Annotated in this window: 44 protein-coding genes and 2 pseudogenes (2 of these 46 running past the window's edge); 24 read left to right on the top strand and 22 right to left on the bottom strand. The window is 69.7% G+C overall.

What is annotated here, in order from left to right:
* From ACN28I_RS18135 to ACN28I_RS18120, 4 genes and pseudogenes are all read right to left on the bottom strand, one after another.
* Positions 1-3,638 (bottom strand): annotated as a pseudogene (locus ACN28I_RS18135) (AMP-binding protein) (it extends 770 nt beyond the left edge of the window).
* Between the two features lie 19 nt (positions 3,639-3,657).
* Positions 3,658-5,271 (bottom strand): lactate racemase domain-containing protein, encoded by a 1,614-nt coding sequence (locus ACN28I_RS18130; protein WP_420943248.1) that lies wholly within the window; start codon positions 5,269-5,271, stop codon positions 3,658-3,660.
* A gap of 18 nt (positions 5,272-5,289) precedes the next feature.
* Positions 5,290-5,955 (bottom strand): HAD family hydrolase, encoded by a 666-nt coding sequence (locus tag ACN28I_RS18125; RefSeq protein WP_420943247.1) that lies wholly within the window; start codon positions 5,953-5,955, stop codon positions 5,290-5,292.
* Positions 5,956-6,194: 239 nt separating this feature from the next.
* Positions 6,195-7,109 carry a PIG-L family deacetylase gene (locus ACN28I_RS18120; protein WP_420943246.1) on the bottom strand — a complete coding sequence of 305 codons (915 nt, stop codon included), beginning with the start codon at positions 7,107-7,109 and terminating at the stop codon, positions 6,195-6,197.
* Positions 7,110-7,486: 377 nt separating this feature from the next.
* On the opposite strand from ACN28I_RS18120, the gene ACN28I_RS18115 reads away from it, so the two are divergent.
* From ACN28I_RS18115 to hemH, 6 genes are all read left to right on the top strand, one after another.
* A complete protein-coding gene (locus ACN28I_RS18115) occupies positions 7,487-7,828 on the top strand; it encodes an SWIB/MDM2 domain-containing protein (protein ID WP_375771593.1) in 342 nt (113 codons plus the stop codon).
* A gap of 181 nt (positions 7,829-8,009) precedes the next feature.
* On the top strand, positions 8,010-11,093 hold the full coding sequence (gene treY / locus ACN28I_RS18110) for a malto-oligosyltrehalose synthase (RefSeq protein WP_420943245.1): 3,084 nt from the start codon (positions 8,010-8,012) through the stop codon (positions 11,091-11,093).
* Positions 11,090-13,240: a glycogen debranching protein GlgX gene (gene glgX, locus ACN28I_RS18105; RefSeq protein WP_420943244.1), complete on the top strand. Its 2,151-nt coding sequence runs from the start codon at positions 11,090-11,092 to the stop codon at positions 13,238-13,240. The genes treY and glgX overlap by 4 nt, the downstream gene beginning before the upstream one ends.
* A 43-nt stretch (positions 13,241-13,283) precedes the next feature.
* Positions 13,284-14,273 carry a TerC family protein gene (locus ACN28I_RS18100; RefSeq protein ID WP_420943243.1) on the top strand — a complete coding sequence of 330 codons (990 nt, stop codon included), beginning with the start codon at positions 13,284-13,286 and terminating at the stop codon, positions 14,271-14,273.
* A gap of 61 nt (positions 14,274-14,334) precedes the next feature.
* Entirely contained in the window at positions 14,335-14,718 is a 384-nt protein-coding gene (gene apaG, locus ACN28I_RS18095; RefSeq protein ID WP_420943242.1) for a Co2+/Mg2+ efflux protein ApaG, read from the top strand.
* Positions 14,719-14,724: 6 nt separating this feature from the next.
* Entirely contained in the window at positions 14,725-15,807 is a 1,083-nt protein-coding gene (hemH, locus tag ACN28I_RS18090; RefSeq protein ID WP_420943241.1) for a ferrochelatase, read from the top strand.
* Here the strand turns inward: hemH and ACN28I_RS18085 are convergent.
* Positions 15,752-16,720 (bottom strand): hypothetical protein, encoded by a 969-nt coding sequence (locus ACN28I_RS18085; protein ID WP_420943240.1) that lies wholly within the window; start codon positions 16,718-16,720, stop codon positions 15,752-15,754. The two genes, hemH and ACN28I_RS18085, sit on opposite strands and share 56 nt — an antisense overlap.
* Before the next feature lie 234 nt (positions 16,721-16,954).
* On the opposite strand from ACN28I_RS18085, the gene ACN28I_RS18080 reads away from it, so the two are divergent.
* Positions 16,955-18,637 (top strand): Tox-REase-5 domain-containing protein, encoded by a 1,683-nt coding sequence (locus ACN28I_RS18080; RefSeq protein ID WP_420943239.1) that lies wholly within the window; start codon positions 16,955-16,957, stop codon positions 18,635-18,637.
* Between the two features lie 13 nt (positions 18,638-18,650).
* The gene (locus tag ACN28I_RS18075) at positions 18,651-19,382 is read left to right on the top strand and encodes an immunity 52 family protein (RefSeq protein WP_420943238.1); all 732 of its coding nucleotides are present in this window, start codon (positions 18,651-18,653) and stop codon (positions 19,380-19,382) included.
* 25 nt (positions 19,383-19,407) lie between these two features.
* Here the strand turns inward: ACN28I_RS18075 and ACN28I_RS18070 are convergent, their stop codons facing one another.
* Entirely contained in the window at positions 19,408-20,349 is a 942-nt protein-coding gene (locus tag ACN28I_RS18070; RefSeq protein WP_420943237.1) for an L-threonylcarbamoyladenylate synthase, read from the bottom strand.
* Positions 20,350-20,414: 65 nt separating this feature from the next.
* Here ACN28I_RS18070 and ACN28I_RS18065 point away from each other — a divergent pair, with 65 nt between their 5' ends.
* The 5 genes from ACN28I_RS18065 (at position 20,415) to ACN28I_RS18045 (ending at position 26,249) form a co-directional block, all read left to right on the top strand.
* A complete protein-coding gene (locus ACN28I_RS18065; RefSeq protein WP_420943236.1) occupies positions 20,415-21,824 on the top strand; it encodes a TIGR01777 family oxidoreductase in 1,410 nt (469 codons plus the stop codon).
* Between the two features lie 14 nt (positions 21,825-21,838).
* A complete protein-coding gene (locus ACN28I_RS18060; RefSeq protein WP_420943235.1) occupies positions 21,839-22,774 on the top strand; it encodes an ABC transporter ATP-binding protein in 936 nt (311 codons plus the stop codon).
* A gap of 75 nt (positions 22,775-22,849) precedes the next feature.
* On the top strand, positions 22,850-23,497 hold the full coding sequence (locus ACN28I_RS18055; protein WP_420943234.1) for an ABC transporter permease: 648 nt from the start codon (positions 22,850-22,852) through the stop codon (positions 23,495-23,497).
* On the top strand, positions 23,494-25,296 hold the full coding sequence (locus ACN28I_RS18050) for an ABC transporter (RefSeq protein ID WP_420943233.1): 1,803 nt from the start codon (positions 23,494-23,496) through the stop codon (positions 25,294-25,296). Before ACN28I_RS18055 ends, ACN28I_RS18050 begins: the two co-directional genes overlap by 4 nt.
* Positions 25,293-26,249, top strand: coding sequence for a hypothetical protein (locus ACN28I_RS18045; RefSeq protein WP_420943232.1), 957 nt, complete (start codon positions 25,293-25,295; stop codon positions 26,247-26,249). The genes ACN28I_RS18050 and ACN28I_RS18045 overlap by 4 nt, the downstream gene beginning before the upstream one ends.
* A 22-nt stretch (positions 26,250-26,271) precedes the next feature.
* Here the strand turns inward: ACN28I_RS18045 and ACN28I_RS18040 are convergent, their stop codons facing one another.
* The 3 genes from ACN28I_RS18040 to ACN28I_RS18030 form a co-directional block, all read right to left on the bottom strand.
* Complete coding sequence (locus ACN28I_RS18040) at positions 26,272-27,009, bottom strand: MerR family transcriptional regulator (protein WP_420943231.1); 738 nt, start codon at positions 27,007-27,009, stop codon at positions 26,272-26,274.
* Positions 27,010-27,142: 133 nt separating this feature from the next.
* Positions 27,143-27,547, bottom strand: a complete 405-nt coding sequence (locus ACN28I_RS18035) for a response regulator (RefSeq protein ID WP_420943230.1) — start codon at positions 27,545-27,547, stop codon at positions 27,143-27,145.
* Entirely contained in the window at positions 27,544-28,863 is a 1,320-nt protein-coding gene (locus ACN28I_RS18030) for a sensor histidine kinase (protein WP_420943229.1), read from the bottom strand. Before ACN28I_RS18030 ends, ACN28I_RS18035 begins: the two co-directional genes overlap by 4 nt.
* A 224-nt stretch (positions 28,864-29,087) precedes the next feature.
* Here ACN28I_RS18030 and ACN28I_RS18025 point away from each other — a divergent pair, with 224 nt between their 5' ends.
* The 4 genes from ACN28I_RS18025 (at position 29,088) to ACN28I_RS18010 (ending at position 32,842) form a co-directional block, all read left to right on the top strand.
* Positions 29,088-30,596 carry an FAD-dependent oxidoreductase gene (locus ACN28I_RS18025; protein WP_420943228.1) on the top strand — a complete coding sequence of 503 codons (1,509 nt, stop codon included), beginning with the start codon at positions 29,088-29,090 and terminating at the stop codon, positions 30,594-30,596.
* 30 nt (positions 30,597-30,626) lie between these two features.
* Positions 30,627-31,295 (top strand): TIGR02269 family lipoprotein, encoded by a 669-nt coding sequence (locus ACN28I_RS18020; RefSeq protein WP_420943227.1) that lies wholly within the window; start codon positions 30,627-30,629, stop codon positions 31,293-31,295.
* Between the two features lie 66 nt (positions 31,296-31,361).
* Positions 31,362-32,072, top strand: a complete 711-nt coding sequence (locus tag ACN28I_RS18015; protein WP_420943226.1) for a double-CXXCG motif protein — start codon at positions 31,362-31,364, stop codon at positions 32,070-32,072.
* A 53-nt stretch (positions 32,073-32,125) separates the two neighbouring features.
* Positions 32,126-32,842, top strand: coding sequence for a DNA-3-methyladenine glycosylase family protein (locus tag ACN28I_RS18010; protein WP_420943225.1), 717 nt, complete (start codon positions 32,126-32,128; stop codon positions 32,840-32,842).
* A gap of 49 nt (positions 32,843-32,891) precedes the next feature.
* Here ACN28I_RS18010 and ACN28I_RS18005 read toward each other — a convergent pair whose 3' ends face one another.
* Positions 32,892-33,584, bottom strand: coding sequence for a phosphoribosyltransferase (locus ACN28I_RS18005; RefSeq protein WP_420943224.1), 693 nt, complete (start codon positions 33,582-33,584; stop codon positions 32,892-32,894).
* A 150-nt stretch (positions 33,585-33,734) separates the two neighbouring features.
* On the opposite strand from ACN28I_RS18005, the gene ACN28I_RS18000 reads away from it, so the two are divergent.
* The 5 genes from ACN28I_RS18000 (at position 33,735) to ACN28I_RS17980 (ending at position 40,978) form a co-directional block, all read left to right on the top strand.
* Positions 33,735-36,152, top strand: a complete 2,418-nt coding sequence (locus ACN28I_RS18000) for a DEAD/DEAH box helicase (protein ID WP_420943223.1) — start codon at positions 33,735-33,737, stop codon at positions 36,150-36,152.
* 12 nt (positions 36,153-36,164) lie between these two features.
* Positions 36,165-37,667, top strand: a complete 1,503-nt coding sequence (locus tag ACN28I_RS17995) for a ribonuclease H-like domain-containing protein (protein WP_420943222.1) — start codon at positions 36,165-36,167, stop codon at positions 37,665-37,667.
* 69 nt (positions 37,668-37,736) lie between these two features.
* Positions 37,737-39,509, top strand: coding sequence for a di-heme-cytochrome C peroxidase (locus tag ACN28I_RS17990; protein ID WP_420943221.1), 1,773 nt, complete (start codon positions 37,737-37,739; stop codon positions 39,507-39,509).
* Positions 39,510-39,577: 68 nt separating this feature from the next.
* Positions 39,578-40,408 carry a hypothetical protein gene (locus tag ACN28I_RS17985; protein WP_420943220.1) on the top strand — a complete coding sequence of 277 codons (831 nt, stop codon included), beginning with the start codon at positions 39,578-39,580 and terminating at the stop codon, positions 40,406-40,408.
* Positions 40,409-40,510: 102 nt separating this feature from the next.
* The gene (locus ACN28I_RS17980) at positions 40,511-40,978 is read left to right on the top strand and encodes a hypothetical protein (RefSeq protein WP_420943219.1); all 468 of its coding nucleotides are present in this window, start codon (positions 40,511-40,513) and stop codon (positions 40,976-40,978) included.
* A 59-nt stretch (positions 40,979-41,037) separates the two neighbouring features.
* Here the strand turns inward: ACN28I_RS17980 and ACN28I_RS17975 are convergent, their stop codons facing one another.
* From ACN28I_RS17975 to ACN28I_RS17930, 10 genes and pseudogenes are all read right to left on the bottom strand, one after another.
* On the bottom strand, positions 41,038-43,119 hold the full coding sequence (locus tag ACN28I_RS17975; protein WP_420943218.1) for an FUSC family protein: 2,082 nt from the start codon (positions 43,117-43,119) through the stop codon (positions 41,038-41,040).
* Positions 43,120-43,262: 143 nt separating this feature from the next.
* A pseudogene (gene hemA / locus ACN28I_RS17970) lies at positions 43,263-44,553 on the bottom strand (glutamyl-tRNA reductase).
* A gap of 66 nt (positions 44,554-44,619) precedes the next feature.
* A complete protein-coding gene (locus tag ACN28I_RS17965) occupies positions 44,620-46,143 on the bottom strand; it encodes a peroxidase family protein (protein WP_420943217.1) in 1,524 nt (507 codons plus the stop codon).
* A 182-nt stretch (positions 46,144-46,325) separates the two neighbouring features.
* Positions 46,326-47,879, bottom strand: coding sequence for a hypothetical protein (locus ACN28I_RS17960; protein WP_420943216.1), 1,554 nt, complete (start codon positions 47,877-47,879; stop codon positions 46,326-46,328).
* Between the two features lie 111 nt (positions 47,880-47,990).
* Positions 47,991-49,040, bottom strand: coding sequence for an arsenosugar biosynthesis radical SAM (seleno)protein ArsS (arsS, locus tag ACN28I_RS17955; protein WP_420943215.1), 1,050 nt, complete (start codon positions 49,038-49,040; stop codon positions 47,991-47,993).
* A gap of 11 nt (positions 49,041-49,051) precedes the next feature.
* Complete coding sequence (locus tag ACN28I_RS17950) at positions 49,052-49,390, bottom strand: arsenosugar biosynthesis-associated peroxidase-like protein (protein WP_420943214.1); 339 nt, start codon at positions 49,388-49,390, stop codon at positions 49,052-49,054.
* A gap of 69 nt (positions 49,391-49,459) precedes the next feature.
* Entirely contained in the window at positions 49,460-50,356 is an 897-nt protein-coding gene (locus tag ACN28I_RS17945; protein ID WP_420943213.1) for an alpha/beta fold hydrolase, read from the bottom strand.
* Positions 50,353-51,492 carry an alpha/beta fold hydrolase gene (locus ACN28I_RS17940; RefSeq protein ID WP_420943212.1) on the bottom strand — a complete coding sequence of 380 codons (1,140 nt, stop codon included), beginning with the start codon at positions 51,490-51,492 and terminating at the stop codon, positions 50,353-50,355. The genes ACN28I_RS17945 and ACN28I_RS17940 overlap by 4 nt, the downstream gene beginning before the upstream one ends.
* Positions 51,493-51,531: 39 nt before the next feature.
* Positions 51,532-52,005, bottom strand: a complete 474-nt coding sequence (locus ACN28I_RS17935; RefSeq protein WP_420943211.1) for a hypothetical protein — start codon at positions 52,003-52,005, stop codon at positions 51,532-51,534.
* Positions 52,006-52,031: 26 nt separating this feature from the next.
* Positions 52,032-52,838 carry a hypothetical protein gene (locus ACN28I_RS17930; protein WP_420943210.1) on the bottom strand — a complete coding sequence of 269 codons (807 nt, stop codon included), beginning with the start codon at positions 52,836-52,838 and terminating at the stop codon, positions 52,032-52,034.
* Between the two features lie 83 nt (positions 52,839-52,921).
* Here ACN28I_RS17930 and ACN28I_RS17925 point away from each other — a divergent pair, with 83 nt between their 5' ends.
* Positions 52,922-53,734, top strand: coding sequence for a glutathione S-transferase family protein (locus ACN28I_RS17925; RefSeq protein ID WP_420943209.1), 813 nt, complete (start codon positions 52,922-52,924; stop codon positions 53,732-53,734).
* Between the two features lie 96 nt (positions 53,735-53,830).
* Here ACN28I_RS17925 and ACN28I_RS17920 read toward each other — a convergent pair whose 3' ends face one another.
* Together ACN28I_RS17920 and ACN28I_RS17915 are read right to left on the bottom strand one after the other, a co-directional pair.
* Positions 53,831-54,757, bottom strand: a complete 927-nt coding sequence (locus ACN28I_RS17920; protein ID WP_420943208.1) for a tyrosinase family protein — start codon at positions 54,755-54,757, stop codon at positions 53,831-53,833.
* Positions 54,729-55,250, bottom strand: coding sequence for a hypothetical protein (locus ACN28I_RS17915; RefSeq protein WP_420943207.1), 522 nt, complete (start codon positions 55,248-55,250; stop codon positions 54,729-54,731). Before ACN28I_RS17915 ends, ACN28I_RS17920 begins: the two co-directional genes overlap by 29 nt.
* Positions 55,251-55,467: 217 nt before the next feature.
* Here ACN28I_RS17915 and ACN28I_RS17910 point away from each other — a divergent pair, with 217 nt between their 5' ends.
* Positions 55,468-56,964: the 5' portion of a CHAT domain-containing protein gene (locus ACN28I_RS17910; RefSeq protein ID WP_420943206.1), read on the top strand. Its footprint extends 549 nt past the window's final position; the window shows 1,497 of its 2,046 coding nt (coding positions 1-1,497); its start codon is at positions 55,468-55,470; its stop codon lies off the right edge, out of view.

Raw genomic sequence — 56,964 nt, 5'->3', positions numbered from 1 at the left:
TGTCCTTGGCGCGCGTCTCCACGGCGGGGCGGCGGCCGCTGGACACCACCAGCTTGCGCAGGTCGTCCACCGTCTGCACGTGCGTCAAATCGTTCACTGCGGGCAGCGGCACGCCGGCCTGCTCCAGGGCCACCGACAGCTCGGTGAGCATCAGCGAGTCCAGGCCCAGGTCCACCGAGAGCCGGGCGTCGGGGCGGATGTCGGAGAGGGGCTTGCTCACCACCTCGGCGATGAGCGGGTAGAGCCAGTCGGACACGCCGCCGGTGCTCTGCTGCACCTTCTCGCGGGCCTTCTCGCCCGAGGAGGCCAGCTTCTCCAGGCGCTTGAGCTCCTCCACCACCACCTTGCGCTTCACCTTGCGCGAGGAGGTGCGCGGCAGCTCGCCGTCCCAGAAGCGCAGCACCTTCACGCGGCGGTAGAAGGGCATCTCCTGGCCCGTCTTGCGGAAGTGCTCCTCCAGCTCGCGGCGCACCTCTTCACGAGGCCGGTCCTTGTAGTCCGGCACGCACAGGCAGGCCACCTTCTCCCCGCCCGCCTCGTCCGGCAGGCCGACGATGGACAGCTCCTTGATGTGCTCGTGGGGGGCGTACGTGTCCTCGAGCTCGTCCGGGTACACGTTCTTCCCGTTGGCGTCGATGATGACGTCCTTCTTGCGGCCCACCAGGTACAGGCGGCCCTCGGCGTCCAGGCGCCCCAGGTCTCCCGTGTAGAGCCAGCCCTCCTTGAGGACGGCCTCGGTGGCCTCCTTGTCGCCGAAGTAGCCGGCCATGACGTTGGGGCCGCGGGCGAGCACCTCGCCGATGCCCTCGTTGTCCGGCTCCAGAATCTTCAGCTCCACGCCCGGCAGCGCCTTGCCCACCGTGCCCGGCAGACGCTTGTTGACGTTCGTCTCGGACACCGTGAGCACCGGGGAGGCCTCGGTGAGGCCATAGCCCTCGATGATGTTGAAGCCGAGCTGGTGGAAGGCCTTGTGCACGTCGTCCGGCAGCGCCGAGCCTCCGGACACGAGGAACTTGATCTTCCCGCCGAACTTGCGGTGCACCGGCCAGAAGAGCAGCTTGCCCAGGTTGAGGCTGCTGCGGTTGCGCAGCTCGCCGTGCGCCGACATGAGCGTCTTGAGCGCCTGCTCCACCATGGGCGGCCGGCTGGCCATCTCCTGCGTCACCTTGCGGTGCAGGAGCTGCCAGAGCGCGGGCACGCCGATCATCGCCGTCACGCGGCCCGACTCCCACACCTCGCCCAGCCGGTCCGAGGTGCAGCTCGTCGATGTACGTAATCTCCGTGCCGCGCGAGAAGGGCGTGAGGAAGCCGGCGGAGAACTCGAAGGTGTGGTGCAGCGGGAGCACGGAGAGGACGGAGTCCCCCATGCCCACGTTGAAGGCGCCGGCCAGCTTCGCGATGAGGGAGGCGAAGTTGCGGTGGGTGAGCATCACGCCCTTGGGCGTGCCCGTGGTGCCCGAGGTGAAGATGAGGCTGGCCACGTCGTCCGGGGCGGCCGTGCGGCGCACCGGCCCGATGTTGTCCGGGTACGCCGGGTCTCCACTCATCGCCTCGGCCATGCTGGCCATGCGCGTGGACAGGCCCGCTGCGGTGAGCGAGGCCTCCAGGCCCGGCAGATCCTTCGCGGCCTCCTCGGTGAGCAGCAGCACCTTCGCCTCGGCGCGCCGGGCGATGTTGATGATCTCCGTCTCGGTGAGGCTCGGGTCCACGGGGACGGCGGCGCCGCCCGCGCGCAGAATGCCGAAGTAGGAGACGGGCCACTCGGGCCGGTTCTCGCCCAGGAGCATCACCCGGTCGCCGCGCTTGACGCCTTCCTTCATCAGGAAGCTGCCCACGCGGTTGGCGTAGCGGTTCACCTCGCCATAGGTGAGGCGCTCCTCCTTCTCGTCCGCGGCGTAGCGGAAGGCCACCCGGTGGCGCCACGCGTTGACGCTCGCCTCGAGCATCTCCAGCAGGTCGCGGTGCGCGGGGATGACGGTGCGCTTCTTCGTCTCCTCCTCCAGGCCGGGGAACACCCACTTCTCCAGGCCGGGCAGGTGGGTGTCGAGGAAGTAGACGCGCCAGTCGATGTGCTCCGGGGCCCAGGGAATGCGGACCCGGTCATGGTGGGCCATGCGCGCGTACACCGAGCGGGTGTTGTCGCAGCGGAAGACGTAGCGGTTGTCGTAGAGGAAGGGGAGGAAGAGCTCGATGAGGCCTGCCAGGCTCAGGGCCTGGTTCTCCACCTCGTCCAGCGTCTCCTTGGCCTTCTCCAGCGCGGCCTGCACGCGGGGGGCACCCCAGGCCGGCTTCACCTCGTCGATGACCTGCCGCAGGAAGCGCGCGCCCTTGACGAACATGGGGGCGCTGAGGTTCTCGAAGACCGCGCGGCTCACCGGCACGGGCTCGATGCGTGAGCGCACCTCGTTCATCAGCGCGTTGCCCGAGTCCTTGTTGCGGTAGTAGCGGCGCCGGTACAGGCCCACCAGCTCGATGGAGCGGCTGGCGTAGAAGGGGTTCACGTCACCCGAGGCCAGGTTGTAGACGCGCCGCTCCTCCACCTGCATGCAGTGCGCGGTGATGCCGATGGTGGCGCCGGCCACGTGGTCCACCGGGATGATGTCCAGGATGGCCTTGTCCCCGGCGGGGATGTTGCGGTGGCCCTTGATGCCGGCGAAGGCCAGCGGCGCCGAGGTGGTGAAGCCCTCGTTCCACCCGGGGAAGGGGAAGTGCTGGGCGGACTCGACGATGGAGGGCCGGACGATGGCGTAGCGCAGGCCCGGCGTCTTGGCCATCACCTGCTCGCCCAGGCTCTTGGTGTACGTGTACGTGTTGGGCCAGCCCCAGTGCTGCGCGCGCTCCATGCCGGCGCGGACCAGCTCGCCGGTGAGCCACAGCTTGCGCTCGCGGCCCATGGCCAGCCGCAGCGTCTTCTCGTCCGTGGCGTCGCGGCCCTCCTGCTCCAGCCGGTCCAACGCCTTCTTGCGGAAGATGGACGCCAGCGCCTTGTCATCCGCCTGCTCGCGCAGCCGGGCGACGATCTTCTCCGCGTCCACCAGCTCCTGCTCGAGGCTGAAGTCGCGCCCGTCCATGTCCTCGCGGCGCGGGAAGTAGCCCACCACCTCCTCGTCCTCGAAGACGAGCCCGCTGCGGTTGCCCGCCACGAAGGCCGTGGACATGTGGATGAGGGGCACGTTCCACTTGAGCGCCAGCTCCACCGTGTACTTCACGCCGTGGGTGTTGACGTTGAGGCCCACCTCCAGCGACGGGTTGAAGGACACCAGGCCCGCGCAGTTGATGATGGCGTGCACCTTGCCGGTGAGCTCATCCGCCTGCTCCCGGGTGAGGCCCATGAGCGGATCGGTGATGTCGCCGTCGAGCACCTCCACCTTGCGGCGGATGAACTCGATCGCGCCCTCATCGCCATAGGTGTCGCGCAGCGGCTGGAAGGGCTCGCTGGTGGCCACCTTGTCGTAGAAGCGCCGCTCGGCGGACGGGGCACTGCCCTTGCGCACCAGCACATAGAGCTTGTCCAGCGTCTCGCCGTAGCGCGACAGGAGCATGGACAGGGTGACCTTGCCCACGAAGCCGGTGGAGCCCGCGAACAGCAGGCGCTTGCCGGTGAAGACCTCGGTGACGTTCAGCTCGGAAACACTCATCGTGGGGAGCCCAGGGGGGTTACTTCACGTCGACCATGACGGTGGGGGCGATGCGCAGCAGGCTGATGCTGGCCGAGCGGCCCATGAAGCCGCGCGCCTCCTCGATGGCCTCGGTGAGGGTGTCGGTACGGTCCCAGCCGAGCAGGGCCGGGACGTGGTTGTTCTCTCCACCCGCGAGGATGACCTTGCCCACGTGCTGACGGCCGTTCTCGCCCCAGTACCACATGTAGAGCGGGTGCACGCCGTGGTACGCGTTGCCCTTGCGGTACAGGTGCACGTAGCTGGGGTTCTCCGCGAACTCGCGCTCGTACTTCTGCTCGATCTGCACGGCGTCGCGCGTCTCGGGCAGCACGCGGTTGAAGAACTCGATGTAGCTGGGGTGCTGGACCGGATCGAACTCGTCGAAGGCCGGGTGGGTGAGGATGAGCACGCCGCCCTTCTTCACCAGGGGCACGCCGCGGTTGAGGTTGAAGAAGTAGCCCAATCCCATCACCTGCACGAGCAGGGGGTTGAGCATGGAGTTGACGCTGTAGGGCGAGATGAACGGGATGGGGAAGATGACGATGTCGCTCTGTCCCTGCACCGGCACCACGTACTGCTGCCAGCTCTTCTCCAGCGTCTTGGCGTGGGTGGGCTCGGTGGCTCCGGCGAACACGCCCGTCACGTCATAGGGCGCGGGGATGGAGTTGAGCACCTTGCGCGCCGCCGCCCGCGGCATCTTCGAGAGCGCGTAGCGCATGGCCTGGAACTTCAGCCGGTCTCCCTCGGTGTAGTCCTCCTCCTTCTTGTGGAGGAAGTCCACGCCGGGGCCGAACATGCGGTTGTTCAGCGCCGTCTCGATGTGGAACACCTTGAGGTGCTTGTCGATGGCCCGGCCGATGCGCTCGTTGCGCTTGTACAGCTCGCTGTGACCCGGCTCCATGTAGCTCTTGGACTCGCGGATCGTCTTCGGGTTGTGGTGCGCCCGGAGGCTGGCGTAGTTGGCCACGCCGGTGCCCATGGACTTGTGCCCGCCGTTCATCGGCACGAAGTTCACGTTCACGTAGATGATGAGATCGCTCTCGGCCACGCGCCGGTTGACGGCCACCACGTGCGAGCCGCACGGCGTGCGCTCCAGCTCCACCATGCCGTCGGGGTCCTCGGCGTCATGGTTGTAGTAGCGGTCCGGGTAGAAGGCGTCGTGGATCTTCTGGCCCACCATGCGCCGCATCTCGCCTTCCGTCATGCGGCGGTGCAGGGCGTTGGCGATGATGAGGTGGACGTCATCCACGCCCGAATCGGCGCACAGCTCCAGCACCACCTCGAGGATGGACTGGCGCACGTCCGGCGTCGCCATGGGCGGCAGCGGCACGGAGATGTCGTCGATGACGCAGGTGAGCTTCATCCCCGGCCGGAGCAGGGCGTGCAGCGGCTCCATGCCCTCGGGGTGGTTGATGGCCCAGCGGATGGCGGCCTTGACATTGGGGACGCCAGCCAGGGGCGGCCGGGGGAAGATGACCCGGGTGCCCACGGGCAGGTCCTCGAGGAGGAAGTTCTCCCCGTAGAAGAGCGCCCGCGGGGGGCTGCCCTTCTCGGTGATGACCACCTGGCTTTCCTCGTCGTAGAGCTTCTGGAGCGTCTTGAGCGGGCGCATGTCGAACGGAGCTTTCGGTTACTTGAGGTCGAGGATGGGCCAGTTGTAGGCCCGGGCGATGGAACGCAGGCGCATGTCCGGGTTGACGGCCGTGGGGCGGCCCACCACGGACAACATGGCGTAATCGGAGGAGCTGTCGGAGTAGCCGTGGCACTGGTCCAGCGCCAGACCCTCCCGGACACAGTAGGAGCGGATGGCGTTGGCCTTGTTGGCCCCCTCGATGATGGGGGGGATGACCTTGCCGGTGGCCTTGCCGCCCACGAACTGCATCTTGTTGGCGATCATGTCGTCGGCGCCCAGGTAGCGGGCCAGCGGGCGCATGCTGAAGTCCAGCGCTCCGGTGACGAGCACGATGCGGCAGCCGACGCGGCGCGCCTGGTCGATGAGGTCGCGCGTCTGCTCGTAGATGGCCGGCTTGAGGACGTCCTCGAACATGTCCTCGGCCACGGAGATGAGGCGGTCCTCGGACATGCCGGCGTAGTAGCGGTAGAAGAACTCGTTGAACGTCTTGCGGTCCAACGCATCCATGGCCGCGAACAGGGGCACGCTGGCGGCGGTGGCCAGGGTCCTCCCGGCGATGCCCAGGAGGGAGCCCCGGTTCATGGCGTAGTAGGCGTAGACGTGGACGACGTTGGTTTTGATCAACGTCCCGTCGACATCGTAGAAGGCGGCTTTCGCGGGCATGGGCAAGGCGGGCTTCCTGACACCGGAGTCCGGCGTGTGTCAACCGCGCGATAGGGGGCGGAATTCGCTGAAACGCGGTGGCCCTGGTGCGTAGTCCGCTACGCGGTGCTCCGAGGGCGATGGAGCCGCCGGGCTGGCGCACGCATCCATGCCCGCTTCAGCCGCGCCGCGCCGCTGCACTCGTTGTCGATGTCAACGGGTACAGTTGTCTTTATCCTACATGACGCGAAGCCTTCACTTCAGGTGGGAGGCGCTTGCTCCAGGCGCTCGAAGAGGGTGCGGGCTCGCGCGATTGCCTCCACGGGGTTGAGCGCGAGGTACCAGTAGCGCTCCAGCTCGATGGCGCCCTGGCGCAGCTGCATCACGCCCTGCGTCTTGTGCTCGGCGATGGCCCAGTCGACCACGATGTTGTAGTCGAGCCGGTCGCGGAACCCGAACTTGCGCGTGCGGTCGAACGCGAACACGGCACCCGGGCGCACGTCCGCGAGCGGGTGGCCCGGCACGCCGGTGTACGCGAAGCCCTCGGCCTCCGGGATGGGGAAGCCCTGGCGGTTCTGCTCGGCCACCTCGCGGCTGCGGGTGTGCCCGGTGGCGCCGAGCACCAGCGGCCGCTCGTGCGGGGCCAGTCCGGCCACCACCTCCAGCGCGAGCAGGGCCGCGTCGCGGTGGTGGGCGTGCGTCTGGGGCAGCGGCAGCATCACGAAGGCGAAGTCGTACCGGCCCTGGAGCAACCGCTCGCGCAGCCGGCGCCGGATGAGCTCCGTGTCCCAGCCCTCGCCCACCGCGGCGTCCGCGGCCAGCGTGTAGCCAGGGTCTGGCTGGTCCAGGAAGAAGCACTCGCGCAGCCCGAGGATGCGGGCCGCGGCCCGGAGCTCCTGCTCGCGGATGCGCGGCAGGTGGACGCGCGCCACTTCCGGATCCGTGAGCTTCAATCCATACAGGGGCTCGGCCAGGGTGGAGGTCCGGTAGCCTCCCTCGCCGCGGGTGAACACGATCAGGTCCACCTGCGCGCCGAGCGAGCGGGAGAGCTTGTACACGGCGCCGCCGAAGAGCGTCTCGTCGTCCGGGTGGGCCGTGACCAGGAGGATCCGCGGTGGTGCCTCCACCGGGCCGGGGGGAGCGGAAGGAGGAGCGTGCACCCGGCGAGGAGACAAGAGCCCTCCGGTGGGGTCAAGCGGCACGCATCCTTCGCTCGAGCTCCAGACGCTCCGGAACACGTTGGACGAGGTCTTCCGCGCGGTGGGCGCAGTGTTCTCGACTGGACTCCGGGACGCGTGACACAGGCCGCTACAGGTCTTCGCGAGCGCTCGCTCCGAGGGCGCGTGTGTTCAACAACGAGGGCTTTCCTTGAGAAAACACTCTTCCCTTCCGAGGGAGAAACACTATTTTCCCCTCGGCCCTCAGAGGGAAAAATGCAGCGGAGGGCTGATTTTCGGCCTCGGGCGTGTTACGACGCGCCCGACGGCTCAGGGTGTGAACAAGCCGTGCAACGCCCCCGGACACTCGAACAGGGGGAGGAGATCCGAACGAAATGGCCGCCAAGAAGACCACCGCCGCGAAGAAGGCTCCTGCCGCGAAGAAGGCTCCCGCCGCCAAGAAGACCGCTGCCGCGGGTGGCAAGCGCAAGCCGAACGCTGCGTTCATGAAGGAGATGACGCCGTCCGCCGCTCTGGCGGAGATCGTCGGTAACAAGCCGATTCCCCGCACCCAGGTCGTCAGCAAGATCTGGGACTACATCAAGAAGAACAACCTCCAGGACGCGAAGAACAAGCGGCAGATCAACGCCGATGACAAGCTCAAGCCCATCTTCGGTGGCAAGAAGTCCGTCACCATGTTCGAGATGACGGCGCTGGTGAACAAGAACCTCACCTGAGCCACACCCCCGGATGTACCGGTCGCTGTCCCCGGAGGGCTCGTCACCAGAGTGGCGGGCCCTCTGCACTTCAAGAAGAACAACCTCCGAGGGGCCAAGCGGCTGGCGAGCGTTGGATAGCGTGCGGAAGGGCGTCTGCGTGGTGGTCAGATGGGCTCTTCGGACCTACGACTTGGGCCATATGAGACTCGAGGGTTCGGCTGTGTCGGGTGGAGACGCGGGGCAGGTGGGCGGGGAGGCTCTTGCGGGCAAGCTGTACGGACGCGTGCGCGAGGAGCTGCTGGCGGGGGCCATGCCGCTGTCCACCTACCGGCTGCAGCTTCACAAGGCCTTCCCCTTCAACGCGGCCCGCGAGGCGGTGCCCTACCTGGCCCGGCTGGGAGTGACGGACGTGTACTGCTCGCCCTACCTCAAGGCGAGCCCGGGCAGCACCCACGGCTATGACTGCGTGGACCACAAGCAGCTCAACCCGGAGGTGGGCTCGCCCGAGGAGCACGCGGCCTTTTGCTCCGCCGTGCGAGACCATGGGCTGGGCCAGGTGGTGGACGTGGTGCCCAACCACATGGGCATCGAGACCTTCAACCCGCTCTGGTTCGACGTGCTGGAGAACGGACCGTCGTCGGTGTACGCGCGCTTCTTCGACATCGACTGGACCCCGGTGAAGGACGAGCTGGAGGGCAAGGTCCTCCTGCCGGTGCTCGGGGACCAGTACGGCGTGGTGCTGGAGCGCGGCGAGCTGAAGCTGGGTTTCCGCGACGGGGCCTTCTTCATCCACTACTACGACCGCCTGCTCCCGTTGGCTCCTCGACAGTACGGGCAGGTGCTGGGGCGCGGCCTGGAGGCACTGGAGGCCCGGCTGGGGGCCGAGCACGCGCACCTCATCGAGCTGCAGTCCATCCTCACCGCCATCAACCACCTGCCTCCACGCACGGAGACCGGGCGCGCCCGGGTCGTCGAGCGCAATCGGGAGAAGGAGGTCATCAAGCGCCGGCTGGCAGCCCTCGCCGGGTCCAGCCCCGAGGTGGCCGCCCACATCGAGGCCAACGTGAAGGCCATCAACGGCACCCCCGGCGACCCGCGCTCCTTCGACGCGTTGGACGAGCTGCTGGCGGGGTGCAGCTACCGGCTGGCCCACTGGCGCGTGGCGGGCGAGGAGATCAACTACCGCCGCTTCTTCGACATCAACGGGCTGGCGGCCCTCCGGATGGAGGATCCGGACGTCTTCGCCGAGGCCCACCAGCGCATCTTCGAGTGGCTGCGCCAGGGCTGCATCACCGGGCTGCGCATCGATCACCCGGATGGGCTCTACGATCCCACGGCCTACTTCCTCAACCTGCAGGAGCAGTACTTCGTGGAGCGGGCGAGGGCCCTGTTCGACGCGGAGCACGGCCACCGGGCGGAACTCTGGCCGGAAGTGGAGCGGCGGCTGCGCGAGCGCTGGCAGGCGGAGGCGGGGGCCCACGTGGACTCGCCGCTGCGCAAGGCGCTCTACGTGGTGGTGGAGAAGATTCAAGGCGGCCGTGAGCGCATCCCCGAGGCCTGGGCGGTGCACGGCACCACCGGCTACCGCTTCGCCAACGCGGTGGGAGGCGTCTTCGTGCATCCGGACGCCGAGGGGCCCCTGACGGAGGCCTATCACCGCTTCATCGGCGAGGCGCCCCACTTCGAGGAGCTGGTGTACGAGAAGAAGCGCCTCATCCTGCGCGACTTCATGTCCAGCGAGTTGAACATGCTCGCCCACCGGCTCAACCGCGTGTCGGAGATGAACCGGCGCTCGCGGGACTTCACGCTCAACAGCTTGCGGCGGGCGCTCTCGGAGTTCATCGCGCTCTTCCCCGTCTACCGCACCTACGTGGATGACTGGCGGCCGGAGCTGGACGAGCGCGACGTGCGCTACATCCGGGACACGCTGCGCCATGCCAAGGCGCGCAACGTCACCCTCAACGCCACCATCTTCGACTTCCTGGGGGACGTGCTGCTGCGGCGCTACCCGGAGCACCTGGGGCCGCACGAGCGGGCGGAGATGCTCGCCTTCGCCATGAAGGTGCAGCAGCTCACGGGCCCGGTGATGGCCAAGGGACTGGAGGACACCGTCTTCTACGTCTACCACCGGCTCGACTCGCTCAACGAGGTGGGCGGCGAGCCGGAGCACTTCGGCACCACGGACGAGGTCTTCCACTCGCGCAACGAGGAGCGCGCGGCGCACTGGCCGGCGAGCATGCTCACCACCAGCACGCACGACACCAAGCGCAGCGAGGACGTGCGCGCGCGCATCAACGTCCTCTCCGAGCTTCCCGGCGAGTGGCGTCAGCGGGTGGAGCGCTGGTCCCAGCACACGCGGCTCCACCGCATGGAGCGCCCCGAGGGGCCCGCGCCGTCCCTCAATGACGAGTACCTCTTCTACCAGACGGTGGTGGGCGCCTGGCCCATGGGCCCGTCCATCTCCCCGGAGACGCTCGCGGAGCTCCGCGGCCGCATCCGCGACTACATGCTCAAGGCCATCAAGGAGGCCAAGGTCCGCACCTCGTGGACCAACCCGGACCCCGTCTACGAGGAGGGCGTGGCGAAGTTCGTGGAGGCCTGCCTGGACGAGAGCAAGAGCCGCGCCTTCCTCGAGGATCTCCAGGCCTTCAAGCGCCGGATCGAGCGGGCCGGCCAGCACAACGCGCTCGGGCAGCAGTTGCTGAAGCTGGGCTCGCCCGGGGTGGTGGACACCTACCAGGGCTGCGAGCTGTGGGACCTGTCCCTGGTGGACCCGGACAACCGCCGGCCGGTGGACTACGGCCTGCGGGCCCGGTTGCTGGAGGAACTGGACCGGGAGGCCGAGGCGGACCGGCTCGGGCTGTGCTCCCGGCTGGTGGCGGACATGGACGATGGCCGCATCAAGCTCTTCGTCCTGGCCCAGGCCCTGCGCCTGCGCCAGCGCCAGAAGGCCCTCTTCCGCCACGGCGGATACCGGGCGCTGAAGCTGGTGGGCCCGCGCGCCGACGCGGCGGTGGCCTTCGTCCGCGAGCACGAGAAGTCCGTGGTCATCTGCGCCGCACCGCGCTACACCCTCTCCGCCCTGGAGTCCCCAGGGGGCCTCGCGGGGGCCTATGAAGAAACGTCCCTGGATCTGCCCGAGTCCTATGCGAGCATGACGTTCCGGGACGTATTCACCGGCCGGGAAGTGCGGCCGGGGCGACGGGAGGGTGGCGCGGTGCTGCCCCTCGCGCCGCTACTGGCGGGCTTCCCGCTGGTGCTGCTGGAGAGGAGCGATGGATGAGACGGGCCGAGGTGCTGCCAGGCAAGCCGTATCCCCTGGGCGCCACGTACCTTGGTAACGGAGTCAACTTCGCCGTCTTCAGCGAGCATGCGCGGAAGATCGAAGTATGTCTCTTCGATCCGGACAACCCCGCGCGCGAGCTGCGCCGCTACGTGCTGCCCGAGCAGACGCAGCACGTGTGGCACGGCTTCATCCCGGGGTTGCAGCCGGGCACCCTCTACGGCTTCCGGGCCCACGGGGCCTACGAGCCCCGGCGCGGCATGCGCTTCAACCCGCACAAGCTGCTGGTGGACCCGTACGCGCGCGCCCTGCACGGCCAGGTGGACTTCTCCGCTCCCGTCTACGCCTACGAGCTGGGCGAGGAGGAGCAGGATCTCGCCTTCGACATCCGCGACAGCGCCGCGGGCGTCCCCAAGGCCGTGGTGATCACCGACGACTTCGACTGGGAGGGAGACAGCGCGCCCGCGGTGCCCCTGCACCGCTCGCTCATCTACGAGGCCCACGTGAAGGGCCTCACGAAGCTCCACCCGGACATCCCCGAGCACCTGCGCGGCACCTACGCGGCCCTGGGCCACCCGGCCATCATCGAGCACATGCGCAAGCTGGGTGTCACCGCGCTGGAGCTGCTCCCCATCCACACCCACGTGGACGAGCCCTTCCTCGTCAACAAGGGCTTCACCAACTACTGGGGCTACAGCACCCTGGGCTACTTCTCGCCGGATGCGCGCTTCAGCGCCTCGGGCTCGCGCGGCGGCCAGGTCGCCGAGTTCAAGTCCATGGTGAAGGCGCTCCACCGCGCCGGCATCGAGGTCCTCCTCGACGTCGTCTACAACCACACCTGCGAGGGCAACCACCTCGGGCCCACCCTGTCCTTCAAGGGCCTGGACAACACCGCCTACTACCGGCTGATGGAGAAGGATCCGCGCTACTACCAGGACTTCACCGGCACGGGGAACTCGTGGAACGCCACCCACCCGTACGCGCTCAAGCTCGTCATGGACAGCCTGCGCTACTGGGTGGAGGTGATGCACGTGGACGGCTTCCGCTTCGATCTGGCCACCACCCTGGGCCGCGACCGGCACGGCTACGACACCCGCGCCGCCTTCTTCCAGATGGTGCACCAGGACCCCGTGCTCAGCCGGGTGAAGCTCATCGCCGAGCCCTGGGACGTGGGCGACTTCGGCTACCAGGTGGGCAACTTCCCCGTCCTCTGGAGCGAGTGGAACGGCAAGTACCGCGACACCATCCGCCGCTACTGGAAGGGTGATGACCGGCAGGCCGCGGAGATCGGCTACCGGCTCACCGGCTCCTCGGACCTGTACGCGCTGAGCGGCCGCAAGCCCACCGCGAGCGTCAACTTCATCACCGCCCACGACGGCTTCACCCTGCACGACCTCGTCACCTACAGCCAGAAGCACAACGAGGCCAACCTGGAGGAGAACCGGGACGGGGCCAACGACAACCACTCGTGGAACTGCGGCGTGGAGGGCGAGACGAAGGAGCCGGAGATCAACGCCCTGCGCGAGCAGCAGAAGCGCAACTTCCTGGCCACGCTCTTCCTGTCCCAGGGCGTGCCCATGCTGCTGGCCGGCGACGAGATGGGCCGCACCCAGAAGGGCAACAACAACGCCTACTGCCAGGACAACTCCCTGTCCTGGGTGGACTGGAACCTCACCGAGTCCCAGCGCAAGTTGCTGGACTTCACCATCGCGCTCAGCCGCCTGCGCCGGGAGCAGCCCGTGCTCACCAAGCGCAAGTTCTTCCGCGGCGCGCGCCTGTGGGACAGCGAGCTCAAGGACCTCGCCTGGTTCCGTCCGGACGGGCAGGAGATGAAGAAGGAGGATTGGGAGAAGCCCTATGTGCGCTCCGTCTCCTTCCTGCTGGGCGGCGATGCCTTCCTCACTCCGGACGACGAGGGCAACCGCATCGTCGGGGACACGCTCCTGGTGCTGATGAACGCCCACCACGAGCCCATGACCTTCCAGCTCCCGGACATCGAATGGGGCGCGGACTGGGAAGAGGTGGTGGACACCGGCGAGTCCCGCGTGACGCTGCACACCCACACCCCCGCGGGCGGCGCGGTGATGGTGGCCGGCCGTGCCCTGGTGGTGCTGCGCCGCCCGGCCACGGACGAGGCGCGGGAGTAGGGCTGTTGAACGTTGAAGGTTGTCGGGGCAGGGGAACACACTCGTGAATACTCAAAGCGCGCTCTGGATCGGCTTCAACCTCTTCGTCGTCGCCATGCTGGCGCTCGACCTGGGGGTCTTCCACCGCAAGGAGCACGCGGTGTCGCCGAAGGAGGCCGGCGCCTGGACGGGCGTGTGGATCACCATCAGCCTGCTCTTCTGCGGCGGCCTGTTCTACTTCGGCTACTGGAACCGCGAGCAGGCGCTGCAGTGGGTGACGGCCTACGTCGTCGAGTACTCGCTCTCCGTCGACAACCTCTTCGTCTTCCTGATGGTGTTCGCCTACTTCCGGGTGACGCCCACCGTGCAGCACCGGGTGCTCTTCTGGGGCATCGTCGGCGCCTTCCTCATGCGCGCGGTGCTCATCGTCACCGGCACCGCGCTCGTCCAGCGCTTCCACTGGCTGCTCTACATCTTCGGCGCCTTCCTCGTCTTCACCGCGGTGAAGATGGCCTTCTCCAAGGACGATGATGCCGCCGATCCCGAGCAGACGTTCATCGTCCGGATGGCCCGGCGCATGCTCCCGGTGGCCCGCCAGGGCGAGGGCAGCAATTTCTTCACGATGGAGGATGGCCGGCGCAAGGTGACGCCGCTCTTCCTGGTGCTGCTGGTGGTGGAGGCCACGGACCTGCTCTTCGCCCTGGACTCCATCCCCGCCGTGCTCGGCATCAGCCAGGATCCCTTCATCGTCTACACGTCCAACGTGTGCGCCATCCTCGGCCTGCGCTCGCTCTTCTTCGTGGTGTCGAGCCTGATGGACAAGTTCCACCTGCTGAAGCTGGGCCTGGCCGTCATCCTCGGCTTCGTGGGCACGAAGATGCTCATCACCTTCTTCGACATCCACGTCTCCATCGGCGTGTCGCTGGCCGTCATCGGCGGGGTGCTGCTGGCCTCCATCGTGGCCTCGCTCATCTGGCCCAAGGCGGCCGCGGAGCCCGGGGTCCCCACGGACGTGACTCGCCCCGGGGGGGATCGGGAAGAGGCCGGGCGCTGAGCCCACGATTGGCTGGTGCGTTTGGCTTGCGTCCGGGCGGCGGGCCAGCCAATTGTGTGGCATGTCCTCCGTCACCACCGAAGGCGTCCGTGTCACCGTGAAGCCCACGTTCTGGCCGGAGCGCAGCAACCCGGAGTCCCACCAGTACGCCTTCATGTACACGGTGGAGATCCTCAACGTGGGCGGCGAGCCCGCCCAACTGCGCAGCCGTCATTGGATCATCACCGACGCCACCGGCAAGGTGGAGGAGGTGCGGGGGGATGGCGTCGTCGGCAAGCAGCCGCGCCTGGCCCCCGGGGAGCGCTTCGAGTACACGAGCTGGGCCCAGCTCCGCACGCCGTTCGGCTCCATGAGGGGCTCCTACACGATGGAGCGCCCGGATGGCCGCCAGTTCGAGGCTCGGATAGGCGAGTTCGCCCTCACACAACCCCATTCGCTGCACTGACCAGTCATGGCGAAAAAGGGACTCCTCCTGGTCAACCTGGGCACTCCGGATGCCCCCGAAACCGGCCCCGTCCGTCGCTACCTGCGCGAGTTCCTCAGTGATCCGCGGGTGCTGGACATCCACCCCGTGGGCCGCTGGCTGCTGCTCAACTTCATCATCCTGCCGTTCCGCTCGCCCAAGAGCGCGCACGCCTACCGCACCATCTGGACGGAGCAGGGCTCGCCGTTGATGGTGCACTCCAAGGCGCTGACGGCGGCGGTGGCCGGGCGGCTCTCCGGCCAGTACGAGGTGGAGCTGGGCATGCGCTACGGCAACCCGTCCCTGCCGGATGCGGTGGCGCGGCTGCGGGCCCGGGGCGTCTCGGAGTTCACCGTGCTGCCCCTCTATCCGCAGGAGGCCGCGTCCTCCTCGGCCTCGTCCCTGGCGCGCACCTACGAGGTGCTGTCCGAGCCCTGGGACGTGCCCAACGTGCGCGCGGTGCCGGCCTTCCACTCGCACCCGGCCTTCCTGGACGCCTTCACCGAGGTGGCGCGTCCCGTCATCTCCGGCATGGGGGCGGACCACGTCCTCTTCAGCTTCCACGGGGTGCCCGAGCGCCACATCCGCAAGAGCGATCCTTCCGGGGGACACTGCCTGGCCTCGCAGGGGTGCTGTGACGTGCTCACCGACGCCAACCGCCACTGCTACCGGGCCCAGTGCTTCGCCACGGCGCGGGGCCTGGCCAGCCGGTTGGGGCTGGGGCCCGAGGGCTGGAGCGTGTCCTTCCAGTCCCGGCTGGGGCGCACGCCGTGGGTGAAGCCGTACACGGACGTGGTGCTGCCGGAACTGGCCTCGCGCGGGGTGAAGCGCCTGGCGGTGATGTGCCCGGCCTTCGTCGCCGACTGCCTGGAGACGGTGGAAGAGGTGGCCATCCGCGGGCGCGAGCAGTTCCTCGCGAGCGGGGGAGAGGCACTCACCCTCGTCCCCTCGCTCAACGCCCACCCCGCCTGGGTGGACGCCGTGGTGCAACTGGTGCGCGAGTCGGAGGCGGTGGCTACTTCCGCGCCTGCGGCAGCAGCAGCTCCGGAGGCACCGAGTCGAGCGGGGTGAGGCGCAGCGTGCGCTCGCCATTGGCCGTGCCGGGCAGGGTGGTGCCCTCGCTCCGGGTGGTGAGCGTGGCCTCCCAGGAGCGCCAGCGGCCCGCCTTCACGAGGAACTCGCCCCGGCCCTTCACCCGCATCTCGGCGAGGGCGGACTGCGTGCCCTTCGAGGGCTTCTCCTCCTCCTCCTCGTGCCCGTGCCCGTCCGTCTTCGAGTGCGTGGCCCGGGTGGCGCGCAGCTCTCCGGAGAGGCTCTCGGACAGGTCGTACTCGAGCGTCGCCACCTGCTCCCCGTTCTCGCCCGGGGTGAGCGCGGTGAGCTTCACCTGGTTGCGCCGCTCGGCCTTCTTCTCGACGAAGCCCGGCACGGAGCCCAGGTCCACCAGATCCGTCCCCAGCGCCCAGGTGGCCTCCGGGCCCACCGGCTCTCTCGGCAGCTCCAGCACCAGCACCGCCGTGTTGCGCAGCGGCCCGGCCAGCCCGTCCATCACGAAGCCGCGCTCGCTCATGGAGCCCTGCTCCGCCTCGCCGCCCTTGCCCTGCGGGACGATGCGGAAGGCGTAGTCACCCGACTCGGTCTTCTGGAGGACGAAGATGGCCTCCGTCGCGCTCGAGCCGGACGTGGGCTCGGGGTCCTTGCCCTTCTTGCCCTTCTTGCCCTTGGCGGCCGGAGCCGGCGCGGACCCGGTGCCGGTGGTGGTGAGCTTGAAGGCGGTGGGCGCGTCGAGCTTCCAGCGCAGCACCACCTTGGACGGGTCCGGCGGCGGCTCGGCGGCGGCCGGCTTGGGCGCCTCGGCCTGCTGCGCCGGTTCGGCGGGCATGTCCGCCGGGCGGGGGATGGGGGTCATCTCGCCCACGGGTGCGTCGTTGCAGGCGGAGGTCAGGCAGAGGGCGGCGAGCAGGCCGAGGGTGCGCCGGTTCAAGAAGGGGCTCCTGGTCATCAGTGTTCAGGAGTCTACGGCAGGCGAGCCTCCGGGTGCACGTGAGCCGTGACCGGGTTTCCCTGGGTGCCGCACCGCGTCAGCCCCCGGGGGAGCGAGGGGCCGCGGCGCGGGCCCGGTAGGCGTTGTCCGGTGGGGAAGGGCCTTCCCTGGGGAGGATGGCGGGGAAACCCGAGCAGGTACAGTGGGGAGCACGGTTTCCCCGGGAGTCCCCTCATGCGCCCGCATTCACCTGGCTCTCGCCCTGGCGGGTGGAGGCGCTCCGCCGCCGTCGTGCTCACGCTGGCCCTGTTGCTGCTGGGTGGGTGTGTCAGCGGCCCGCCTGTGGCCGGGCTGTTGCCGGGCCCGCGCGCCCACCGTCTGACACCGGCTTTCTCCACGGGAGCCCGCGAGCAGCGGTCCGTGACCGGCTCCGCGCGGGCTTCCGTACTGGCGGAGGACTCCCCAGCGCCTGACGAGGATGACGACCCGGAGGACGACTTCGAGGAGGCGCCGCCGGAGGACGCGTTTGAAGGCCCCGTGGGCTGGCGCGATGGCGTGGGGGATGGGCGCCCCTCCCCGGTGCCCTTCAGCCTGGACCACTTCCAGGGCCTGCTCGCGCAGGTAGGCGTGCCCCACGAGGTGCTGCCGAAGGACGGACGCACCCTGTCGCCCGAGCAGGCGGTGCAACTGTTGGGGCACCTGCTGGAGGCGGAGGCGGGGCTCGTGGAGTTTCCCCGCCAGCGCATGGCGGCGCACCTGCTGCTGGAGGTGGCTACGGGCGAGAGGTCGGTAACGCGCGAGGAGCTGCACGCGCGCATGGACCGCTTCCACCGGCTGCGGGTGGTGCGGCCAGACGGCTACGTGGTGCGGGTGGTGACGGGCGAGGCCGTGCAGCGGGCCGGAGAGGTGCGGCTGGCCGAGGACGGCACGCTGCGCGCGGGCCGCTACGAGGTAGGCCCTTTCCACGCGGTGGAGGACGGGAAGCTGTGGCCGGTGGACACGGGGCTGGAGGTGCCCCGGGGCGCGAAGCCACTGGGGACCTACGTGCCGGATGACGGCGTGGTGCTGCCGGCACTGGATGGGGTGGGATTGGCGCTGGGGGATACGGTGGAGGCGCTCTACCGGCTCGTCGTCAAACCGGGCGAGACGCTGGAGGGACTCGCCCAGTTGCCGGGGGTGGCGCGCGCTCTCTTCCGCAACGCCCCCGAGTACTGGGAAGCGTTCCGCCAGAAGCCGAGGGGCGAGCAGGTGCGCACGGTGTCGCGGCTGATGGCCAACGCACTGCTGACGGTGGGCACCTCGGGGGCGGGGGCGGTGAAGTCGGTGGAGTGGGGCGAGAAGCTCGGCCGGCTGTCGGTGCCCCTGCTGATGCTGACGAAGAAAGGAGAGCTGGTGCTGCGGTTGGTGGCGGTGCCCGGGCGGGCCGTGGCCGTGGCGGGCCAGGGGTTGAGCGTCACCTGGGGCGTGCACCTGGCCAAGGTGGGCTCGGGCTCGGGCGGAGGTGGCAACCACGTGCCGCCGGTGGGTGGACCGGGGAAGTGGGTGCCCAAGAACGAGCGGATGTCACCGCGCTCGCGCACCTTCCAGCACAAGGTGACGAAGGCCCCCGCAGGCTGGGTGTACCGCGTGTGGCGCAACGGCGAGAAGGCCGACTTCGACGGCTTCGACGCGGGTGTGCTCCAAGAGACCAAGGGCCTGGGCTATGACAAGCACTTTGGCGCTGATCTCGAGGCCAGGCGGTATTTCAAAGGTGCGAAGCGACTCGTCAAGCAGGCCCAGCGGCAGCTGCGGGTTTCCAACGGCGTGCCTATCCGTTGGCACGTGGCAGAGCCCAGAATGGTGGACATCCTCCAAAGGCTATTCAAAGCGGACGGTGTCGTAGGTATCGAAGTAGTCTACACCCCAACCACCCCATGAGGTGGCGCGCGCCATGAAAGAAACCTACTACGCTGGGGCTTACTGGGCCTGCCGCAAGGAGTCCGCCGAGGAGTCCGCCCGGCGGGCGGAAGCCTTCTTCCTCCATCTATCCCGATGCGATTCCATCTACGTCCGCTGGTTCGAGCAGGCGAACTCGCTCAAGAAGGCGCTCCAACTCCAATTCGAGCCCACCTTTGAAACCTTCATGCGATTCTTCAGGAAGAAGGCCTATCAAAACGGTCCAGATGGGTTTTCCTTCTCTGCCTGGACGGGACATGAAGAGGATGGGCACGGCGGCATGATGAGTCTGACATGCGGCTCCTGCTCGAACTTCTACAGCAATGTGTGTCTTCTCCATCTTCCCAAGGAAGAGCCGGAGTTGGAGCGCGTCCTCTCGCCTTCCGTGCAGGTGGAGGTCATGCGCGCCCTGGTACTGGCTTGGGAGCCGGATTGGTGCGTCGTCACCTCCGCTGCTCTGCGGGATACCCTGTCCGAGAAGGGGCAGGCCGGAACCTTCGTGGGGTGGCTGACCTATCTCTCGCGGCATCGAATGGGAGAAGTGCCGCCGCTACCGGAGCCGGCGCGCATCCTCCCTGTGGAGGACAAGGGAACGCTCGTCCTTCTCGGCCCAGAACGGTTGAGCGCGGTCAATCCCGAGCACGTCGCCCTGGCCCGGCGTGTCCAGGACGTGCTGCTCGCGAGAGGCTTGCTCCACCCCGTCGTTTCCGGAAGCCCGGAAGCCTGAGCCGGCTCTCCCTTGGCGGCGCTCGTCAGCCCCCGGAGGAGCGAGGGGCCGCGGCGCGGGCCAGCCGGTCCCTCACGGCGATGCCCAGTCCCTCGGCGCGTGGCAGACAGGCGACGAGTACGTCATGGCCCTGCGTGTCGGCCTCGCGCAGCCGGGTGTAGAGGGCTCGTGCGGCGCCGGCCGGGTCCTCCGGCACGTCGTAGAGGGGGACGCCCGGGGGCAGCATGAGGCCCGGCGGGCCCAGCACGCCCACGTTGTGTCCCCGGGCGCGCAGGGACGTCACGCGGGCACCCACATCCGCGGGCTCGGAGAGCACCACGCCGGCCCGGGGCGCGTAGTGGGAGGCGAGGCTGCCCGAGACGCGCACCGCGGCCGAGGTCCGCACCGGCACCTTGCGCCCGAGGACGCGCTCGAGCTCCTCCACCGCGAGGCCTCCGGGGCGCAGCACCGCCGGCTCCTTGCCGCTCAAATCGACGATGGTGGACTCCACGCCCACCGTGCACGGGCCTCCGTCGAGGATGAGGTCCACCTCGTCCCCGAGGTCCGCCCGCACGTGCTCCGCCGTGGTGGGGCTCACCCGGCCGAAGCGGTTGGCGCTCGGCGCGGCCACGCCTCCGCCCAGGGCGTCCAGCACGGCCTGCGCCACGGGGTGGTGGGGGACGCGAATGGCCACCGTGTCCTGGCCTCCCGTCACCGCGTCCGTGGCGCGCGGGGTGCGCGGCAGCACCAGCGTGAGGGGCCCGGGCCAGAAGGCCTCCGCGAGACGCCAGGCCTCCTCGGGGACGTGGCGGGCCCAGGAGGGCAGCTCCGCGGCGCGGGCTACATGGACGATGAGGGGGTGGGTGGCGGGGCGCCCCTTGATGGCGAAGACGCGGCGCACGGCCAGCTCGTCCTCGCAATTGGCCGCCAATCCGTAGACCGTTTCCGTGGGCAGGGCGATGACGCCGCCGCGCCGGAGGGTTTCCACTGCCCGTGTGAGGATGTCCGAGGTAAGCATACCTGTGAGGCGCAATCTGGCGCCCGGAGGGGACAATGGGCAAGTCACAGGTGTTCGAGGCGCGCAGCCAGATGCCCGTCGAGGCCGGGAGCGTGTTCGCCTGGCATGCCCGCGAGGGGGCATTCCAGCGCCTGACCCCCCCCTGGGAGCCGGTCGAGGTGGTGGAGCACCAGGGGGACGGCATCCGAGATGGCACCCGGGTGGTGCTGCGCATGAAGGTGGGGCCGGCGTCCCTGAAGTGGGTGGCGCGGCACACGCGCTACGTCCCCGGCTCGCTCTTCCAGGACGAGCAGGAGTCGGGGCCCTTCGCCCGGTGGGTGCACACGCACCGCATGTGGGACGAGCCCGCGGGCAGCGGCATGCTGGAGGACGAGGTGGAGTACGCGCTGCCGGTGGGGGCGCTCGGGCGGATGTTCGGGGGCGGCTACGCGCGGCATCGGCTGGAGCGGATGTTCGCCTACCGCCACGCGGTGACGCGCGAGGATCTGCGGCGCCATGCGGCCTTCGCCGGGCAGCCGCCGCTGACGGTGGCGGTGAGCGGCGCATCGGGACTGGTGGGCAGCGCGCTGGTGCCCTTCCTCACGACGGGAGGCCACCGGGTGCGGCGGCTGGTGCGGGGCCGGCCCGAGGCGGGGGACATCGCCTGGGCACCGGGCCAGGGCGAGATGGACATGATCGCCCTGGAGGGCGTGGACGCGGTGGTGCACCTGGCCGGAGCGCCCATCGCCGAGGGCCGCTGGACGGAGGAGCGCAAGGAGCTCATCCGCCGCAGCCGCGTGGAGGGCACCCGGGTGCTGTGCGAGTCGCTCGCGCGGCTGGCGCGTCCGCCGAAGGTGCTGGTGAGCGCGTCGGCGATGGGCTTCTACGGCAGCCGGGGCGATGAGGTGCTCACCGAGTCCAGCCCGCCCGGACAGGGGTTCCTCGCGGACGTGACGCGCGAGTGGGAAGCGGCCACGGCCCCGGCGGAGCAGGCCGGCATCCGCGTGGTGCACCTGCGCCTGGGCGTGGTGCTGAGCGCGAAGGGGGGCGCGTTGGCGAAGATGCTGCCCGCCTTCCAGGCCGGAGCCGGCGGCCGCATCGGGGATGGGCAACAGTGGATGAGCTGGGTGTCGCTGGAGGACGTCATCGGCCTCGTGCACTCCGCCCTGTTCACCCCGGGCCTGCGAGGGCCCGTCAACGCGGTGGCGCCCCAGGCCGTGCGCCAAGAGGAGCTGGCCCGGACGCTCGGACAGGTGCTCTCCCGGCCGGCGGTGATGCCGCTGCCCGCGGCCGCGGTGCGGGCCGCCTTCGGGGAGATGGGCCAGGAGACGCTCCTGCTCAGCTCCCGCATCCGCCCCGAGGTGGCCGAGCGCCAGGGCTTCACCTTCCTCCACCCCACGCTGGAGCAGACCCTGCGCTTCACGCTCGGCAAGACGAGCGAGGGGCCGCGCTTCCGCCACGGCTGACGGAGAACGCCGAGATGATCCACGTCGAGGGGCTGACCCGGTACTACGGCGGCCACGCGGCCATCCGCGGCCTCTCCTTCCGCATCGAGCGGGGCGAGGTCATCGGTTTCCTGGGGCTCAACGGCGCGGGGAAGACGACCACCCTGAAGATTCTCGGGTGCGTGCTGCTGCCCACCTCGGGGCGGGCGGTGGTGGACGGCTACGACGTAGTGAGCCACCCTCACGAGGTGCGCCAGCGCATCGGCTTCCTCCCCGACACGCCGCCGCTCTACGACGAGATGGGGGTGGGGGAGTTCCTCGCCTTCGTGGCGAGGCTGCGCGGCGTGCCCTCGCGCGAGGTGTCCGCTCGCGTCGCCGAGGCCGAGGAGAAGACGGGCCTGCGCGACGTGCATGGTGCGCCCATCTCCTCGCTGAGCCATGGCTACCGGCAGCGCGTGGGTGTGGCGCAGGCGCTCGTCCACCGACCGGCGCTGCTCCTCCTGGACGAGCCGGGCAGCGGGTTGGATCCCCGGCAGATGGTGGCGATGCGCACGCTCATCCGGGGGCTGCGAGGGGCGGAGCACACGGTGCTCGTCTCCAGCCACCTGCTGCCGGAGATCAGCCAGACGTGTGACCGGCTCCTGGTCATCAAGGATGGGGAGCTCGTGGCACAGGGGACCGAGGAGGAGCTGGGCCAGCGGCTGGGGAGCGGGGGCTTCATCGAGGTGGAGGTGCGGGGCGAGCGGGAACGGGTGCTGGCGGCGCTCGCGGGCGTGGGGCCGGTGCGCGTCGTCGGCGAGGCGGAGGGCGTGGTGACGCTCCGGGTGGAGGCCCCGGCGGACTCGAGGCCGAAGGTGGCGCGGGTGGTGGTGGGCGCGGGCCTGGAGTTGCTCCGGCTGGACCGGGGCGCGGAGAAGCTGGAGGCACTCTTCCTGCGGCTCACCCAGGGTGGGGAGGAGGCCGCGCCATGATGCGGACGCTGCTCATCGCGCGCCGGGAAGCTCGCGGCCTACCTGCGCACCTTCCAGGGCTACCTCATCATCGCCATGGTGCTGGCGGTGGACGGCCTGCTCTTCAACGCCTTCGCGCTGGGCGGGGTGAGCAAGCGCTCCTCGGAGGTGCTCTCCCTCTTCTTCCAGTTCTCCAGCGGCACCACGATGGTGGCGTCGGTCTTCATCTCCATGCGGCTGTTGGCCGAGGAGCGGCAGGCGGGCACCCTGCTGTTGCTGTACTCCTCGCCGGTGAGGGACCATGAGATCGTCCTGGGCAAGTTCCTCTCGGCGCTGGCCTTCCTGGCGCTGATGACGCTGGCCACGGTGTTCATGCCGCTGCTGGTGATGGTGCACGGCAATCTGTCCCTGGGGCACATCGCCGCCGGCTATCTGGGGCTGCTGCTGCTGGGCAGCGCGTCCCTGGCGATTGGCACGTTCGGCTCGGCGTTGGCGCGCAACCAGGTGCTGGCCGCCGTCCTCTCCGGGTGCATGCTGGTGGCGCTGCTGACGTGCTGGCTGCTGGCGCGCATCACCCAGCAACCGCTCTCGGACATCTTCAGCGCGCTGGCGCTGTGGAATCAGCACTTCCAGCCCTTCCAGGCGGGCGTGGTGCACGTGCGCGACGTCGTCTACTACCTGCTCGTCACCTACGTGGCCCTCTTCGCCGCGACGCGGGTGCTCGAGGCGCGGAGGTGGCGATGAGCCTCCGGCCCAACCCCTGGGTGTCCGTCCTGTACGCGGTGGGCCTCTTGGCCGTCTTCCTCGGCGAGCGCGCGGCGGGCGCGGGCACGCAGCGGCTCGTGCTGAGCGGGCTCGGCCTGGGGCTGGTGGGACTCGCGGTGGCGTGGCGCGGCGTGAGGGTGGGGCGGGCCTCGGGGGATTGGCGGGTGCTGGAGCGCTGGCTGCTCGGCCTCTTCCTGTTGGGAGGGCTCGGCCTGGCGCTCTACTTCCTCCAGGCTCGCGCGAGGGGCTCCACGGCGGTGGTGCTGGGAGCGCTCTTCCCCGCGCTGCTGACCACCACGCTGCTGCCGCTCGGGCTGGTGGAGCTGGCGGCGGCGGCCATGGCACGGGCGCCGGTGCTGCAACTGGGAAGGGTGCGAGCCGCGTTGAACTCGGGGCTGGGGCTGGCCTTCGCGCTCATCTTCGCCTTCTCGGCCATGTACGTGGCCACGCGGGCGGATGTCTCGTGGGACCTGGCGTACTTCCGCACCGCGCGGCCGGGCGCCGCCACGCGCCTGCTGGCACGCCGCCTCCCCGAGCCGGTGCGGGTGACGCTCTTCTTCCCTCCGGCCAACGATGTGCGGCAGGCGCTGGAGCAGTACTTCCGGGAGCTGGCGCGGGAGTCCGGGTACCTCGAGGTGGAGGTGTTGGATCAGGCGGTGGCGCGGGCCCGGGCGAAGGAGCTGGGCGTGGGGGAGAACGGCTCGGTGGTGTTCAGCCGGGGCCCTCGGCACGAGCGGCTGAAGGTGCCGCTGGAGTTGGAGCGAGCCCGGGCACAGCTTCAGCGTTTGGACGAGGACGTGTACCGGCGGCTGCGCGTGGTGTCCCGTCCCCGGCGGGTGCTGTACCTCACGGCGGGGCAGGGCGAGCGGGGCCTGCAACCGCAGGCGGCCACGGCCCTGGAGAAGGCGCGGCCCGGCCTGTCGCAGTTGGAGGAGTGGCTGCGCGTGCTGAACGTGGAGGTGCGCACGCTGGGCATGGCCGAGGGGCTGGCGACGGAGGTGCCTCGCGACGCGGCGGTGGTGGCGGTGGTGGGGCCCGAGCGGGACTTCTCCCCGGAGGCCTTCGCCACGCTGCGCCGGTACGTGGAGCGCGGTGGACGGCTGTGGCTCGCGCTGGAGCCGGACGGGCCCGGCCTGGAGCCGTTGCTGGAGCCCCTGGGGTTGAAGCTGCAGCGCGTGCCGCTCGCCAACGAGCTGCGCCACCTGCGCATGAGCCACCAGCGGAGCGATCTGGGCAACCTGGTGACGGCGAGCTTCTCCTCGCACGCCTCCGTGGCGACGCTGGCCTCGTTGGGCAGTGACGCGGCGATCGTCTTCGCCGGTGCGGCGGCCCTGGAGTCCGTGCAGCCCCTGCCCAAGGGAGTGGTGCACGATGTCTCGGTGCGGGCGCCCGCGGAGACCTTCCAGGACACTGACCATGACTTCACCCCGGACGAGGGAGAGCCACGGCGGCCCTGGCCCCTGGTGGTGGCGGTGCAGAAGGCCGGTGTCTCGAGGGCCTCGCCCGCGCGCGTGGTGGCCATGGGCGACTCGGACGTGATGACCGATGCGGGCCCCCGCGCCTATGGCAACCCCTACCTGTTGATGGACACGGTGCTCTGGCTCCTCGGCGAGGAGGAGCTGGCGGGCGTGCTCTCCAACGAGGAGGACGTGCCGCTGCAGCACACCCGCCAGCAGGACGTGGTGTGGTTCTACTCGGCCGTCTTCCTGGCACCCGCGCTGGTGGTGGGGGCGGGCTTTCTCGTGACGCGGCGCCGGAGACGGAGGGGCGCGCGATGAGGACGCGGGGCGTGGTGCTCCAGGGCATGCTGGCGGTGGCGGGGCTGGCCGCGGCCTTCTTCGTCTGGCAGCGGGAGCCCGTGGGCGCTCCCGGTGAGGTAGTGGTGCTGGACGCGCCGAAGCGGGCGCTGGAGCGCGTGCGCTACGAGGACGCGTCCGTCCAGGTGGAGCTGTTCCGCGAGGGCACGGAGGACGGCGCGCTGTGGCTGCGGTTGGGGACGAAGCCGGTGACGGCCCCTCCGAGGGAGCTGCGCGCCAACGAGACGGCGGAGCAGCTCTTCACCCGCTTCGCGCCGCTGCGGGCCACGCGGAGCCTGGGCGTGCTGGACGCGGAGCGCCTGGCCGAGGTGGGGTTGAAGGACAGCCCCCGGAAGCTGGCGGTGAAGCTGGCCAGCGGGGAGCACTCCTTCACCCTGGCGGCCCCCGCGATTGGCTGGGGCAGCCCGTACCTGCGGCGCGAGACCGACGGGCACGTCTTCCTCCTCCCGCCCTCGTTGCTGCCCGATCTGGAGAACGCCGCCCACCGGCTGGTGGACCGGACGCTGCACTCCTTCGGGGCCAGCGCGTACGACACCCTCACCGTCACCGCGGGGGGCACCTCACGCACCTTCCTCGTCCGCGCACGGGCGCAGCGGTCCGCGGAGCTCCTGCCCCGAGGCGCACCGGACGCGCCGGACGAGACGGCTCGCAAGTGGCACGAGCGCGTGTGGCTGCTCGCGCCAGCGCAGGTGGACTTCCTCGGACGGGGAGAGGTGCCTCCCGGGGGCGAGCCTCGGGAGGCCTTCCGCGTGGAGTACCTGCTGGGGGAGAAGCGCATCGGCCAGCTCACGGTGGCGCGCGGCGCGGGCGGCGAGTTCTACGCACGCACCGAGTACACTCCCGGCTGGGCGAAGCTGCCTCCCTGGGCGGACTCCATCGTCCTGGAGGCGGAGAAGGTGGCCACGGGGCGCTGAGTGGCCCCGCGGCCGGTGCGTGCTACTCGGGCTTCTTCAGCGCGGCCATGGCGCGGCCCACGTAATCCATGAGCCCCGGGTCCATCCCGAAGCGGGCGCCCATGCCGGGCTCCTGCTGGTGCATGGTGTTGAGCGACTTCTCGATGCCGGGGTTGCCGCCGGTGAAGGCCTGGATGAGCTCCTGCCAGCGCCGGGCGAGCTTCCGCACGGGCTCGCTGGCCGGATCGGTGCCCTTCTCCATTTCGGCCTTCACCTGGGCGATCAGCCGGGGCCACTCCTCCTGGACCTGGCGGATGGCGTCCTCGCCCAGGGCCTGGCGGCGCGCCTCGAGCTCCTGGAGCTGCTCCGGGGTGTAGTACTTCTCGAACATGGTCATCACCTCGATGGTTTGAACGAGTTGAGCGACGGACGGTGTCTCCGCCGAGCGGAGCTGCGTGGCGAGCGCCTCCAGGCGCTTGCACAGCTCCTGTTGGACGGCGAGCTGCTCGCGAGCCCGTGCGAGATGCAGCTCGAGCACCCGGACAGGCGAGTAGCCGGGCTCGTCGATGCAGCGTTTGATCTCCTCCAGCGCGAAGCCGAGCTGGCGGAGGGACAGGATGCGCTGCAACCGGGCGACATCCTCCTGGGTGTAGAGCCGGTAGCCGGATGCCGTGCGCAATGACGGCGAGAGCAGGCCCAGCTCGTCGTAGTGGTGCAGGGTACGGATGGACAGCCCGGTCCGCCGGGCGAGCTCGCCTACCTTCAGGGGTTCGGGCTGCATGGTGCACGCTCCTTTCGACCACACCGGTGTGTGGCTGAGAGGATGGGTACACCCTCACGTCGCGTGAGGCTCAAGGGGGAAAATCAGAGCCTGTCCGCCCACCAGCCGGGCGGGCACCATGAGCCCGTGGGCCCTACGCGGCCGGAGCCACGGTGGCCAGCACGCGCTGCACCTCGCGCACCAGCGCGTCCGGCAGACACGGCTTGGTGACGTAGGCATCGCAGCCGGCGTCCTGGGCCTCGCGCGAGTGCCCATCCAGCGCATGGCCGGTGAGGGCCACCACGGGGATGGAGCGCGTGCGGGCGTCGCTCTTGAGGCGGCGCGTGGCCTCCCAGCCATCCATCACCGGCAGGGACAGGTCCATGAGGATGACGGCCGGGTGCAGCGCGAAGGCCTTCTCCACGGCCTCCAGCCCGTTGCGCGCCTCGGCCACGCGGTAGCCCGAGTACTCGAGGTACTCCGCGTACATCTCGCGGGCATCCTGGTAGTCATCGACGATCAGGACGAGGGGCGCCGTGTCGTTGCGAGGGCTGTTCATGTCCGCCTCGTGCGTCGTGGAAGGTGCAGCGTGAACGTCGAGCCCTGGGCCGCGGCGCTCTTGAGCGAGATGCGCCCATCGAGCATGGCCGCCAGACGGCGGCAGATGGAGAGCCCCAGGCCCGTGCCGCCATAGGCCCGCGTGGGCGAACTATCCACCTGCTGGAAGTCCTCCCAGATCTTCTCCTGGTGGATGGGATCGATCCCGATGCCCGTGTCCTCCACGGAGATCTGCAGCGTGGCCGTGGCCACCTCGTACGCGGCCAGCACCTTGACCGAGCCCTCGTGGGTGAACTTCAGGGCGTTGGACAGGAGGTTGACGACGATCTGCTTCACCTTCTGACGATCGCTGTACACCGCGGGCAGGCTGGCATCCAACGCCGCGCTCACCGCCAGCTTCGAGCGCGCGATGATGGGATCCAGCTCGGCCATGACCTCCTGGATGAGCTCGGGCAGCCGGAACTCGGACAGGTGCAGCGGCATCCGGCCCGCCTCGATGCGGGTGATGTCGAGGATCTCGTTGATGATCTCCAACAGGTGGCGGCCGTTGGAGTCGATGCGCGTGAGGCTGCGGCGCTGGGGCGGGGCGAGCTCGCCGTTGACGCCCTGCAGCAGCATGTTGGTGTAGCCGAGGATGGCGTTGAGCGGCGTGCGCAGCTCATGGGACATGTTGGCCAGGAACTGCGACTTGGCGGCACTGGCCTGCTCGAGCTGGATGGCCTGACGGCGCAGCAGCTCGTTCTGCGTGGCGAGCTCCTCGGTGGCGGCGTTCACCCGGGCAGCGAGCTCGGAGGAGGCCTCCTCGAGCCGCGCGAGCTGGCGGCCCTTGTACAGGCGCGTGAGGTGCACACCCAGATGGCCGGCGACCCACGGCGCGTCGGGGGAGAGCACCGGCTCGGGGGCGGCCACCAGCAACAGCCCGGGCGCGGGCGTGCCCGCGATGGCACGGCCGAGCGACAGGGTGAAGAGGCCCTGGCTCGACAGCGGCAGCTCCGCCGGCAACTGGCCGGGATGGAACCAGCGCGGCTCGCTCCACTGGAGTGCTTCCACCAGCGGGTGCTTCGAGTCGTGCAGGGCGAGCGTGAAGCCCTCGGGCGCGGGCAGGCCGTGCCAGACGAGCGGCACCAGGCAGTGCGAGTCCGATTCATCGGGCGCCAGGCACAGCACCTGATTCACGTGAGCGTGGTGCACGAGCCACGCCACCGCGGCCTCGGCGCAGATCCTGGCATCCTCGCACCCGAGCAGCAGTTCGGCGAAGGCGAGTCGCGCCTCGGGTCCGGGCGCGGACGGCGACGGCAGGGCGGCGGTAGAAGGCAAGACGCGGCGCTCCGGTGTCCTCGGGATACAGGTCGAAGAAGTTACTACTCAGTAGAGCAGAGGATCCCCACGGATGTGAGTTGGCTGCCCCCAATGGCCAACATCGTCGGGACCCGGTGTTGGTTCTTGCACATCCCGAGGCTTCAGTGGAGGACAGGCAGGCAAGCGTGGATGCCCGGCTGCCCGCCCTACCGCCCCCCGGGCTCGTTCCTAGCCTTTGGATCATGGTGGAAGAGCGCACGCACAAGTCGTTGTGGACGGTGTCGGCCCCGGCACGGCGCTACCCGGCGCTGCAGGGGGACCTCGAGGTGGACGTGGTGGTGATTGGCGGAGGAATCGCCGGCCTCACCACGGCGTACCTGCTCAAGCAGGAGGGCAAGAAGGTGGCGGTGGTGGAGATGCACCGGCTGCTGACGGGGCAGACGGGGCAGACGACGGCGCACCTCACCGAGCTGCTGGACACGCCCTATGCCACGCTGGCCTCGGACTTCGGGGAGAAGGGGGCACGGCTGGCGGCCGAGTCCACCCGTGCCGCCATCGAGCAGATCGCCGGGCTGGTGGATCGGCTGCGGATTTCCTGTGGCTTCCAGCGGCTGCCCGGGTACCGCTACGCGGAGACGGAGCGGGAGGCGCGCGAGCTGGAGCGAGAGGCCTCCGCGGCGCGGCAGGCGGGGCTGATGTGCGCGCTGACGGAGGAGGTGCCGCTGCCGTACCCGGTGAAGCTGGCGCTGCGCGTGGAGGATCAGGCGCAGTTCCACCCGCGCGAGTACCTGCTGGCGCTCGCCGAGGGGATTCAGGGGGACGGCAGCTACGTCTTCGAGGAGACGCAGGTGACGGAGCTGTACGAGGGGGTGCCGTGCCGGGTGCACACCCCGCGAGGCATCATTACCTGCCGGGACGTGGTGGAGGCGACGACGACGCCGCTCAACCGCGTCTTCCTGCACACCAAGCTGTACGCGTACCGGACGTACGCGGTGGCGGCGCGGCTGGAGGGCCCGCTGGAGGCGGGGCTCTACTACGACAGCCGGGATCCGTATCACTACATCCGCACCCAGCGGGTGGAGGGCGTGGACTACGTCATCGTCGGAGGCGAGGACCACAAGGTGGGCTCGGAGGAGGACACGGATCGCCGCTACGAGGCGCTGGAGGAGTACACGCGGCGGCGCTTCCCGGTGACGCAGATCGATTACCGCTGGTCCGGACAGGTCATCGAGCCGGCGGACGGGCTGGCGTACATCGGACGCAACAGCAACTCGCGGCACGTGTGGGTGGCCACAGGGTTCTCTGGCACGGGCATGACGTTCGGGACGCTGTCGGGGATGATTCTGACGGACCTGATTCTGGGGAAGCAGAACCCCTACGCGGCGCTCTACGACGCGACGCGGGTGAAGCCGAAGGCGGGGGCGAAGGACTTCATCCAGGAGAACGCGGAGGTGGCCTTCCGCTTCGTGGCGGACCGGCTGGCGAAGCCAGAAGCGCAGGACCTGTCCGAGGTGCCGCCGGGAGAGGGCCGCATCATGGAGGTGGACGGGAAGAAGGTGGCCGTGTTCCGCGAGGAGAGCGGGGCGGTGCACGCGGTGAGCCCGGTGTGCACGCACGTGGGGTGCTACGTGCACTGGAACAAGGGCGAGCGCTCGTGGGATTGCCCCTGCCATGGGTCGCGTTTCAGCCCGACGGGCGAGGTGCTCAACGGCCCCGCCGTGAAGCCGCTGCCGTCGAAGAAGATCCGCTGAGCCTGGGCCGCGGCCCGTAACATGGGCCGCATGAGCTTCTTTCTCTCCACGAGGGGCCTCGCGCTCCTCGGCCTGTTGCTGACCGCTTGTGCTTCCTCGGCACCGGCCGTGCGCGAGGACGTCGAGGTGCCCGAGGTCGTGTCCTCATCCTGGGAGGACGCTCGCGCGGACCCGACGTGCGTGGTGCCGCTGTGCGACGAGGCGCGCTGTGCCATCTGGCGCTGCCAGGATGTGCCGGAGGGGGATGCCCACCCCGTGCTCCTGGCCCAGGTGGTGGTGCCTCGGACGGAGACGGCGCTTCCCATGCCCCTGGGTCCGGGTCCCAGCGCGAGCCGCTGGTGGGGACACCCCCTGGCCGAGCCCCACTACGCAGCCCCCGTCTTCGAAATCCCCTGGCACAACTGGAAGATCCGGGAGTTGAAGTCGCGCAGGCTCTACCTCAGCAAGTGCCTCATTCCCCGGGAGCCCTTCGAGAAGCACCACATCTTTCCGCAGCAGCCACGGCTGGCCAGGTGGTTCAAGGGTCAGGGTATCGACATCCATGCCTTCACCATCCGCCTGCCCAGGAGCTTTCACCAGTGGCTGCACAGTGGTGGGCCCGAAGGTGGGCATGGAATGAAGCGTGGCGGCAGTTCATGGATAAGAACCAGACCACCGCCAAAGCGGAGGACATGTGGCGGTTCGCGGGCGAGCTCATGAGCCGGTTTGGTGTGAACGGGCCACTCGTGCCCTACTACTGCGATTGAGCATATGGCGAACACACGCATGCAGTACTTCGTCATCAAGGAAGACAAATCCGCCGGTTACACGGGATTCGTTGAAGCCACGAACAAGTGGGGGCTACCGGGGGTCCACTGCCCAGCCTGCGATGCCACTTGGGCGGGCGGTTTCTCATACCCTTGCGTGGATCTGACCCCGGTGGCCGCCCTGGCTGATTTCGAGGAGCCCCGGCCCGAGCCCATCGAGGAGTATGAACGGTTGTGTGAGCTGGTGCGTCCCCTGCTGCCTCCAGGTGCCATTTTGCGACCCGGGTCGGATTTCGGCCCATCCATTGGCAAGGCGCAGGGTCGCTTCGGGCAGTTCGTCATGAACTATTCCTGGATACTGATGGTGCAGCGCGAGGCGCTGGAGAAGCTCCAGGCCGAGGGCCTGCGAGGACTCAAGGGCTGCCGTGCAGAGCTGCGCTTCCGTCAGCGAAACTCGCCCGAGTTGTTCGAACTGGAGATCCTCCCCATGGGCCGCCTGCACCGGGCTTGTCTGCCTCCGGATTACCAGCCGCCTTGCCCGCGCTGTGGCCGGAATTCCGTTCCGCTGCCCGATGACCTCGTGCTGGACGTTACGACTCTTCCGACGGACACGGATCTCTTCCGGCTGGGGGACTTCTCCCAGGTGATCGTCTGTACGAAGCGCTTCGCCGATGCCTGCAAGCGCCTGGGACTCGACGGCGTGACCTTCCAGCCCCTGCCGGCGAAGTGAGGCGCATTGAGCCTGTTGCTGCGCGGGGCGCGCGCGGGTGGCACGATGGGCCCATGCCCGCCGCGACAGCTTGTGCCCTTCCCACCACCGACGCCTTGCCATCCGCCGACACCCTCCTGCCCGAGGGCTTCACGCCCGCGGCGCGCAGGAAGCTGGTGAAGGCGGATCCGACGCTTGGCGCGCTGATGAAGCAGGTGGGGCCCTTCCGCATGAAGGTGAACTCGATCCAGAGCCCCTTCCTGGCGCTGGCAGAGTCCATCGTCTACCAGCAGCTCACGGGCAAGGCGGCGGCCACCATCTTCGGGCGCGTCTGCGAGCGCGTGGGCAAGGGGCGGCGCTTCACGCCGGAATCAGTGCTCGCCCATCCGGTGGAGGGCCTGCGCGAGGCGGGCCTGTCAGGTGCCAAGACGGCGGCACTGCGGGACCTGGCGGCGAAGGCCCTGGAGGGCGAAGTCCCCACGCTGGCCCGGGCGAAACGTATGAGCGACGCCGAGCTGGTGGAGCACCTCACGAAGGTGCGCGGAATCGGGCAGTGGACGGTGGAGATGCTGCTCATGTTCCGGCTGGGCCGGCCGGACGTGCTGCCGGTGGACGACTACGGCGTCCGCAAGGGCTTCATGCGCACCTATGGCCTCGAGGAACTGCCGCGCCCGAAGGAGCTGTTGGCGTACGGGGAGCGCTGGCGTCCGTGGCGCTCGGTGGCGAGCTGGTACCTGTGGCGCGCGCTGGAGCTGGACAAGCCCGCGAGCCCCGGAGGAGGGAGGGCCTGAGCATTCCCAGGTTGGATCCGTGGATGTCCCCTCGCCCTCCGGGAGAGGGCTAGGGTGAGGGTATCGAGCATCCCGGGTTGCCCCCGTGGATGTCCCGCGCCCGCGTCAACAACTCACGCACCTGCGCATCCGCTACATCCGTGTAACTCCCATATCCGCCCAGCACGGAGACGAAGGACTCGGGCCGCGAGCAGCAGACGACTTCCTCGAACTCGCTGGCGAGCAGGCGCAGCGCCTCCTCGGAGGCCACGGGGACGGCGGCCACCAGGGAGCGCGCACCGGCCCTGCGAAGCACCCCGGCGGCGCGCCGGAGCGCCACTCCCGCGGCCGTGCCGTCATCCACGACGACCACCCTCCTGCCCTCGAGCGAAGGAGCGGGCCCACCCGGCCGCAGGGCGCGCACGCGCTGGCGCAGTTGCCGCCGGGCGTGGGAGAGGGCCTGCCCGAGCGCTTCCTCGGAGAGGTTCAGCGCGTTGAGCGTGGCCTCGTGGAGCTGCAAGGCCTCGGGATATCCCAGCCACCCGAGCGTCACCTCACGCCGGGGCGGCCCCATCGCGTGGAGGACGGGCTGGACGATGGCCAGATCCAGCGGCGCCTCGAGCACACGGGCGACCTCGAAGGCCACGGGAACGCCACCGTGGGGCAGCGCGAGCACCGTGACGTCCTCGCGCCCGGCGAGGTGCAGGAGGGAGCGGGCCAGCGTCTCACCCGCCTCGGCCCGGTGACGGAAGGGGGCATCCATTTGCGCACAACGTGCGGTGTGCTCCCAGGTGCCGCAACGCAGAGAACCCACCCGCGAGTCCATGTCACGACGCTCGCCAGCCACCCCTCCGGGAAGGAGTGCGCTCGCGCGTTGCCTCGCCGGGTGCACGTCTGTACAGTGCCCGGCCCCATGAAGCGAGAGAAGGAAGAAGGTGCTTTCACCGGCTCCCGGCGCAAGCCCTGGTCGGGTCCCCGCGGTCTCGATGCCGTCCTCCACGGATGGCGCGAGGACAGACAACTCTCGCCCAACTTCGTCCTCGACGAGGTGAAGCCGGCCCGCGAGGGCTCCTACGCGCCCATCCCCGCGGAGGTGGCGCCCCAGGTGCGCGAGGCCCTCCAGCGTCGCGGCATCGAGCAACTCTTCTCCCACCAGGCCGAGGCCTACCAGCTCGCGCGCTCCGGCCGCAGCCTGGTGATCGCCACGCCCACGGCCTCGGGCAAGAGCCTCTGCTACAACCTGCCGCTGCTGGACCGTTTCGCGCGGGAGCCGGGGGCGCGCGCCCTCTACCTCTTCCCCACCAAGGCGCTCTCCCGGGACCAGGAGGAGTCGCTGCGCGTATTCATGCGCGAGGCGGGCCTGGAGCACGGCGCCATCACCTTCGACGGGGACACGCCGGGAGACGCACGGCGCGCGGCCCGTGAGCGCAGCGGCGTGGTGCTCACCAACCCGGACATGCTGCACACCGGCATCCTCCCGCACCATGCCAACTGGGCGCGGCTCTTCTCCAACCTGCGCTACGTCGTCATCGACGAGCTGCACACGTACCGGGGCGTCTTCGGCTCGCACCTGGCCAACGTGCTGCGCCGGCTCCAGCGCGTGGCGGCCTTCCACGGCTCGTCGCCGGTGTTCGTCCTGGCCTCGGCCACCATCGGCAACCCGAAGGCGCACGCCGAGCGGATGCTGGGCCGCGAGGTGGCGCTCGTCTCCGAGAGCGGCGCGCCCGCCGGTGAGCGCCGGGTCATGGTCTACAACCCGCCGGTGGTGAACGCCGAGCTGGGCATCCGCGCCAGCTACCTCAAGAGCGCGGTGCGGCTGGTGTCGGATCTGGTGCGGGCCGAGGTGTCCACGCTGCTCTTCGGCCAGTCGCGCAACAACATCGAGGTGATGCTCAAGTACCTCCGCGACCAGTTCATCGCGGACAAGATGGACCCTAACCTCATCCAGGGCTACCGCGGCGGCTACCTGCCGGGGACGCGCCGGGCCACCGAGGCCGCCATGCGCGCCGGAGAGGTGCGCTGTGTGGTGGCCACCAACGCGCTGGAATTGGGCATCGACATCGGCTCGCTGGACGCGGTGGTGTGCGCGGGCTACCCGGGCTCGGTGGCGGCGCTGATGCAGCGCTTCGGCCGCGCGGGACGCCGGGGCGCGGGCAGCCTCGCGCTCCTCGTCACCTCCAGCGCGCCGTTGGACCAGTACCTCGCGGGCGAGCCCCGCTCCCTCACCGGCGCTCCGGTGGAGCACGCGCGCATCGACCCGGACAACGTGGAGATCCTCGTCCAGCACCTCAAGTGCGCCGCCTTCGAGCTGCCCTTCGAGGAGGGGGACACCTTCGGGGACGTGCCGGCCGAGTCCACGGCGGACGCGCTCGGCTACCTCGCGCAGCACGAGGTGGTGCACCCCACGCCGGGTGCCGAGGGCAAGAAGATGTTCCACTGGTCCGCGGACGCGTATCCGGCCAACCACGTGTCGCTGCGCAGCGTGGGCTGGGACAACGTGGTCATCATCGAGCTGGGCACGGACCGGACGCTGGCGGAGATGGACTTCCGCTCGGCGCACACGATGCTGCACGAGCAGGCCATCTACCAGCACGAGGCCGAGCAGTACCAGGTCGAGCGCTTCGACTACGAGAACCACAAGGCCTACGTGCGCAAGGTGGCGCCGGACTACTTCACCGATGCGATGACGTACGTGCGCGTCAACGTCATCCAGGAGGACCAGGGCGCCGCGATGAGCCCTTCGCTCCAGGCGGGCATGGGCGAGGTGAGCGTCATCGAGAAGGTGGTGGGCTACAAGAAGATCAAGTACCACACGCACGAGAACGTGGGTTACGGCGACGTGAACCTGCCCGAGATGCAGATGCACACCACGTCGCTCTGGCTGACGGTGCCGGAGACGGTGGTGCGCTCGCTGGGGGCGCCGAGGCCCGCCGTCATCGACGCGCTCCGGGGCATCGCCAGCGCGCTGCGGACGGTGGCCTGCGTGGGGTTGATGATCGACCCGAGGGACCTGGGCAAGACGCTCGGGAGCAAGGACGACGCGGACGGGCCGCCGCGCAAGGACGGCGGCGTGGGCTTCGATCCGACCATCTTCCTCTACGACAACATCCCCGGCGGCGTGGGGCTGGCCGCGCGCCTGTTCGACCAGCGCGACGAGCTGTTGCGCCGTGCCCGGCGGTTGCTCGAGTCGTGCGGCTGCGAGGACGGGTGCCCCGCGTGCATTGGTCCGGCCGCGGGGGCCATGCCCGGGAGCGCACCGGTGGATGCGCACCCGCGCAAGCGGCTCGGTCTGGAAATCCTCTCGGCCCTCGGGGTCGTGGCCCTGCAGTAGGCGAGGTGCGCCATGGACTTGAAACGCAAGCTGGCGAGGCTTGGCGGTATCGGTCCTGGCGGCAAGCCGGGGGCGAAGCCGTCTCCCGCTCCGGAAGCCCCGGAGGCCTCCGCCGCGCCTCCGGTGGAGCTGCCTCCTCCTCCCGTGGAGACACCCCCGGAGGCGGAGCCGCGGAAGGAGTTGGATCCGCGAATCGTCGCGCTGCGCAGGATGCTCGGCGACTGGTCCGAGCGTCAGGGCGCGGCGGTGGCGCGCCGGGGTCCCTCCACGGCCCCGCGTCCGGGTCCACTGCCCGCGGAGCCCCGGACGACACCGCACGGCGTCATCCACGTCGCCGAGCGCCTGCTCCCACCGGAGCACCATCACGGCAACGCCCCGCTCGCGGAGGCGCTGGACGTGGAGTCTCCGCTGGTGGCGAGCCTCGCGCTGCAGCCGGGGCTGGCGGGCGTGGACTTCCAGCGGATGCTCTTCCTGGACACGGAGACGACGGGGCTCGCGGGAGGCACGGGAACCGTGCCCTTCCTGGTGGGCCTGGCGTGGTTCGAGGGCCGCTCGCTCCGGGTGCATCAGCTCTTCCTGAACCGGCTGGGTGAGGAGGCGCCGCTGCTGCGGGCGCTGGCCGGGCGCATGGCGGAGTCCTCCTGCCTGGTGACATTCAACGGCAAGAGCTTCGACTGGCCACTGCTGCGCACGCGCTTCGTGCTCAACCGCGTGGCCCCGCCCACCGAGCTTCCGCACCTGGACCTGCTGCACTGCGCGCGCCGCGTCTTCAAGTACCGCGGCTCCGGGACGCGGCTGGTGCACCTGGAGGAGCAGGTGCTCGACTACCACCGCGTGGGGGACGTGGATGGGTCGCTGATTCCGGACCTCTACTTCCGTTTCCTGCGGGGCGGGGACGGCTCGGCGCTGACGCCGGTGTTGGAGCACAACGCGAACGACCTGCTGCTGCTGGCGGCGCTGCTGGGCGTGCTGGGGCGGCGCTTCCGGGCGAGCGGCGCCGAGGGCGAGGATCCGCGAGACCTGCTGGGCTTCGCGGGCGTGGCGCTCCGGGCGCGGGACTACGAGCGGGCGCATGCCTTCGCCCGGGCCGCCGCGGCGGGAGACACGGGCGCGGTGGGCGCCGAGGCGCTCGCGATGGCCTCCCGTTTGTCGCGCCGGGTGGGGGATGACCGGACGGCAGTGGCGAACCTGCAGCGGGCGCTCGCGTCGGCGCGGGCGGACCAGGTGGCGCCCATCCATCTCTCGCTGGCCAAGCTGTACGAGCACGGCCTCAAGGATTTCCCGCGCGCCCTGCACCACGCGCGGCTCGCCACGCCCGCCGAGAAGCTCCGACGCGGTGCGGCGCCGCGTCGAACGCCTGGAGCGCAAGTTGTCCCGGGCTTCACGCGAATACGCGTTGGATTTCAGCAAGTGAGCGGGAGCGGACGGAGCAATCCTCCCCGCGGACCCAATGCATTGTCAGACATCGGGTCCATCCATCGGGCCACGGTGCGAGACGCGCGGCCGGGCACTTGAAGCACCCCTCGATACTTCCCAAGTAGGGCACGCCTGATTCTCCCACGAGGGAGAGGCGGAGGGGTCTGCATGGACGGCAAGAACGCGGTGCTCGTCTGGCTGTGTCTCGCGGGGGTGCTGGGGAGCTGTGCATCGGCTTCACGCTCTTCGCCACCACCCAACGCGGGAGGCAGCGGCCCACCGGCAGGGCTGTCCGAGCGGGAGCGCGAGGGCTTCTACCACCTGGCCCAGGGCAACGAGCACCTCTGGCTCGCCGTGCTCCGCGCGCTGCCGAGCCGGAGCACCCTGGAGGGGAGGGTGGCCGGGTTCCAATCCTTCCTGGACGAGCCCGAGCGCTTCGGCCTGCTGTCGGACCCGGACAGTCCCGAGGTATTGCCGGTGGGCGTGGCGCTCGTGCCCGCCACCGAGCGCCATCCCGTGGCGCGCGTGGGTATCAACTGCGCCGCCTGCCACGTCGGCGAGTTCCACTACGGCGACGCCAGGGTGCGGGTGGATGGCGCACCGAGTCTCCTCAACATGGATGACTTCAACCGGGAGGCGGTCGAGGTGCTGGCCCGGACACTCGTGGACCGGACGCAGCTCCTGGCCTTCCTCGAACGGCTGGCCGTGTACCTGCCCGAGCAGACGCGGGGAGGCCCTCCGCCGCGCCTGGAGGAGTTGGATGATGAGCGGCTACAGGAGGCCTATCCCGACACGGACCTCACGCCGGATGGGAACTCGAGCGCACGGGAGAAGCTCGTGGCCGAGGTGGAGTGGTATTGCGGCTCGCAGGAGACGAGCCCCTGCCGGCCCCCGGTGCTCGGGTCCGAGCCGGCGCGCCTGCGGGAGTTCGATGAGCAGCTCGTGCAGTACGTCCACGAGCTGAGCCGCAGGCAGGTGCGCACGGTGCCCGATGCCATCCGAGTGCTGCGCGGACACCTGCTGTACTTCATGCGGCTGGGCAAACTGCGGTTCGCCACCCACGCGGGCCCTGGCCGGGTGGATGCCTTTGGTGTGGCGCGCGGGGTGCTCTTCGGGCCGCAGGCGGCGGGCGTGCTGGATGCGCCGGTGAGCTACCCCTGCCTCTGGGAGTTCCAGACGAGCCCGTGGCTGCACTGGGATGGGAACACCAACTCCATCATGGAGCGCAACATCGGCCAGGCGCTCGGTATGGGAGCGATCGTGGACAGGCGGACCTTCGAGTCCTCCGTGCTTCCGCGCAACCTGGCGGAGATGGAGAGGCTCTCGCGCAAGATTGTCTCTCCCCGGTGGCCCGAGGAGGCCTTCGGGGCGCTGGATGCGGCGCGTATCGAGCGGGGGCGCGGGCTCTTCGCCCAGAACTGCCAGGGCTGCCATGACAAGCCGGGCGTGATTCCCCTGGAGGTCGTGGGAACGGATGGGAACCGGGCGCGGAGCTTCGCGTCGATGGTGGGGGACATGGAGTTCCCGGCGGCGTTGCAGGACCTGCTCTCCCGGGTGAAGCAGCGGGCGTATGCGCGCGAGGCGATGAGCCCGGAGGAGATCCGTCCGCTGGAGCCGGGCATCGTCTACTGGCGCGCGCCCATGGGGTACGTGTCCCGGCCGCTGGCGGGCATCTGGGCGAGCCCGCCGTATCTGCACAACGGCTCCGTGCCCACGCTGTGGGATCTCCTGCAGCCGGTGGCGCGGCGCCCGGCACGCTTTCCCATGGGCCAGCACGAGTACGACCCGGAGAAGGTCGGCTACGTCACCGAGGTCTCCGGCACGCCCCGCTTCACCTTCGACGTGTCGATGCCCGGCAACGGCAACGGCGGGCACGAGTACGGAACCGGCCTGTCCGACGAGGAGAAGCGCGACCTGATCGAATACCTGAAGTCGCTCTGAGTGTTACCCGCTCCGACGCCGCGTGAGGCCATGCCCTCCTGGTTGGACCCGGGCTAGGGTGTGGCCTCATGGAAGTGAGTGAACAGCTCATCGAGTTCGCACTGCTCGCCGCGGCGATCGGGGTGATGGCCGCGGGCGCGGTGCTCTCGCGAGCGAACATCCCCTTCAAGGTCTGGCATGGCGTGCTCGGATGGCTGGTCTCGCTCGGCCTCCTCATCGGAGTCGGAGTGCGCGGTGGCGCCATGCCGGAGGGAGTGGTCCTCACGCTCTCCGTCTTCGCGGTGCTTCTCGGCCTCGCGTCGGCGGCTGTGTTCTACACGGCCCGGCGCAGGCGCCTGGGCGAGGCCCCGGCGGAGCGCTTCTCGCCGGTGATGCGCGACCGGCCCTCGGAGCCCGTTCTCGGTTGGTTCGAGGCGCGCAGGACGAGCGTCTGGAAGCCGGATATCGAGTATGCCCTCCTCGTCGCGAACCATCGGCTCGTCGCGGTCCGGATTGGCGGCCAGTTCTCCGGGGAGCCGCTGACCGAGTACGACGTGGGCGCCTTCAGCTTCTTCTTCCAGCGCGAGGCCGAGGCATTCCGGGACCGGCGGCGCGCCGCGCTGCATCGAGTGTTCGCCTCCGCCGACATCGACGCGCTGTTGCTGCACCATCGCGCGAACTTCCAGCTCCAGCTCGAGGAACTGAAGGGCGCTCGGCTCGAGTCGCGGCCCTGGTATGCCCAGCTCGCATGGCAGGGGCTTGCCACGCTCGTATTGGAGCCGAGGAGTGGGCCTCCCCTGCAGTTCCTCCTGCAGAGGCAGGAGCAGGTCGAGCTGTGCGTGGGTCTGCTCAGTCATCGGGGCGTGTCTCTCCAGATGGCTTCTGGGCTGCTGGGCCTGCGTGCCGGGCTTCCGCGCTGAGCCACCCGGGGCCGCCCGCCTGGACGGCTAATGCTCGTCAGGCAGGGAATGGGCCCTAAAATCTGAACCCCGCGAGGCAGTCCAGCGGCAGGGGCGCAGAGGATGACTGACATGGTGTTCCCCAGGTTTCCAGACGGCTGGCATGTACGGCAAGGCGCTCGTGCGGGAGTCACCATCATTCATGGCTGGGCTTCACGACAGGGGCTGGTGGTGACGTTGGTGGTGGCGGGGCTGCTCTTTCCCCTGCTGCTGGCTGTCAGTGTGTGGGCCGCGCTCGTGGCCTTCCTGGCCTGCCTCGTCGTGGGCGGGGGGCTCGGCTACCGTCTGGTGATAGCGCCGGAAGGGATGGTCTACCAGCGCACCTGGTATGGGGTGCGCTGGCGTCGCCGCCCCCTGTCGCTGAAGACCCCTGTCGTCGAGTGGTCCACCTTCGAGGAGCCAGAGGGCGAAGCCCTCGTTCTGGAGAGCAGGCCTCCCATCACCCTCCCTGCTCCGAAGGAGGGGGTGAATGCACTGAAGCATGCGCTGCGAGAGGCCATCCAACGCGCCAGCAGCGAGCATCCCAGTTGAGCGGACGGCAGCGCCTGGTCTTCCTGTCTCACCCACATGAGACTTTGCAGGGCCCCGGCTCAGGTCCGCTGCGCGAGCGGCCTCCCACGGAAGGCGCCCACCGTTCTGGCCAGCAGGTTGAGCGTGTCGTCCACGCGCGCGAGCCAGTGCAGCAGGATGGGCGGGCTCGCCGGACCCTTCCGGACGGTCTCCTCACCGACGAGTGATGTCCGGGCCTTTTCGAGCAGCGCGGTCGCGGGCTCGAGGGTGGGCGCCTCTTTCCGCTCCAGGGCCTGCTCGAGCGCACGCGCATTGCTCGCGAGCCGGGCTCCTGCCTGGCGGATCATCTCACGGGCCTCCTCGTTCACCTCCGGCACTCCCTTCCCCAGCGCGAGGTGCCGGACGAAGAGGACGAGCTCGGAGATGGAGTGCACCGTGCGCGCCGTGCGTGGGGCGAACCGCACGAATCTCCCGGTGAGGGGCCGGGCCGCCGTTCTCAGGTCGCGCAGGCGCGCGTCGAGGGTCCGCGACACGTCGATCAACCGTGCCGGGTCCGAGTCCCTCGAGCGGTTCACCACCGCCTCCTCCAGGTAGTCGTGCACCGCGGACAGGACCTGCCGGGCGGCCGCGTGGATGTGCACCGTCGTCCGCTCCGGGAGGAGGACGCCCGCGATGAGCACGCCGAGGCCCGCGCCAATCAGTGTCTCCTCGATGCGCAGGTAGAGGAGCCCGGGAGAGAAGAGGCCGAGCAGGCTGTAGAGGATGCAGATGAGCGTGGTGAACCAGAAGACCATCAGCCCATACGAGAGCTGGATCAGGTAGAAGCCGAAGAAGACGCACACGAAGAGGCCCGCGAGCTCGACGTTGCGGTGGCCACTGACGAGCCCCGCGAGCAGCAGCCCGGCGACGACTCCCAGCACGGTGCCGAGCACCCGGGCCCAGGCACGTTGCAGCGTGTCGCCCAGGGTCCTCGTCCGCGTGAAGATGACGAACGTGGTGATGACGGCCCAGTACCAGCGATCGGAGGACAGGGCATGGCCCGCCGCCATGGCCAGCACGCTCGCCACGGTGACCTGGATGGCCTGGCGCGTCGCGGGGTGGAGGCCGTTCTCCACAGGCTTCTCGGGGGGACGCGTGCCCGCGGGAGCGGCGGCCGGCTGACCCGGTTCGAGCCGGGGAACCGTGTCCGGGAGCTGTGCGGCGGCCTCCACCAGATCCGAGATGGAGGTGCTCAGGCGCCGCGTGTCCGCACGGCCTGGCGCGTTTTCAGGCATGTCCGACACCGACTGCCGCACGTGCTCGAGGTGCTCGTGCATCAGCCGCCGGGCGGCCGGGTCTCCCTCCCGGACGAAGGTGCGTGCGGCGGCCAGCGCCTGCCGGATCTCCCGGCGTGCGTCGGGCACCAGCGCACCGGACTCCACCACCTGCTGGACGGCGCCGAGCACCCGGCTGCCCGCGAGCTCCAGGTCGAAAATCCGCAGCCGGAGGGCGGGCTGGCACCGGGCGAGCAGCCCCTCCACCGCGAGCGCCGAGTCATTCAGGCGATCCTGCTCGCGGCGGAGCCGGCGAAGCATCGAGCGGTTCATCCGCGGGCGTTCGGGGAGGTTCGTGAGATTCCACAGGACGATGGCGACCGTCTTCCGGAAGGTGCGCAGGAAGCGCTGCAGGTCGAGGCCGGGCCGGTCGCGGATGAGCCCGAAGCGCACCGTGTACGCGATGCCGATGCCCACCACGGTGGCGCCGAGGAGGGCGGGCAGTTGCGCCAGTTGCGCGTGGAAGAAGAGCGCGTTGAAGAAGGCGAAGAAACCAATCATCCCGAGCGCGAGCCCTCGTGGGCCGAACCGCTGCGCGTAGGTGGCGAGGAAGATGGTCACCGCGAAGGCGGCCGCGCCGAGCAGGGGGATGCGTGAGGCGACCGTGCCCACGACGAGCGACGCCAGGGCCGGGAGCACCATGAGGAGCGTCGTGCGCCGCTGCTCCCGGGGAGAGGGGTCGGTCGCGAGCTGGGAGCCCATCATCGCCAACATGGTCGCCACCAGGGTGACGGTGGGCGGCTCGCCCAGCCAGCGGGCCAGCCGGGAGACGATCAGGGCGGCCAGGGCGGCGCTCACGACGGCGCGCGTGCCCTGCTTCAACCGGCCGAGCGCCGGGTCGGATGTCACGAAAAGGTCCCACAGGTGGGCGGGATGAAGAAGGCGCTTCAGGTCTCGCAAGCCAGTCCTCTCTTCTGGAAGAGCTTGCGGATGGGGACGCGTACCTGCTCGCCTGGATGCCCGGCCGGCTGGAGGGAGGGCGGCCAGGACGGTCAGCCGTGGAGGCCGAACAGCTCCGCGGTGGCGTGGGCCAGCAGTGCGTCCTCCGGCTCGGTGCCCACCGCCCGCAGACGCGCCGTGGGCTCATGCAGCAGCTTGTTGATGATGGCGCGCACCATGGCCTCGACGCTCTTGCGCTGCTTGTCGGAGAGCGTCTCGCCGAGCGAGGCGAGCGTGCGCTCCACCTCGGCGCGGGCGATGGTGTCCGCGTGCTGGCGCAGGCGGGAGAGGACGGGCACGCCGTCGCGCACCGCCCGCTCGCGCATGAAGCGGGCCACTTCCTCGGCCACCAGCATCTCCGCCTTCCGTGCCTCCTCGGCCCGGGCCGCCGCGTTCTCCAGGACGAAGCGCTGGATGTCGTCCACGTCGAGCACGCGCACCCGCTTCATCCAGCCCACCTCGGGAGCGATGTCGCGCGGCACGGCCAGGTCCACCATGACGAGCGGCCGCTGCCGCGTCTCGAGCTTCCGGCGCCACGTTCTCCCGGTTGAAGAGGGGCACCGGCGAGGACGTCCCGCTCACCACCACGTCCGCGGAGGCGAGCAGGGTGAACAGCTCCTCGAGGGGCCGTGCGGTGCCACCCACCTCGGCGGCCAGGGCCTCGGCGCGCGCGAGCGTGCGGTTGACGACCACCAGCCGGCCCACGCCCGCCCGCCGCAGGTGCCGCGCGGCCAGCGCCGACATCTCGCCCGCGCCCACCACCAGCACCGTCCGCTCCGCGAGCCCGTCCCAGGCCTTGCTGGCGAGCGCCACGGCCGCGCTGGCCATGGATGTGGCCGCCAGGCCGATGGCCGTCTCCGTGCGCACCCGCTTGGCGCACCGGAAGGCCGCCGCGAACATGCGCGACAGCTCGCCGTGCACCGTGCCCGCCGCATGGCTGTCCTCGAGGGCGTCCTTCACCTGGCCCAGCACCTGCGCCTCGCCCAGCACCATGGAGTCCAGGCTGGAGGCCACCCGGAAGAGGTGCGTGAGCGCGGCCTCTCCCTGGTGCTCGTAGAGCTGCCCGAGCACCTCCGGGCCTCCCAGCCTGCCCAGCTCCTCCCGGGCCTGCTCGCGGGCGCGGGCCAGGTCCGGCGTGGCCAGGTAGAGCTCCACCCGGTTGCAGGTGGAGATGAGCAGGGCCTCGGCCGGGGCCTGCCCGAGCCGCCGCAGCAGCGCCACCTGCTCCTCCCCGGGCAGGGCCAGCCGCTCGCGCACCGTCAGCGGCGCCGTCCGGTAGGACAGCCCGATGCACAGCAACTCCGCCGTCTTCGACGACGAATGGCCAGGCTCACGTGCGTTCATGGTTCGTCCTGCTCCGGGTGGATGAAAAGAAGAAGAGGGGGGGCTCCCTCGTGGGGGAGCTCCCCCTCAGGGGATTACGCCGCCGGGGCCGACGCGGGCGCCGGGGCCGCCACGGGGGGCGCCAACGGGACGCCCGCGAACTTCAGCAGGTCGGCCATGACGAACTTGCCCTCGGCGTTGGCGAGCTTCCGGCTTCCAGTTCGGGTTGGCGTTGAGGAACGAGAACCGGTCGCCCCGGAGCACGCCGACGAAGACCTCGGCCACGATGCGCGCGCCCAACGGCCCGAGCCGCCTGCCCTCGTTGTCCTTCTCCAACTGCGCCTCCCGGAGGATGTAGTACCAGGGCGGAGTGGAGCTCTCGAACCCGACACCGAACTCCTTCAGCTCCTCGAGCTTCAGGGGCTTGATGCCCAGGCGCTTCGCCATGGCCTGCCCCGAGGGGAGCCGGAGGGCCAGGCTTCGCAGCAGGTTGCGCTGCGCGAGCGACTGGGGATTGACGATGCTCCCCACGCCATCTCCACCCACCTGGCCAGGCGCTCCGATGAGCAGTTTGAAGAGCCGGGTCGACAGCCGGGGGTCGATGCGCTTGCTGGGGGTGGGGTTGGGCACGGTGGCGTTTCCCAGCCCCTCGAAGAACCGCGCCCACTCCACGAACCGCCGGGCGGCGCGCTTGCCCCCGCGCAGATCGTTCGGGTCCGCCGCATCCGCGTCCAGGGTGTCGTTGAAGATGGGCGCGCCGAAGCCGGTGTTGAGTCCGTAGGCGGGACGCACCTGGCTGTGCCCGAAGCGGTAGGCGGCGACCGAGAACTCCACCGGGATGAAGGGCTCGTTCCTCCACCGGAAGAATCGCTCGCGAGGGCGGTCGTCCAGCACGTCGTTCAACACCGCCTTCCCGACGATCCTCGGGAGGAAGTCATGGAGGATGATCCACTGGTAGTGCCAGCGCACCATCCGCTGGGCCTTCTCGAAGACCTGCGGGTCGTTGGGGTTCTTCTTGCGCAGGTGATCGACGACGGCGTTGTGGAACTTGAGCATGGCCACGTGGAACTGCGAGACGATGGTGTTCTCGTCGTTGCGCGGATCCGCGATGAGCGCGGTGTTCTGGCTGTTGCGCGGCAGGTCATCGTTGGAGTCGGGACCGCCGAGCTTCTCGATGAGGAACTTGGCCGGATCCCTGGCGTCATAGAGGTGGCGCGAGACCCGGGGACCGGCGCCGTACACGTTGTCCAACTCGAACGCCGGTGTGCGGAAGTTCTCGATGGCCTCCGGGTCGTTCTGCCGCTCCAGGATGGAAGTCGGATCGAACGTCAGATCGTGGTCGACGAACTGCCCGAAGAACGTGAAGCCCGCGGGAACGGTCTCGTTGTCGAGGTTGCTGGCCTTGGGATCCGCGGGCTGCGGCGGAGGCGGGGGGTCCAGGGCGTCCATCAATCCCCCGAGCTTGCCGAGCTCGAAGAGCGCCTTGCGGACCTTCTCATTGTCGGGGGCGAAGACCGGCAGGCCCGGAAAGAGCCGGCCGAAGCGGCCCCGGTCGTGAAATTGGGACTCGGGAGGGTTGTGGCCTCGAATTTGGGTTTCGCCATGCAACATCGTGGTTGCTCCTGACTGCGGGACGCTGGTCACTGCTCAGGAGGCCGCGTGAGGGCGTCCCGGTCATTGGGTTCCGCCTCCTGCTGCGGGGATAGAGAAAAGGAGGCCGTGATGTGACGGGCCATGCGGGCTGCCCGCGTCCGGACGCCCCCTGGAAGCCTGCCCGCCTGCCCAGCGGGCGCTCAGGCCGTGGCGGACAGGGGCTGGGGCTCGAGGTCCTGGAGGACCGAGTCCACCTGCTGGCGGGAGAGGGCCTCGTAGAGGCCGGCGCGGAGCTCTTCCTGGCGATCATCCAGGCGGCGCTGGGAGTGCAGCCAGTCGAGCCGGGCGAGCAGGGCGGCGGCGCGTCCCAGGGGGCTGCGCGCGGCCTCGTCGCGGATGGCGAGGATGCGCGAGATGTTCTCCGGCTGGAAGGGGCCGTGGAAGCCGGTCTGCGAGTCCATGTACCGCAGGATTTGAGCGCCGCCGATGCCCACGCCGTCCACGCCGGTGTAGACGGCCAGGGGGATGTGGGGGAAGCGGAAGCCCGCGGAGAAGTAGGTGCGCAGGCCGCGCTCGTGGGCGCGGTGGACGAGCTCCAGCGCCTCGGCGTGGGTGAGCTGCTCCATCACCGGCAGGCTGGGGTAGGTGTCCGCCGCGCCGTCCCAGGTGACCTTGTCGAAGCCGCCCGCCTTGACGAGCTCGATGCCGAGCAGGCCGATCTCCTTGCGGCCCACCACCACGCGCGAGCGGCCGTCGCGGTCATCCACCAGGGGCGTGTTGAGGTTGAAGGCCGCGGACAGGAGCTGGGTGCGCGAATCCCGCAGGATGTTGCTGCGCAGGCAGCGCATGAACTCGACGATCTGCGAGGCCGTCATGCGATCCATGGCGACCTTGCACTCGGCGACGCCCATCTGGAACATGGCGGTGCAGGTGCCGGACATGGTCTGCACCGTCTTCCATAGGTCCAGGTGGAACTTGCCGCTGTCGAACATGGGCCGGCCGATGAAGCTGGTCACCGGCGCGCGCCCGGCCACGTGCAGCCGCACCTTGGCCACGTTGAGGATGCGGGGAATCCGGTAGGACTCCACCGACTCACGGCCCTGATGTCCACGCTCCAGGTGCTCCACGTGCACGAGCACGCCGCGCATCCAGTCCTCGCGGGTGGTGGTGCCGGCGAGGTGGCCCTCACCCGGATCGGTGACGGACATATACGTCTGCGTGTCGCCGAAGCCCGGGATGGGCAGGGGCTTGTAGGGCAGTTGCAGGCGGGACCCGTTGGCCAACGCCTCGTGGGCCATGTGGATGGCCAGCTTCTCGCGTCGGGTGGGCTTGCGGCGCTCGCGGCGCAGGTCGTCGATGAGAAGCGAGACCTCCTCGAGCCGGGTGGGGTGCTGCGCGTCGGTGCGCAGGCCGTCGGCGTCCTCGACCGCCACGTCGCCCAACCACTGCTCCGAGGCGTCCATCACCGCGTCATACATCTCCAGCAGGCTGGAGTCTGGCAGCCGCCGCAGCAGGGTGCGCATGGACTCGGCGAAGTCGCGGAGCTGGCCGTGCTCGGCGACGAGCTTCTCCAGCTCCGCCTCCATCTGCGCCATCAACTCCTGGAGCGTCTGGGGCCGGAAGACGGAGATGGGCTCGTGCTTGCGGAACTTGCCCGTGCTGGAACGGATGGCCTGCGTCCTCATCCCGTCGATCAGCGACACCATCTGCCCGAGAATCAGTCGGCGAGCCTCATCCTCATTCCATCGCATCATGCTCATTCGGTTGCTCCGTATGTGTTGGGATGGATGGGGGTCACCCATCGCCTTCCATTGGAGATACCGTGATGAGATTTGTGAGCGCGGCGCCGTGAGCTGACGCCTTTTTCAGGTGGTGGCGCCGCCGCAGCTCGACCCGGCACCAGCCGTGCAACCGAAGCAGTGCCGGTCCGTGACGATGGTCCGCGCCTCCAGCGCCGCCAGGTCGAAGTCCCGGATGTGGCGCGGAGCCCCGGCCTCCACCGGCAGCTCCAGCATCTGGTTGAAGTCGCAGTCGTAGAGCTGGCCATCCCAGCCCACCGACAAGGTGTTGCGGCACATCACCCGCTGGGCCGCGGCCGGATTGAAGGCCGTCACGAGCCGCTGCAGGTACGTCTCGAGGTTGCCGGATTCCCGCAACCACTCGAGGAAACGGCTGATGGGCATATTGGTGAGGGCATAGAGGCTGTCGAAGCGGATGCCATGATTGCGCAGCAGCTCCCGCTTCCATTCCGCTTCCAAGGAGGCCTGTCCGGCGGGCAGGAAGGCACCCACGGGATTCGTCACCAGCACCAGGCGCAGGCCGCTCTGGCCGTCTCCGTACCCGAGCGCGTTGAGCCGCTTCAGCGCGCGAATGGACTGCTCGTAGACGCCCTCGCCGCGCTGTTTGTCCGTGTTGAGTGCCCGGTAGTGGGGCAGCGAGCACACCACCTCCACCCGGTGTTCGGCGAGGAAGCCGGGCAGCTCGTAGTGCGGCTTCGTCTCCAGGATGGTGAGGTTGCAGCGGTCCATCACATGGCGGCCGAGCTTGCGCACCTCCTCCACCAGCCAGCGGAAGTGCGGGTTCATCTCGGGCGCGCCGCCCGTGAGGTCCACGGTGGGAATGGACGTCTTCGCCAGGGCCGCGAGACACAGCTCCATCGTCTCGCGGCTCATCACCTCGCGCCGGTCCGGCCCCGCGTCCACGTGGCAGTGGCGGCACGTCTGGTTGCACATCTTCCCGAGGTTCATCTGGAAGATGTCGAGCCGGCCGGGCCGCAGGGGGTGGAGCCCGGACTGCCGCAGCGCCTCGTCGAACTCGCGAGGGAGCGGCACCTGGCGGAGGGTCTCCCGCTGGGTGGCGGGAGAGGCGAGGGGATTCCTCCGGGCCTGGAGGGAGGGCAAGGTGCTCTTGGACATGGCGGGGCTTCCTACATGCCCACCTTGTCCACGTGGTTGCGCATCTGCACGCCGTGCACCAGCGAGGCGCCGCCCCGGATGGCCGCCGCGACGTGGACGGCCTCGGTCATCTGATCCAGGTCCGAGCCCTTCTCCAGCGCGTCCTTGCTGTAGGCCTCGATGCAGTAGGGGCACTGGACGGCGTGTGCCACCGCCAGGGCGATGAGCGACTTCTCGCGCGCGGAGAGGGCGCCCTCGGCGAAGACGGCGCCGTACCAGTCGAAGAACTTCTGGGCCAGCTCGGGCCGGTTCTTCCCGATGTCCGGGAAGCGGGCCAGGTCGTGCGAGTGGTAGTAGTGCGGATGATCCATGAGGGGTATCTCCAGGGAAGGGACTCGCTGCCAGTGTGCCGGGGGGGCAGGCGGGTGTCTTCGCTCACGTCAGCGCACGAGCGTGGTGAGGATGTCCTTCCAGCTCGAGTAGAGGGAGAAGTGTCCCCCGCCCGGCAGGAAGTGGGGCACGGTGCTCGGGATGCGCGCGTGCAGGTAGCGCCCCATCTGCAAGGGCACGATGGAGTCTCCCTCCCAGTACCAGAGGTGCACCGGGATGCGGATGTCCTCCAGCGGGAAGCCCCACGGCGAGGTGAGCAGCCGGGCCTCTTGAATCATCCCCTGCACGCCCTGGCGCGAGGCCTCGAAGCGGAAGCCCTTCACCTGCCTGGCAATGGCGGCATCTGAGAGCACGGCCCGGTCATCCGCCGAGCACTCCCGCATCAGCGCGACGAGGGCGGACTCGGGCTTGCGGCGGACGCTCCGGTCGTGCAGGCGCATCACCGGCTCCAGCAGCCAGCCCGGCCACATGGCCATGCTGTAGGCCGCGCGGTAGTCCCGGTTGACGCCCGCCATGGCGTCGGTGCGGTTGAAGGGCGCCGAGCCGGAGATGATGGCCGCGCCCGACAGCCGCTCGCCCAGGCGGTACGCGCAGGCCGCCACGTAGGGGCCTCCCGCGGACACGCCCATCACCGCGAAGCGGCCCAGCCCCAGCTCGTTGGCCAACTGCTCGATGTCCGCCGGCATGTCCAGCAGGGTGCGGCCCCGCTTGAAGTCGGACTGCCCATAGCCCGGACGGTCCGGGGTGATGAGCCGCACCCCGAGGCTCGCCGTGAGGCCATCATCCGGGTGCCGCATGTAGCGCGAGCCCGGGTTGCCGTGCATGAAGATGACCGGCATGCCCTCCAGGTTCCCGGACTCCACGTAGGCCAGCTTGCGTCCGTCGCGCAGGCGCACGGCGCCCTCCCGCGACTGCACACGGACTTCCCGTACCGGTGCCTCGTTCATTCTGCTCCCTCCATCGGACGCGAGCGCTGGCTCATCCAGCCGTCGATGTGTGGCCACACCTTCACCGGCGACTTGCTGGAGGCCGACAGGCCGATGTGGCCCACCGGGAAGCGCATCGTCTGACTGTCCTTCGTGCCCGCCAGCAGGCCCTGCAGCGGCTCGCTCATGGCCGGCGGGGCGATGTTGTCCTGCTCCGCGATGATGTTGAGCACGGGGCAGTGGATGCGGCCCAGGTCCACCCGCTCGCCACCCACCTCCATCCGGTTCCGGCAGAAGAGGTTCTGCTGGTAGCAGTCGCGCATGTACTGCCGGTAGACCTCGCCCGGGAAGGGCACGGCGTCGGCGCCCCAGCGCTCCAGCGCGAGGAAGGTGGTGACGAAGGCCGGGTCGTCGATCTGCCGGCACAGGTCCAGCCACTTGGTGATGCGCTGGACGGGGCTGGCCATGAAGAAGCCGCTCTCCAGCACGTAGGTGGGCACGTTGCCGTAGGCGTCCACCAGCGAGTCCACGTCGAAGTGCTGGGGCTGCGTCCACAGCGAGTAGATGCCGCCCTTGCTGAAGTCCACCGGGGTGGCCTGCACCACGAGGTTGCGCACGCCCTCGGGGTGGAGCGCGGTGTAGGCCAGCGCCATGGTGCCGCCCATGCAGTAGCCGTAGAGCGTCACGTCCTCGCTGCCGCTCACCCGCTGCGTCCAGCGCACGGCGGTGCGGATGTGCCCGCCGAGCAGCTCGCTCCAGGTGAGGTTCTGCTCCTCCTGCCCGGCGAAGCCCCAGTCGATGGCGTAGACGTCGTAGCCCTGGCGCGTGAGGTACTCGATGAGGCTGCGGCCGGGCAGGAAGTCGAGGATGTACCAGCGGTTGATGAGCGAATAGACGAAGAGGATGGGCGTGCGGTAGCGGCGCCGGGGCGCGGCGTAGCGCAACAGGCGCATGCTGCCGCGCGTGTACACCACCGAGTGCGGGGTGGGGCTGATGGGCGGCTCGCGCACCCCGGCGGCCTTCTCGAAGATGGGCTTGAGGTACGGATACGGATTGATGGAGCGGTCCTGCAGGGCCTGCGCGAGCGAGCGCGAGACGTCGACCTGGGACGAGACGAACGAGCGGATCCGCTGGAAGGCTTGGGCGGGCCGATTCACGGGAGGGCTCCAGGAGCAAGGGCGATCATGGCGGGTGTCCTACCTGGCCGAGCCGGCCCGGCGGCGGCGCGGGGCGGGCGCGGGCTCGGAGGCCGGGACAGGGGGAGAGACGGTGTTGGAGGACGCGAGGGCGGCCGGCGGCTGCTCCTGGCGCTCCAGGAGCTCGACGACGTGCTCGAGCTGCGAGCCCAGGGCCTCCACCTGGTCACCCATGCGGCGCAACTGGTCGCGCAGGGAGTCCACCTCGGAGGAGGTGGGGACGCGCAGGGTGTGCAGCGCATTCTCCATGAGTGAAGTGCGGCGGATCTGCAGCGTGAAGCCGCGGCGCATGAGCCCGCCGCTGACGCGCAGGAAGGTGGGGCTCTCGGCCAGGTGCGCTGCCACCTTGGTGAGACCCCGCTCGGCCTTGATGAAGACCTTGCCCGAGCGGGTTTCCGGGCTGGTGAGCTGCCCGACCTTCTTGAGTGCGCGGGCGAGCAGGCCAGGGGCGGGACGGGAATCGGGGGCGGTCATGCCGCCCACTCTACCTCGCTCCCGGCTCAGCGGACGATGGGGACCGTGACCGGCTCCTTGCCGTCGATCTCCACCTCCACCTTGCCTACCCGCCAGAGCACCTCGCTGAAGTCGACCTTCACCCGGTGTCCCCGGGCCGTCTCGATGAGGGCCTGGCCCTTCTTGGGCAGGAATTCACCCACCTCGTACTCCAGCCCGGTGAAGGTGACACGGTCCGTGCCCAGCGGTCCGGACACCTCGCCCGGCCCGTCGAACACGAGCGAGGTGCTCCCGAAGAGCGGCGCGCCATCCCGCAGGCCCACCCGCCCATCCACGCGGTAGCTGCTGCCAGTCCGGCCCGGCAGGGTGCCCGCGGCCGTCGTCCAGAAGCGCTTCTCGTCGCCGCAGGTGCCGTAGCCCACCCGGGCCTGGAGTGCATGGCCGTCCACCGTCAGCCCGTTCAGATCGGCGGAGAGGTCCATCCGCTCCTCGCCCCCGTGGTAGACGAAGGCGCTCCGGCCCGACACGGTGTGCCCGTTCACCGAGCACGAGCCCTCGGGGAAGGAGAGCACCACCGCGTCCGTGGACGCGTCCTGGGCCTCGGCGGTGGCGGTGACACAGGCCACCTTCACGCGGACGCCCTCGGTGACCTTGCCCACGAAGGTGCGCCGCGGCTCGCCGCAGGTGTAGACGGGAAGGACTCCGAGCAGCTCGAGCGCGAGGCGGGCCTGATGGGCCGCGTGGACGGCGAGGTCCACCCTCGACTTCGCGTCCTCGATCTCCTCCTGGGTGGGCGGCTCCCGGCCGCAGGCGGTGGCGAACAGGACGAGGGCGAGGCAGGCGCGGATTCTCATGGGGGGCATTCTCCTCTGCGAGGGGGCCCGTCGCGCAAGCCCGGCTGTACCCGGGGGCGTGGGAGCGGGCATGCTCCCCGCCCATGTCCCCACCTGAGATCAAGCTGTACCAGTTCCCCATCTCGCACTACTGCGAGAAGACCCGCTGGAACCTCGACGCCAAGGGGATTCCCTTTGTCATCGAGAATCTGATTCCCGGACCGCACCGCTTCGTGACGAAGAGCCTGACGAAGGGCGGCCGGGGCACCGTGCCCGTGCTGGTGGACCGGGGCACCGTGGTCACGGACTCCACGGACATCGCCCTGCACCTGGAGCGGGCCCATGCGTCGGCTCCCGCGCTGATTCCGGCCGAGGGGCCCGAGCGTGAGCGGGTGCTCGAGCTGGAGGCGTACTTCGACGAGATGGCCGGCAAGCACGTGCGCCGCTGGGTGTACGCGACGCTCTTCGCCAGTGGCGCGGACATCAAGCCGCTGATGTTCGGTGCGTTCCCGCTGCCGCTGCGTCTGGTGGGCATGGTGCTGCTCCCCGTCATCAAGCAGGCCATCCGGCGCCAGTACGCGCTGACTCCGGACAAGGTGGAGGAGTCGCGGGTGAAGATGCTGGAGGGGTTGGACAGGCTGGAGCGGGAGATTCAGGGGGACCCGTCGCGCTACCTGGTGGGCTCGTCCCTGTCGATCGCGGACATCAGCGCGGCGTCGCTCTACAGCCCGCTGGTGGCCGCCGAGGGCTCTCCGTACGCGGTGCGGCCCGGTGAGGAGGTGCCGAAGGAGATCGCCGAGATGCGCATGGCGGTCCTGGCGCGGCCCGCGGGCCAGTGGCTGCTGCGGCGCTACCGGGAGGACCGGCAGCGCGTGGCGCGGGGCTTCGGCACGGGCCTCGCGGCGGCGAACGGCTGAGGTTGCCGGGAACGTCCGGAGACACCGGACGCTCCCGGGTGGACTCAGGCGGCGGGGGCGCTCGCGGCCTGAGCGTCTTCCTGCTCCGGCTGACGCTCAGGCCTGCAGGTCCATGAGCGTGTCGTAGTCGTAGCGATCGGCCGCGCGGAAGGGGGCTCCGGGGCGCAGGGGGTCGAGCACGCTGCGCGGTGTGACCGGCGTGGTCTCCCTGAAGACCGAGTAGAGGGCGTCATCGATCCGGTGGAAGGCCAGATTGGCGGGCGCGCTCTGCGCGGGGAGGTAGGGTGCGTCCGGGTACCGGCGCTGCCACGCATGCCAGATGCGATCGATGTTGCAGTGGTGCAGGAAGAACGTGGGGTCGTTGGGCGACGTGCTGTCCGTCATGTCGCCGCCCACCCAGACATGCACGCTGTTGTGAATCCTCGCGGGCCCCTCCCAGCCTTCCAGGTAGTTGCGGAAGCCGTTCGAGGCACTGGAGTAGGGCGGGGCGTCATAGAGGAGCTGGTCGCGCAGCACCGTGCGGATCGCCTCGCGCGTGGGCAGTGCTCCCTGGTTTCCGAGTGCACGTTGCAACGGCCGCGGCTGTGCCAACCGGGTCAGCCCCCTCTCCGCCGGGACGACACGCACCTGCCAGACACGAGGGCCGGTGAAGCGGCCCAGCGCCGTTCCGGCCCAGATGCGGGACTGGCGTGGATTCGTCAGCGCCGCGTCCGCGGCCCAGTCCCAGTAGGGCAGCCGGAACTCCGGGTCTCCGACCGCGGTGCGGAGGTACCCCTCGAAACGCAGCAGGTAGTAGCGGTGCCATGGCAGGAAGGCCGGACCCGAGTGGGCCGCGTTGCGGTCTCGCTGCGTCGGTGGCGTGAAGAGCATCATCGACTGGTGGTGCCACGCCACGAAGAAGTCATAGATGGAGAGCCCCTGCTGTCCCGGCCACGGAAAGCGCTCCGGATCCTTGAGGGCCAGCACCCCGTCGATGAACCGCTGCCGCAGGCCCTCATCGGAAAGGATGTTCCGGCGGATCATCGTCTACCTCCCCGCCCGTGCGCCGCGTGGTGGTCATGGCCGCCGTGGTCCTCGGGGGTGCTTCGGGCCTCGTCACCGGGGGGCGTGGACTGCGTCGCCTCGAACAGGTGCGGCATGCGTTCGAGGAGGTGGAGCACGAGCCCGTCGCCGTCGCGAAGGTCAGGTAGGGGCACAGGTGGGACCAGAGCCGCCCCTCCTCGTCCACCATCATGTGCAGCGTGACGAGGCGTCCCTCGACGCGCACCTCGTACATGGTGGTGATGGTGATGGTGTTGCCCCGATGCTCGAGCACGCGATCGCTGCGGACGAGGTTTTCGTGCCGGTGCTCGACATAGGTGGGGAAGTTCTTCTTCACCCACTCCGGGTGCTCACGCCCTGGGGTGAAGGGATCGAACTCGAGAGGCGCGACGGCCTGCACATTCTTGCGAGCCGCTACCGTATTGGGGCGCTTCCGTGCCTTCTTCCGGGTGGGACGCGTTGGCTTGTCTCGCATCGACCATGCACCTCCCTTGGGACCGCCGGGAGGGTCAGGTCTGCCCCTCATTTGGGGAACTGGCCCCCGGGGGCGTGGGAGTGTTGCCGGGTTCACCAGCCGGTGCTCATCCACCCACCCGCCGCCCTACCGCCGCCCAGGCGAGTCCTCGGGGGAATCCCCAGACACCGTTCTACCTGCTCTCCCTCCATGGCTCCGCGCGGCATGGAGGGTCCGTATGTTCTCCCTCAGGGACTCCACCAAGGAGGAGGCCATTTCTGCCGGGAGCTGGCTGGAGATCGACATCGAGTGGACGGGTGCCGGCCTGCGTGCCCGGGCCCTGGGCAGCCGCCACGAGCAGCCCGGCGCGCACCCGCTAGGGCCCGAGCTCACGGCGGACTCCCTGCATGCCCTCGCCGGGCGTGTGAAGGCAGCGGCCGAGAAGGGCAGGCGCCTCGACTCCCAGCTTGCACAACAGGTCCAGGCGCTCCACCGGGCGCTCTTCCAGGGAGACCTCCAGGGAGTGCTCGCGCGGCTGCGCGAGGCCGCCGCGGGCCGGCCCGTCCTGCTGCGGTTCATGTTCCAGGAAGCGGCTCTCCAGGGCTTCCCCTGGGAAGCCCTCTGCGAGCCCGGAAAGGATTTCGGATTCCTCGGGAACTCGGCGAGCGTCCTGCCCGTGCGCGGCGTGCGCTCGCCCGAGCCCTGGCAGCCGCGCGAGGTGCGAGGCGCGGTGGGGCTCCTGGCCATCGCGCCACTGCACCCGCACACCCTCGCGCAGTTGCAGGGGACACTCCACGAAAGTCTCGCCGCGGGCGAGATCGAGTGGCTCGAACCCCTCACCGGACCCCGGGCCCGGAGAGCCGCCCTGTTCGAGCGTCTGAGGCGCCAGCCCGAGCCCCACATCATCCACTTCATCGGCCATGCGGGTCTGCAGGAAGGGTTGCCCGTCCTCCGGCTGGCGGACGAGGAGGGCGAGGAGAGCTGGCTCCCGGTGGAGTTGCTGGCGCAGCAGCTCCACCGGACCTGGGGCAAGGGTCCCCTGCGGCTCATCGTCCTGGATGCCTGTGAGGGGGCGAGCCCTGGCCCCCTGGCGAGCGCGGCCGAGCTGCTGACGCGCACCGCGGCGGATGCCGTCGTCGCCTACCTCTGGCCCGTCAGGACGGATGTGACCCTGCGGTGCTCGCGCGCCTTCTACCGCGCGCTCACCCGTGCGGCCCAGCAGGAGGGGGACGTGGCGCTCAGCCTCAACGAGGCCCGCCGCAGCGTGCTGGCGGAGCTGGAGGGCAGTGCCGAGGCGTTCTCGCCGGTGCTGTACCTGCGCGGCCGCGATCCGGTCCTGTTCGATTTCAAGGCGCGCAGGGTCCTGCCTCCGCCGCCCGCGTCCGCTCGTCCGGGAGCGTCGCCTCCGTCTCCGGCCCTGGTGCGGCTCCTGGAGCAGCCCTTCACGTTGATGCTGGGGGACCGCTGGGAGGAGGAGGAGCCCACCCTCCGCAACCTGCGCGAACGGCTCCAGGGCGAGCTCACCCAGAAGACGGGCGCCGTGACGCCCGAGCTCCCTCTCATCACCCTGGCGCAGCATTTCGCGCTGCGCATCGGGCTGGAGGAGCTGGATTATGAGTTCCAGGACGTGTTCGGCCACACGGACTTCATGCCACCGCTGGTGCCGTTGCTGGCGCGGCGGCTCGGTGCCGGGGTTCACATCACGCTCCTGCGGTTGCCGGTGTTGGAGCAGGCG

Origin of the sequence: Archangium gephyra (genome assembly GCF_049060025.1) — a bacterium.
Lineage (GTDB): Bacteria > Myxococcota > Myxococcia > Myxococcales > Myxococcaceae > Archangium > Archangium gephyra_A.
Note: the sequence above shows the minus strand (reverse complement) of the source record. Positions and strands in the feature narration are given on the sequence as shown.

What these genes read in the sequence shown, in the direction of transcription:
- ACN28I_RS18035 (WP_420943230.1), bottom strand. Translation starts at nt 27,547, where the DNA reads ATGAACAGCCCTCGCAACGACACGGCGCCCCTCGTCCTGATCGTCGAT.
- ACN28I_RS17965 (WP_420943217.1), bottom strand. Translation starts at nt 46,143, where the DNA reads ATGTTGCATGGCGAAACCCAAATTCGAGGCCACAACCCTCCCGAGTCC.
- ACN28I_RS18010 (WP_420943225.1), top strand. Translation starts at nt 32,126, where the DNA reads ATGCCCGCCGCGACAGCTTGTGCCCTTCCCACCACCGACGCCTTGCCA.
- ACN28I_RS18005 (WP_420943224.1), bottom strand. Translation starts at nt 33,584, where the DNA reads ATGGATGCCCCCTTCCGTCACCGGGCCGAGGCGGGTGAGACGCTGGCC.
- apaG (WP_420943242.1), top strand. Translation starts at nt 14,335, where the DNA reads ATGTCCTCCGTCACCACCGAAGGCGTCCGTGTCACCGTGAAGCCCACG.
- arsS (WP_420943215.1), bottom strand. Translation starts at nt 49,040, where the DNA reads ATGTCCAAGAGCACCTTGCCCTCCCTCCAGGCCCGGAGGAATCCCCTC.
- ACN28I_RS17990 (WP_420943221.1), top strand. Translation starts at nt 37,737, where the DNA reads ATGGACGGCAAGAACGCGGTGCTCGTCTGGCTGTGTCTCGCGGGGGTG.
- ACN28I_RS17935 (WP_420943211.1), bottom strand. Translation starts at nt 52,005, where the DNA reads ATGACCGCCCCCGATTCCCGTCCCGCCCCTGGCCTGCTCGCCCGCGCA.
- ACN28I_RS18065 (WP_420943236.1), top strand. Translation starts at nt 20,415, where the DNA reads ATGGGCAAGTCACAGGTGTTCGAGGCGCGCAGCCAGATGCCCGTCGAG.
- ACN28I_RS18050 (WP_420943233.1), top strand. Translation starts at nt 23,494, where the DNA reads ATGAGCCTCCGGCCCAACCCCTGGGTGTCCGTCCTGTACGCGGTGGGC.
- ACN28I_RS18040 (WP_420943231.1), bottom strand. Translation starts at nt 27,009, where the DNA reads ATGCAGCCCGAACCCCTGAAGGTAGGCGAGCTCGCCCGGCGGACCGGG.
- hemH (WP_420943241.1), top strand. Translation starts at nt 14,725, where the DNA reads ATGGCGAAAAAGGGACTCCTCCTGGTCAACCTGGGCACTCCGGATGCC.
- ACN28I_RS18020 (WP_420943227.1), top strand. Translation starts at nt 30,627, where the DNA reads ATGAGCTTCTTTCTCTCCACGAGGGGCCTCGCGCTCCTCGGCCTGTTG.
- ACN28I_RS18055 (WP_420943234.1), top strand. Translation starts at nt 22,850, where the DNA reads ATGGTGCTGGCGGTGGACGGCCTGCTCTTCAACGCCTTCGCGCTGGGC.
- ACN28I_RS17920 (WP_420943208.1), bottom strand. Translation starts at nt 54,757, where the DNA reads ATGATCCGCCGGAACATCCTTTCCGATGAGGGCCTGCGGCAGCGGTTC.
- ACN28I_RS17985 (WP_420943220.1), top strand. Translation starts at nt 39,578, where the DNA reads ATGGAAGTGAGTGAACAGCTCATCGAGTTCGCACTGCTCGCCGCGGCG.
- treY (WP_420943245.1), top strand. Translation starts at nt 8,010, where the DNA reads ATGAGACTCGAGGGTTCGGCTGTGTCGGGTGGAGACGCGGGGCAGGTG.
- ACN28I_RS17925 (WP_420943209.1), top strand. Translation starts at nt 52,922, where the DNA reads ATGTCCCCACCTGAGATCAAGCTGTACCAGTTCCCCATCTCGCACTAC.
- ACN28I_RS18045 (WP_420943232.1), top strand. Translation starts at nt 25,293, where the DNA reads ATGAGGACGCGGGGCGTGGTGCTCCAGGGCATGCTGGCGGTGGCGGGG.
- ACN28I_RS18060 (WP_420943235.1), top strand. Translation starts at nt 21,839, where the DNA reads ATGATCCACGTCGAGGGGCTGACCCGGTACTACGGCGGCCACGCGGCC.
- ACN28I_RS17980 (WP_420943219.1), top strand. Translation starts at nt 40,511, where the DNA reads ATGACTGACATGGTGTTCCCCAGGTTTCCAGACGGCTGGCATGTACGG.
- glgX (WP_420943244.1), top strand. Translation starts at nt 11,090, where the DNA reads ATGAGACGGGCCGAGGTGCTGCCAGGCAAGCCGTATCCCCTGGGCGCC.
- ACN28I_RS18000 (WP_420943223.1), top strand. Translation starts at nt 33,735, where the DNA reads ATGAAGCGAGAGAAGGAAGAAGGTGCTTTCACCGGCTCCCGGCGCAAG.
- ACN28I_RS18080 (WP_420943239.1), top strand. Translation starts at nt 16,955, where the DNA reads ATGCGCCCGCATTCACCTGGCTCTCGCCCTGGCGGGTGGAGGCGCTCC.
- ACN28I_RS17930 (WP_420943210.1), bottom strand. Translation starts at nt 52,838, where the DNA reads ATGAGAATCCGCGCCTGCCTCGCCCTCGTCCTGTTCGCCACCGCCTGC.
- ACN28I_RS18015 (WP_420943226.1), top strand. Translation starts at nt 31,362, where the DNA reads ATGCAGTACTTCGTCATCAAGGAAGACAAATCCGCCGGTTACACGGGA.
- ACN28I_RS17995 (WP_420943222.1), top strand. Translation starts at nt 36,165, where the DNA reads ATGGACTTGAAACGCAAGCTGGCGAGGCTTGGCGGTATCGGTCCTGGC.
- ACN28I_RS18025 (WP_420943228.1), top strand. Translation starts at nt 29,088, where the DNA reads ATGGTGGAAGAGCGCACGCACAAGTCGTTGTGGACGGTGTCGGCCCCG.
- ACN28I_RS18125 (WP_420943247.1), bottom strand. Translation starts at nt 5,955, where the DNA reads ATGCCCGCGAAAGCCGCCTTCTACGATGTCGACGGGACGTTGATCAAA.
- ACN28I_RS18115 (WP_375771593.1), top strand. Translation starts at nt 7,487, where the DNA reads ATGGCCGCCAAGAAGACCACCGCCGCGAAGAAGGCTCCTGCCGCGAAG.
- ACN28I_RS17945 (WP_420943213.1), bottom strand. Translation starts at nt 50,356, where the DNA reads ATGAACGAGGCACCGGTACGGGAAGTCCGTGTGCAGTCGCGGGAGGGC.
- ACN28I_RS17915 (WP_420943207.1), bottom strand. Translation starts at nt 55,250, where the DNA reads ATGCGAGACAAGCCAACGCGTCCCACCCGGAAGAAGGCACGGAAGCGC.
- ACN28I_RS17960 (WP_420943216.1), bottom strand. Translation starts at nt 47,879, where the DNA reads ATGATGCGATGGAATGAGGATGAGGCTCGCCGACTGATTCTCGGGCAG.
- ACN28I_RS18075 (WP_420943238.1), top strand. Translation starts at nt 18,651, where the DNA reads ATGAAAGAAACCTACTACGCTGGGGCTTACTGGGCCTGCCGCAAGGAG.
- ACN28I_RS18130 (WP_420943248.1), bottom strand. Translation starts at nt 5,271, where the DNA reads ATGCGCCCGCTCAAGACGCTCCAGAAGCTCTACGACGAGGAAAGCCAG.
- ACN28I_RS17950 (WP_420943214.1), bottom strand. Translation starts at nt 49,390, where the DNA reads ATGGATCATCCGCACTACTACCACTCGCACGACCTGGCCCGCTTCCCG.